Raw genomic sequence first — 57,350 nt, forward strand, 5'->3', positions numbered from 1 at the left:
GCCTCGCAGGCATTACCGGCCTGGCGGGCGATGACTGCCGCTCAGCGTGGGATGTTACTCAAAGCCTGGCATCGTCTGATCCTCGACAACACCTCTGCGCTGGCGCAGATCATGACCGCCGAGCAAGGTAAGCCGCTGGCGGAGGCAGAGGGGGAAATTGCCTACGCCGCGTCGTTTATCGAATGGTTTGCCGAGCAGGGAAAACGCACCAACGGCGACGTTATCCCCTCCCCGTCCACCGATAAACGGTTGATGGTGATCCGCCAGGGAATTGGCGTCTGTGCCGCCATCACGCCGTGGAACTTCCCTGCGGCGATGATCACCCGCAAAGCCGGGCCTGCGCTCGCGGCAGGTTGTACGATGGTGCTCAAACCGGCGAATGAAACGCCATTCACCGCGCTGGCGCTGGCGGAACTGGCGCGACAGGCGGGGATCCCGTCCGGTGTTATCAATGTCGTGACCGGTAAGTCCCGCGATATCGGGGCGGTATTCACCGGTGATGAGCGCGTGCGCAAACTCTCCTTCACGGGGTCAACCGAAGTGGGCCGTGTCCTGATGCGCCAGTGTGCCGACAGCATTAAAAAGGTGTCGCTGGAGCTGGGCGGTAACGCGCCGTTTATCGTCTTTGAAGATGCCGACCTCGACAAAGCCGTGGAAGGCGCGCTGGTCGCCAAATTCCGTAATGCCGGGCAAACCTGCGTGTGCGTAAACCGCTTTTATATTCATCACGCCATTTACGACGCGTTTTGCGAGAAATTCGTCGCCAGGGTCGCGGCGCTGCGGGTGGGCGACGGCAGTCAGCCCGGCGTACAAACAGGACCGCTGATCAACAGTGATGCCGTGCAAAAAGTGCAGTCCCTGCTCGACGATGCGCTGACCCGTGGCGCCACGCTGTTAACCGGCGGCCAGCGTCATGCGGCAGGCGGCAATTTCTTTACCCCCACGGTGATAGGCAACGTGCAGCCAGGCTCTCAACTGTTGCAGGAAGAGATCTTTGGCCCGGTTGCCGCACTGGTGAAATTCGACGATGAACAGGATGTTATCCGTCAGGCTAATGACACCATTTATGGCCTGGCATCGTATTTCTACACCAATGACGCCGCGCGGATCTGGCGCGTTTCAGAACAGCTTGAGTACGGGATGGTGGGGATCAATACCGGACTCATCTCCAATGAAGTCGCGCCGTTTGGCGGCGTCAAACAGTCGGGGCTGGGGCGCGAAGGGTCAGAGTACGGGATCGAAGATTATCTGGAGATGAAATACCTCTGCCAGGGGCTGTAACGATGACAGGTCCCGACGCGGCCAATGCGCAGCGTCGGGCTGATTTTTAAGGGAGTGCTGCGATGTCCGAATATCAAATGCATCAGGTGCGGGTGAGTCAGGTTGAAACCCTCACCGCGCATGTAAAGCGTTTTACCTTGGTCGCTGCGTCGGGCGGCGCGTTACCCGCCTTCAGCGGCGGTAGTCATATTATTGTCCAAATGCGTGAGGGCAATCAGCTCTATAGCAATGCCTATTCGCTGATGAGTTCCCCGCTGGATACCTCTCACTGGCAAATTGCCGTGAGGCTGGAGGAAAACTCCAAAGGGGGATCCCGCTATCTGCATCAGCAGGTGAAACCCGGCGACACGCTCACCGTGTCCACCCCGAAGAATCTCTTCGCGCTCGCACCGCAGGCGAAAAAACATCTGCTGATCGCCGGGGGAATTGGGATCACCCCATTCCTCTCTCAGATACCCGAACTGGAACAGCGCCAGGCGCAGTGGCAGCTCCATTATTGTGCCCACAGCCAGGAGAGTTGCGCGTTTCACAGTGAGTTATCTCAGCACATCAATGCCTCCCGTATTCATCTGCACCTTTCGTCAGAAGGCACACGGTTGGAACTGGCGCGTCTGCTGGCGGATGTTGAACCGGGCACCCATATCTATACCTGCGGTCCGGCAGCACTTAACGACGCCGTAAGACGCGAGGCTGCCGCTCTCGGCATCGACAAAGATGCTCTGCATTTTGAACAATTTGCCGTTGAAGATAAGGCGGGCGATGTCTTTACCCTCGTGCTGGCCCGTTCGGGACGCGAATTTGTGGTCCCCGAAGAGATGACGATTTTGCAGGTGATCGAAAATAACAAAGCGGCGAAGGTGGAGTGTTTGTGCCGTGAAGGGGTGTGCGGCACATGTGAAACGGCGATTCTCGAAGGGGAAGCCGATCACCGGGATCAGTATTTCAGTGACGATGAAAAAGCCAGCCAGCAAAGTCTGCTCATCTGCTGCTCACGCGCCAAAGGTAAGCGACTGGTGCTGGACTTATGATCTCACGGCCGAATAACGGGAGCGCCTGGCTCCCGTTTTCGTCTGGTTTAGCGGGGATACTCTTGCAGCAGACGGTTGAGCTGTTCGGCCATCAGCTCCGCGCGCCATCCGGAAATCAGCTCCGGCAACGTCGCCTGCGGTTTTAGCTTCCAGTGCCAGTTGAGCAACTGGTTTATCTGGCGGCGGGAGGCGAGCAGCTCGGCGCTGAGATTATGCGCCGCACTGACGTCGGCAACCAGCGCCTTGATGGCTTTGAATGCCTTGCGGTAGCCCGGCATATCCATCAGATTCAGCAAGGGTTGCGGGAGGCTCTCTTCCGGGAGCGCCTGCGCTTGTGCCACCAGCGAAATCAGCGTCTTGCCGTGAAAACGAATTTCACTGCCGGAAAGCCCAAGACCGTCGAGTTCCCCCAGACTGCCTGGCATATAGCGGGCAACAGCCCACAGATGTTCTTCGCGCACCACAAAATTGACCGCCAGATCGCGCTCACGCGCTTTACGCAGTCGCCAGTCGGCCAATAATTGCAGGCAGGCCAGTTGACGGGTACGCAGCTGCCAGGCGTTGGTAATTTCACGCCAGGCGTCTTCAGGCGCGAGGATCTCCTGACGGCGTTGCTGCATCAAACGACACTCATCCAGCGCAGCTGGCAACCAACCACTCTCTTGCGTTTCCGCCATCAGCTTTGCGGTGATCGGTAATAGATACCAGACATCGGCCGCCGCATACTCACACTGGCGCTCCGTTAACGGTCTGGCCAGCCAGTCGGTACGGGATTCACTCTTGTCCAGCGCTACGCCGGTGAACTCTTCCACCATCGATGCAAATCCCCATGACAAGGGACGTCCGCAAAATGCGGCGAGGATTTGCGTGTCGATCAGCGGCTGCGGCAGTTCACCAAAGGTATTCAGAAACACTTCCAGATCTTCACTGCCCGCATGCAGATATTTGGTAATGGCGGTATCGCGTAAAATGGCGCGCAGTGGGGACCAGTCGGTGATCCCGTGCGGATCAATCAGCGCAACGTGTTCGCCATCAAACAGCTGGATAAGACCCAACTGCGGATAATAGGTGCGCGTGCGGACAAATTCAGTGTCCAGGGCAATTGCCTTAAACGCACGGACCGCTTCGCACAGGGTTGCCAGTGCGTCGTCCGTCGTGATCATTTGGTAATTCAAATCGTGTTCTCTTAGGTTTGCGCCAAAAAAAACGCCGGCTTAACCGGCGTCTGACGACTCATTTAAAGCTTATGCCTTATTGTCTACTTTGCCACGCGCTTCGTCACGTAATTCTCGTCGCAAAATTTTTCCGACGTTAGATTTTGGCAACTCGTCACGGAATTCCACCAGCTTAGGCACTTTGTAGCCCGTCAGATGGCGACGACAGAAAGTGACCAACGCCTCATCGGTGAGAGAAGCGTCTTTTTTCACCACAAAAATCTTCACCGCCTCGCCGCTGCTGCCGGACGGTACGCCCACCGCAGCCACTTCCTGAACGCCAGGATGCTGCATGACCACATCTTCAATCTCGTTCGGATAGACGTTGAAGCCGGAGACCAGAATCATGTCCTTTTTACGGTCAACGATGCGCAGGAAACCTTCTTCATCCATCACCGCGATATCACCGGTATGCAACCAGCCCCCTTTGACGATCTCATCCGTCGCGTCGGGACGCTGCCAGTAACCCAGCATCACCTGTGGGCCTTTGATGCACAGCTCGCCCGGCTCTCCCGGCGGCACTTCGTTGTCATCATCGTCCACCAGTTTGACCTCGGTGGAGGGAACCGGTAAGCCAATACTGCCGCTGTGATAGTCGATATCATGCGGGTTAACGCTCACCAGCGGCGAGCATTCGGTCAGCCCGTAACCTTCCAGCAGGTATTGCCCGGTCAGCTTCACCCAGCGCTCCGCTACGGCTTGCTGGACAGGCATTCCGCCACCTGCTGACAGATGCAAGGTAGAAAAGTCGAGCTGCTGGAACTCTTTGTTATTTAACAGGGCATTAAACAGCGTGTTCACGCCCGTCATGGCGGTGAACGGGTATTTCGCCAGCTCTTTAACCAGACCAGGGATATCACGCGGGTTGGTGATCAGCAGGTTTTGACCGCCCAGTTCAATGAACAGTAAGCAGTTCATGGTCAGGGCGAAGATGTGATACAGCGGCAGCGCGGTGACCACCAGCTCTTTACCCGGATGCAACAGCGGCCCGTAGGTAGCATTCACCTGCTCGAGGTTTGCCAGCATATTGCGGTGCGTCAGCATCGCCCCTTTCGCCACCCCAGTCGTGCCACCGGTATACTGCAGAAAAGCCAGATCTTCAGGCACCACCTCAGGCTTCACATATTGCATGCGATAGCCGTTCTGTAACGCGCTACGAAATGAAATCGCATCCGGCAGATGGTACTTCGGCACCAGACGCTTAATGTATTTCACTACGAAGTTAACCAGTGTGCCTTTCGCCGTCGAGAGCTGATCGCCCATACGGGTCAGGATCACGTGTTTTACGGCCGTTTTCTCAACCACTTTTTCCAGCGTATGGGCAAAGTTGGAGACAATCACGATGGCCGTCGCGCCACTGTCGTTGAGCTGATGCTCCAGTTCACGCGGTGTATACAGGGGATTGACGTTGACCACGATCATCCCGGCACGCAGGATACCAAACAGTGCGACAGGGTACTGCAACAGGTTCGGCATCATCAGCGCGACACGATCGCCCTTTTTAAGCCCGAGCCCCTGCTGCAAATACGCCGAAAATGCCCGGCTACGCTCTTCGAGTTTGCGGAAGGTCATCACCTCCCCCATATTGACGAACGCAGGCTGATCGGCGTAGCGCGCCGAAGCCTGTTCGAACAGTTCCACCAGGGATTGATAACGGTCAGGATTGATCTCCGCCGGGACATCTGCGGGATAACGGTTAAGCCAAACCTTCTTCAAAACATCACCTCTAAAATGCGTGTTCGTCGTCATCACAACCCCAGTAAATAAACAAGCCGTTAACATAATATTAACTCAGCGTACCAGTTTATTAATTACTCAACTGAAAGGTTGCGAAGCGCGTCACTATTTATTTTTCTTCTATCCGTATTAATGCAGAAACAGCGGACGAGCCGCTGTTTCTTTTATCGACAAAACAATGAGTTACTCTGTTACTATCGTCTGAACCTGGACGGGGCCGGGGTTATACCATCCGCCATAACCATAGCCGTAACCATAGCCATAGTGTCTGGCGCGTGCACCGTAAAACCACGGATCAATCGGCTGAGGCGGCATCACAACCTGTTGCGTAACCCGCCAGCGCTTATAGCCCGTAACCTGCATCAGCATAAATTTATACGGGGTATTGCCGATTTTACCGTCGACAGTTCCGCTGATTGGGCCGACGACAGTAACCAGTTGACCACGAAAATCAACCGGGTCAAGGAACCCGTTCACGTCTGCCATAATGCGTCCGCGTGACACTTCGCCGAGCACCGGTCGCGCGCCGCTATCCAGAGACACCGTCGCGATCTCCAGACGGGTTTTCCCCTGCTGGTTTTGCACGTCCACCACTTTGCCGCCAAAACGCGCTTCCTGGCCGACATACAGTTGCGGCGCGTTCATCACCCGCGCCAGATCCTGTTGCGGCGTTGGACTCGACCCTTTGATAGCATCCGGAACGGTGACGCAGCCACTCAGCATAAGCGCAACGGCTGCCGCCAGCATTCCTTTAACAATCTGTCTGTGAACCGCCATAATGCGACTCCTTCTTCTCAGCGCATATCACTGCATCAGGCTAATACTACTGAGATTCATTCTTTACCGGGAAGTTTCTTCCACGCCACGTTGTTACGCAAATAAACCGGTTCGGCATGCTCAACGGCGACGGTTTTTCCTGCCGCCAGCATTTGGCTGGCTAACGGCAGCATATCTTCTGCCGCAGGCAGCAAGACGTCGCCATCACGCAGCGCCAGACCGCTCTCGTTTGCCAGTTCCGGCCATGCAGGCCAACCCGTGCCCACCGTGGCCCACTCGCCGGAAAGTTGCTTTAACCGTGCGAGTACAGCATCCGGTTTTAACACCGCTTCAGTATCTTCACCGTGCCATACGCCATTTTCGTCGCGCTGATATTCTGCCCAGTAGACTTCGCCCATTCGGGCGTCAATCGCCGCCAGAACGCGGGTGGCGCCGGTTTTACGCCAGGCGCCCTGCGCCATCGTTGCCAGCGTCGAGACACCGATCATCGGAAGAGAGGCCCCCAACGCCAGACCTTGCGCAATACCGATACCAATGCGCACGCCGGTAAAGCTCCCCGGCCCGCGGCCAAAGGCCAGCGCGTTGATTTCGGCAAGCGTTGTGCCGCTGGTTGCCAGGATATCCTGAACCATCGGCAAGATTCGTTGGGTGTGTTCTCGTGGGCAAAGCTCAAATTGAGCGTTGATATTACCGTCATTCCACAGGGCAACAGAACAGGCTTCTGTGGCGGTATCGATAGCCAGAATTCGCATGGGTCTTCGTGCTTAGATCAATAAAATGGCGCGTATCTTACCATACTCCGTAACAAATTACTTAACCGATGGGAGGGCAAGAAACCGGACGGCGCGAGCAATATCCCGGGTGCGCGGCGCAGGCGGGAGACTGGCCAGGAACGTCGCGCCATAGGGACGCATAACGAGTCGGTTATCACAAATCACCAGCACGCCACGGTCATCGGCATCACGGATCAGGCGCCCCACCCCCTGCTTCAGGGTGATAACCGCATCCGGTAACTGAACCTCATCGAAAGGATCGCCGCCGCGCAGTCGGCAGTCTTCCATTCGCGCTTTGAGCAACGGGTCATCCGGCGAGGTAAACGGCAGCTTGTCGATAATCACCAGCGACAAGGTATCGCCTCGCACATCAACGCCTTCCCAGAAACTGCTGGTCGCCACCAGCAGCGCGTTGCCCGCGCTAACAAACTGCTGCAGCAGTTGACCTTTGCTGGTTTCGCCTTGCAGCAGCACCGGTAACGTCATGGTGGCGCGGAACTGTTCGGCAAGGTCGCGCATCATGGCGTGCGAGGTACACAGCATAAAGCAACGCCCATTGTTCGCTTCAATGATGGGTCTTAACATCGCGGCCAACTGGCGCGCCGCGCCGGGCTGGTTGGTCTGCGGCAGGTTTCGCGGCACTAACAGCAGCGCCTGCTGCGTGTAATCGAACGGACTGGGAAGCAGCATGGATTCTGCCTCTTCAATCCCCAGTCGCGCGGTAAAGTGGCGGAGATCGTCATTCACCGACAGGGTCGCTGAGGTAAAAATCCAACTACCGGGTTTCTGCGCCATCACCTCTTTGAATTTATCCGCAACACTCAGCGGCGTCAGCGCCAGGGTAAAATGCCGTGACGTACATTCATACCAGTAGCTGTAGCCTGGCTGATTGATCTCTTTCAGGCGTTTGAGGCGGGTGCGGTATAACGTGGCCCGCTCAAAGGCGGCGTCTAACAGCGCCGAGCGCCCCAGAGAAAGTTTCGCGACGTCGTAACACAGTTCGAGCGTGTCATCGAGCAACAGAAAGGCCCGCTGGACGCGCGGATCGGCGAGAAGCTCGCGCAGGTTCCCACGGTAGCCTGGCTCCCCTAATTGCAAACGGAAATCTTGCGCACTCTGGGCAAGGCGGTCAGCGCATTTTTGCAGTTGTTGGGTGTCTTTGAGCTCGGTGCGATACGCAATCGTAAAATCTTTTGCCAGATCAAGCAGCTGTCGGCTGGAGAGTGACTGTCCAAAATACTGGCTTGCGATGTCGGGAAGTTGATGGGCTTCGTCGAAGATCATCACCTCGGCCTCGGGGATCAGTTCACCGAAACCGCTCTCTTTCACCACCATGTCAGCCAAAAAAAGATGGTGGTTGACCACCACGACATCGGCATCCATCGCTTTTTTACGCGCTTTGACCACAAAGCACTCTTTGTAGAGCGGGCAATCGCTGCCCAGACAGTTGTCGTTGGTGCTGGTGACCAGCGGCCAGGCCTGGGAGTCTTCCGCCACGCTAACGCAGGTACTGATGTCGCCATCAAGGGTTTGATTAGACCAGGAGCGCAGTAAGATGACGTCGCTCAAAATTTGCACCGGCAAGTCACCGCCGGCCAGCGCCTGCTGTTCAAGACGCTCCAGACACAAATAGTTTGAGCGCCCTTTCAGCAGCGCCAGTTTGCCGGTGAACTTCAGGGCGTTTGCCACGGTAGGGAGATCGCGACTGTAGAGCTGATCCTGCAACGCTTTCGAGCCCGTTGAAATAATCACTTTCTTTTTGGCGCGCAACGCAGGCGCGAGATAGGCGTAGGTTTTCCCTGTGCCTGTTCCGGCTTCGACGACCAGAGGGGCCGAAGTTTCAATCGCATGGGCCACGGCAACGGCCATTTGTCGCTGTGGTTCGCGCGGCTTAAAACCCGCTATCGCTTTCGCTAACTGACCGTCTACGGCAAAATCGTCCGACACACTACCCCCTGTTCATTTGAACAGGGATTATGTCAGGCCAGAGGATCTTTCGCCAGTTGAAGAGGTGACGACGGCATAACAATGTGGCAGTCTTGCCGCGTAAAAATGGAACCTTAACGCTAACGAGGAGTAATTGATGACTATTGTCCGTATTGATGCCGAAGACCGTTGGTCTGATGTCGTTATCCACAACAATACCCTGTACTACACCGGCGTACCTGAGAACCTGGACGCTGACGCCTTCGAGCAGACGGCCAATACCCTGGCGCAAATCGATGCCGTACTGGAAAAGCAAGGCAGCAATAAGGCGCGCATTCTGGATGCGACCATTTTTCTTACCGATAAAAGTGATTTCGCGGCGATGAACAAAGCCTGGGATGCCTGGGTTGTTGCCGGACATGCGCCTGTACGTTGCACGGTACAGGCTGGGTTAATGAACCCGAAATATAAGGTTGAGATTAAAATTATCGCTGCCGTCTAAGGTCGCGTTATTCGTCCTCATCCTCAAAACGCGCCACGATCCGCTCGCCGGTATGGGTGGCGCGTAACTCCGCAGCCACCAGCGCAATCGCCTCCCCGCTACTCATTCCTTGTGACATCAGTTCCTGAATGCGTTCTACCGCTTTTTGCTGCTGATCGTGCGTGAGTGAAGGTAAACCTGCAAACATGATGAACTCCTGCTAAATTGTTAACGCTAATTATTTCATGCTACCCGGCACATAGCCAGTAGAGTAGTCACGAGTCAGGACAGATGAAGACGTTATCTCCCGCTGTAATCCAGTTACCCTGGCGTCAGGACGCCGCTGAACACTATTTTACGCCGCTGAGTCATACCCCCTGGGCCATGCTTCTGCATTCTGGTCACGCGGATCACCCGCATAACCGCTTTGACATTCTGGTGGCCGATCCCATCACGACGCTGGTCACACGTGGAGAAAAAACACGGGTCTGCGATGCGCATAACTGCACCACAACGACGGATGATCCGCTGAACGTCGTGCAGACAGCGCTGGCATCGCTGGCGATGACCCCATCGCACAGCGACGATTTTCCGTTTCAGGGGGGAGCTCTGGGGCTTTTTGGCTACGATCTGGGGCGTCGTTTTGAATCGCTGCCCGATATTGCCCAACACGATATCACGTTGCCGGATATGGCGGTGGGAATTTACGACTGGGCGCTGATTGTCGATAACCAAAAGCAAACCGTGTCGCTGCTCAGCCATTCGAACGCACTCGCACGACTCGACTGGCTGGAAAGCCAACAGGCGCCAGTGCATGAGCCGTTCAGCTTAACCTCCGCCTGGCAGTCGAACATGACGCGCGAGCAGTATGGTGAAAAATTTCGCCAGGTACAGGCTTATCTGCACAGCGGCGACTGCTATCAGGTGAATCTTGCCCAGCGTTTTCAGGCTGACTATCAGGGTGACGAATGGCAAGCCTTTGTGCGTCTCAATCAGGCCAACCGCGCCCCCTTCAGCGCCTTTTTACGTCTGGAAGATGGCGCTATTTTGAGCCTTTCACCAGAACGATTTATTCAACTCGCGAACGGCCACATTCAGACCCGCCCCATCAAAGGGACACTTCCGCGTCTGGAGGATCCGCACGATGACCGTCAGCAGGCGCAAAAACTCGCCAGCTCACCGAAAGACAGGGCGGAAAACCTGATGATTGTCGATCTGATGCGCAATGATATTGGCCGCGTTGCCGTACCAGGGTCCGTCAAGGTGCCCGAACTGTTTGTCGTTGAGCCGTTTCCGGCGGTACACCATCTGGTCAGTACCATCACCGCACAATTGCCCGACCACCTGCATGCCACCGATCTGCTGCGTGCCGCCTTCCCTGGCGGTTCGATCACCGGCGCGCCGAAAGTACGCGCGATGGAAATTATTGATGAACTGGAGCCCCAGCGACGCAATGCCTGGTGCGGCAGCATCGGGTATCTCAGCGTTTGCGGCAATATGGATACCAGCATCACCATTCGCACCCTGAGCGCGACAGAGGGAAAACTTTCGTGTTCCGCAGGCGGCGGGATTGTGGCGGACAGCCAGGAAGCGGCGGAATATCAGGAAACGTTTGATAAAGTGAATCGTATTTTGCATCAACTGGAGAACTAAGACGTGGATAACAGCAGCCTGACGCTCGATGATTTTTTATCACGGTTTCAACTTTTACGCCCTGAGATGAGTCGTGAAACGCTGAACAACCGTCAGGCCGCCGTACTGATCCCTGTCGTTCGTCGCCCTCAGCCTGGACTGCTGCTCACCCAGCGTTCCGTCCATCTACGCAAACACGCCGGTCAGGTGGCCTTTCCCGGTGGCGCGGTAGACAGTAGTGATGCATCGCTTATCGCCGCTGCGCTGCGCGAAGCCCACGAAGAGGTCGCCATTCCCCCTGAGGCCGTTGAGGTGATCGGGGTACTCCCTCCGGTAGACAGCGTCACCGGGTTTCGGGTCACGCCCGTCGTTGGCATCATCCCACCCGATCTTCATTATCACGCCAGTGAAGATGAAGTGTCTGCCGTGTTTGAAATGCCGCTGGCGCAAGCGCTGCAACTGAGGCGATATCATCCACTGGATGTGTATCGTCGCGGGGACTCTCATCGCGTCTGGCTTTCCTGGTATGAGCATTATTTCGTCTGGGGCATGACGGCCGGAATTATTCGTGAGCTGGCGCTGCAGATTGGCATGAGACCCTGACTATACTTAACTTTACACGTACCGAACACGACTTGAAACTCCACGCCCAATATTAGTAAAAGCAAGGTTATCTATTAGTTTAATTCATGTGAATAGTTAAGCTGATAGCCCTATTCCCTCTTACACTATGCAAAGTTATTACATCGTTACTGGAACCCCAGTTACCCTGTCAGGAGTATTATCGTGATTAGTCTATTCGACATGTTTAAGGTGGGGATTGGTCCCTCATCCTCCCATACTGTAGGGCCTATGAAGGCGGGTAAACAGTTCGTCGATGACCTGGTCGAAAAAGGATTATTGGATAGCGTTACCCGTGTCGCCGTGGATGTATACGGCTCACTGTCATTAACGGGTAAAGGTCACCACACGGATATCGCCATTATTATGGGTCTGGCGGGGAACGAACCTGCCACCGTTGATATTGATAGCATCCCGGGTTTTATCCGCGACGTTGAAACGCGCGGACGCCTGTTGCTGGCTCAGGGTCGGCATGAAGTGGATTTCCCGCACAATAACGGGATGCGTTTTCATAATGACAATCTGTCATTGCACGAGAACGGAATGCAGATTCACGCGTGGAACGGCGAAACCGTCATCTACAGCAAAACGTATTATTCCATCGGCGGCGGTTTTATCGTTGATGAAGAACATTTTGGTCAGGACGCAACGGGTGATGTGAGCGTGCCTTATCCGTTCAAGTCAGCCACCGAGATGCTGGAATATTGCAACAGCACCGGCCTGTCGCTTTCTGGCATGGTGATGCAAAACGAACTGGCGCTGCACAGCAAGAAAGAGATTGAAGAGTATTTCGCCAATGTCTGGCAAACCATGCAAGCCTGTATCGATCGCGGCATGAACACCGAAGGCATTCTGCCTGGTCCGCTGCGCGTTCCGCGCCGTGCGTCTGCGCTGCGCCGGATGCTGGTTTCCAGCGACAAGCTCTCCAGCGATCCGATGAACGTTATCGACTGGGTGAACATGTTCGCCCTGGCCGTTAACGAAGAGAACGCGGCGGGCGGTCGGGTAGTGACAGCGCCAACCAACGGCGCCTGCGGTATCGTCCCTGCGGTGCTGGCCTATTATGATCATTTTATTGAGTCAGTCAGCCCGGATATCTATACCCGTTACTTTATGGCCGCTGGCGCTATCGGCGCGCTGTATAAAATGAACGCCTCCATTTCTGGTGCTGAAGTCGGCTGCCAGGGGGAAGTTGGCGTGGCTTGTTCAATGGCTGCTGCGGGTCTGGCGGAACTGCTGGGCGCCAGCCCAGAGCAAGTTTGTGTGGCAGCCGAAATCGGCATGGAACACAACCTGGGCTTAACCTGCGATCCGGTTGCGGGTCAGGTGCAAGTACCGTGTATTGAACGTAACGCGATTGCCTCGGTGAAAGCGATCAACGCCGCGCGTATGGCTATGCGCCGTACCAGCGCACCGCGCGTCTCGCTGGATAAAGTTATCGAAACCATGTACGAAACGGGCAAAGACATGAACGCCAAGTACCGTGAAACGTCGCGTGGCGGACTGGCCATTAAAGTGCAGTGTGACTAATACTTGAACCTCGCCCATCTGCAACGGATGGGCGAATTTTACGCATCACCCTCGTCTACTGTAATTTTCCCCACTACACTTGCTCTGTCGCGGTTGGCTTTTGTTGCCAACGGCTTATCGGGCAGCTCGTATGCAAACAGCTCAACGGATCATCAAAACCTACCGTCGTAACCGTTTCATTGTTTGCACGATTTGTGCGCTGACCACGCTCATCCTGACGTTATGTTTCCGCTTTATGTCAGAGCGAAATTTTAATCATCACCGAACCGTGTCGTTCGCCAATCATGCCGTTAACGCACTGGATGAGGTCCTGCGTCCCCTCCAGTCTGGGCGGGATGTGATGCTGCCGTTGATTGGCCTCCCCTGCTCAGTCACCCATTTAGCACTGCGTAAACAGGCCGCCAAACTGCAAACGGTCCGTTCCATTGGTCTGGTCGAAGGGGGCGTATTGTACTGCTCCAGCATCTTTGGCTATCGCAATGTGCCGGTCCACCAACTGCATGCAAATCTCCCGGCGCCAGAGCCTTTACTTCTTCTCTCCATCGATCGCTCGCTTATCAAGGGCAGCCCTATTCTTATCCAGTGGTATCCGTCATCATCCAATGGCAAAAACGGGGTGCTGGTGATCGTGAACATCGATTTGCTGGTGGATATGCTGCTTGAACCAGAACAGCCGCAAATCACCAGCGCGAGTTTGTCCGTCGGCAATCACCATCTCCTTTATGGCAGAGGGGTCGTCGACACGTTACCCCCTCTTAATGGCGAACAACGTTATCAGCTTTCCTCACAATATTTTCCGTTCACCATTAGCGCGACCGGTCCAGGGGCGGGAGAACTGGCGCTAAAGCATCTGCCTTCTCAGCTCCCGCTCGCCATGATGCTCAGTCTGTTGGTGGGGTATCTCACGTGGCTGGCGACCGCCAACAGAATGAGTTTCTCCTGGGAGATCAATCTGGCCCTTGCCGCGCGCGAGTTTGAGCTTTTTTGTCAGCCATTAGTGAACGCCCGTACACAACAATGTATTGGGGTAGAAATTCTGCTGCGCTGGAATAATCCCCGCCAGGGTTGGATCTCTCCGGATGTGTTTATTCCGATCGCCGAAGAGCACCATCTCATTGCCCCACTGACCCGCTACGTGATCGAGGAAACGGTTCGCCAGCGGCATTTTTTTCCGATGAGCAGCCAGTTTCACATCGGTATCAATGTGGCGGCCAGCCACTTTCGTCATGGCGTACTGTTAAAAGATCTCAATCACTACTGGTTTAAAGCGCAACCCATTCAGAAGCTCGTTCTTGAACTCACAGAACGGGATGCGTTGCTTGATGTGGACTATCGCATGGTCCGCGAACTTCACCGTAAAGGTGTCAAACTCGCGATTGATGATTTTGGGACGGGAAACAGCTCGCTGTCGTGGCTGGAAAAACTGCGGCCAGATGTTCTGAAGATCGATAAGTCGTTTACCGGCGCCATCGGCACCGACGCGGTGAATTCGACAGTGACCGATATCATCATTGCCCTCGGACAGCGGTTGAATATCGAACTGGTGGCGGAAGGGGTGGAGACACAAGCGCAGGCGCAACATCTTCGTCAACACGGCGTACATATACTGCAAGGATTTCTGTATGCGAAACCGATGCCATTACGTGATTTTCCACAGTGGCTGGCGGGCAGCTCACCGCCGCCCGCCCAGCATAACGGGCACATGATGCCCGCCATACCGTTCCGTTAACCCCGTTTATTCATCTTCGTCATGTGCGGGTTGCTCTTTAACAATACGAACCAGATCAACCCGATAGTCATTGGCTTCGACAATCGTAATGCTCAATGGCGCGACCTCAATCACATCGCCCACGCGTGGAATATGGCCATTTACCGCGATAACCAGTCCCGCGACCGTGGCAATTTCATCGTCGTCGTCCACCAGATTATCGACCGCAAGCGCCTGTTGAAGCGCATGGAGATCGGTCCCACCTTTCACCAGCCAACCGTCAGCATCGGTGATGATTTCCGGTGTTTCATCCGCATCCGGGAATTCACCGGCAATCGCTTCCAGTACATCCAGCGGAGTGACCAGTCCCTGCACGACGCCAAATTCGTTGGTAACGATAACAAAGCTACCGCGGGCACGACGCAATACCCCTAACAGGTTGATCGGATCCAGCGTTTCCGGAACCACAATGGCCGGCGATGCGGATGCAATGGCCGCAACGTCGACACCTTCTTCCAGGGCAACCAGCAGTTCTTTCGCACGGACGATACCGATAATTTCATCAAGCTCGCCACGACACACCGGGAACAAACTGTGCGGAGAGGAGAGTAATTGCTCGCGGATTTCATCCACGCTCAGACTCGCATCAACCCAGCTAATCTCACCGCGTGGCGTCATAATGCCGCGTAACGAACGCGACGCCAGCGTCAGTACGCCGTTAATCATATAACGCTCTTCATCGGCAAAGGCGCCTTCCAGGACGGGAACCACCGCCGGAATATCCAATTCACTCTGCACATTCGCCTGCCTTTTTCCGCCCATTAAGCGCAGAATCGCGTCAGCGGTACGCGCACGCAGCGGTAACGTCGACTGATGGCGAATAAAATTACGCCGGGCAATTTGGTTAAACAGCTCGATAATAATGGAGAAGCCAATCGCCGCGTACAGATACCCTTTCGGAATGTGGAAGCCGAAACCTTCAGCCACCAGACTCAAACCAATCATCAGCAGGAAGCTCAGACAGAGCACGACCACCGTCGGATGTTGGTTCACGAAACGTGTCAGCGGTTTAGAGGCCAGCAACATCACCGCCATCGCAATGACCACTGCCGCCATCATCACTGGCAGGTGGTTAACCATACCTACAGCGGTAATGACCGCATCCAGCGAGAAGACCGCATCCAGAATCACAATTTGCGTAACCACCACCCAAAAACTCGCATAGCCTTTACCGTGCCCGGAATCATGCTCGCGATTTTCCAGCCTTTCATGGAGTTCCGTGGTGGCTTTAAACAGCAAGAATATCCCCCCGAGCAGCATGATCAGGTCACGCCCCGAAAAGGTTAAATCCCAGACGGTAAAGAGCGGTTTGGTTAAGGTCACCATCCACGAAATGATGGACAGCAACGCAAGACGCATGAACAGCGCCAGTGACAAACCGATAAGACGTGCTTTATCGCGCTGCTTTGGCGGTAGTTTGTCAGCCAGAATCGCGATAAAAACCAGGTTATCAATGCCCAGAACAATTTCGAGAACAACAAGCGTGAGCAGCCCCACCCAAATTGAGGGGTCCATTAAGAATTCCATGACAAGCTCCTGCTTAAGGAATAGCCAGACGGCGCACTGAACATCTCAGGCGATAAAGCAATGTGCAAATTCAGATTGTGGCAAACGTTGCCAGAATGGCAGGCGCAAAGCGACCTGAAGGTGAAATGACGTCGGTGACGATCCATACATCGGGCTACTGCCCTATACTCCTTAGAAATTAAAACAGATCATAAACATAACAGAGACAATATCTTTTTGGCAAAGATTTACGGTCCTTTGCAAAGAGATGTGACAGAGATATTTTACACCACGAAATTTCTCGTAACCGAAACCTAAATTACGGATCTCCATCACATAAAATATTTTTTTCGATATCTAAAATAATTCACGAAAATCATAGGTTTTCTATTGTAACCCTTATCTGAATCGATTCGATTGCGGACGGCGATTCAAACTACATTTTTGCGTCGATGTGTTAACAATAATAAAGGAGGTAGCAAGTGACCATTGCTATTGTGATAGGCACACATGGTTGGGCTGCAGAGCAGTTACTTAAAACAGCCGAAATGCTGTTAGGCGAGCAGGAAAATGTCGGCTGGATCGATTTCGTTCCAGGCGAAAATGCCGAGACGCTTATTGAAAAGTACAACGCTCAGTTGGCAAAACTCGATACCAGTAAAGGCGTGCTATTTCTCGTCGATACATGGGGAGGCAGTCCGTTTAACGCTGCCAGCCGCATTGTCGTTGATAAAGAGCATTATGAAGTTGTCGCAGGCGTTAACATTCCCATGTTGGTGGAAACGTTTATGGCCCGTGATGACAACCCGAGCTTTGACGAATTGGTTGCTCTGGCAGTTGAAACCGGACGTGAAGGTGTGAAAGCGCTGAAAGCAAAACCGGTTGAAAAAGCGGTGGTCGCACCGGTTGTAGCGCCCAAAGCGGCCGCACCGGCAAAACCAATGGGTCCTGATGATTATATGACCATCGGTCTGGCCCGTATTGATGACCGTCTTATCCACGGTCAGGTGGCAACGCGCTGGACCAAAGAGACCAACGTGACCCGCATTATCGTGGTAAGCGATGAAGTGGCTGCGGATAACGTTCGTAAAACCCTATTAACACAAGTCGCACCTCCGGGCGTAACGGCGCACGTCGTAGATGTCGAGAAGATGATTCGCGTCTACAACAACCCGAAATACGCCGGCGATCGCGTCATGCTGTTGTTCACCAATCCTACTGATGTGGAGCGTATCGTCGAAGGTGGCGTGAAAATCACCTCCGTGAACATTGGCGGTATGGCCTTCCGCCAGGGCAAAACGCAGGTTAACAATGCGGTTTCTGTCGATGAGAAAGATATCGTCGCTTTCAAAAAACTCAACGAACGCGGTATCGAACTTGAAGTTCGTAAAGTTTCCACCGATCAGAAACTGAAAATGATGGACTTGATCGCCAAAGCGGCGAAGTAAGCCGTCATCATTAATTAGCTTTCACACTTAAGTCTGTATAGCAATAGGAGAAGTACAATGGAGATTACCACTCTTCAGATTGTGCTGGTGTTCATCGTCGCATGTATCGCGGGTATGGAGTCGGTACTTGATGAATTTCAGTTCCACCGTCCGCTGATAGCCTGTACGCTGATCGGCGCCGTTCTCGGGGATATGAAAACCGGTATTATCATCGGTGGTACCCTGGAAATGATCGCTCTGGGCTGGATGAACATCGGTGCCGCCGTTGCACCCGATGCCGCGCTGGCGTCCATTATCTCAACCGTTCTGGTTATCGCCGGTCACCAAAGTATTGGTGCTGGTATCGCGCTGGCTATCCCGCTGGCGGCGGCAGGCCAGGTTCTGACCATCATCGTGCGTACTATCACCGTGGCATTCCAGCACGCAGCGGATAAGGCGGCCGAAAACGGCAACCTCACGGCGCTGTCCTGGATCCATGTCTCTTCCCTGTTCCTGCAAGCAATGCGTATCGCCATTCCGGCCGTTATCGTGGCTATCTCTGTCGGTACCAGTGAAGTGCAGAGCATGCTCAACGCGATTCCGGAAGTCGTTACCGGTGGTCTGAATATTGCGGGCGGTATGATCGTCGTCGTCGGTTATGCAATGGTCATCAACATGATGCGTGCGGGCTACCTGATGCCGTTCTTCTACCTCGGCTTTGTGACCGCCGCATTTACTAACTTCAACCTGGTCGCTCTGGGTGTGATTGGCGCAGTCATGGCCATCCTCTACATTCAGTTGAGCCCGAAATATAACCGCGTAGCGGGTGCACCAGCTCAGGCTGCTGGTGATAACTCTCTCGATAATGAACTGGACTAGCAGGTGAGCGAAATGGTTGATATGACTAAAACAACTACCGAGAAAAAACTCACTCAGAGTGACATTCGTGGCGTGTTCATTCGTTCTAACCTGTTTCAGGGTTCATGGAACTTCGAACGTATGCAGGCGCTGGGTTTCTGCTTCTCGATGATACCGGCCATCCGCCGTTTGTATCCTGAGAACAACGACGAGCGTAAACAAGCGATTAAACGTCACCTCGAGTTCTTTAACACCCATCCTTACGTGGCGGCCCCGGTACTGGGCGTTACGCTGGCGATGGAAGAACAACGTGCTAACGGCGCGGAGATTGACGATGGCGCCATCAACGGTATCAAAGTCGGTCTGATGGGTCCGCTGGCGGGCGTCGGTGACCCGATCTTCTGGGGTACTGTTCGTCCGGTGTTTGCCGCACTGGGTGCCGGTATCGCGATGAGCGGCAGTCTGCTGGGTCCACTGCTGTTCTTCATCCTGTTCAACGCCGTACGTCTGGCAACCCGTTACTACGGCGTGGCCTACGGTTATCGTAAAGGTGTCGATATCGTTTCTGATATGGGCGGCGGTTTCCTGCAGAAACTGACTGAGGGGGCGTCAATTCTCGGCCTGTTTGTCATGGGGGCACTGGTTAACAAGTGGACGCACGTCAACATCCCGCTGGTGGTGTCGACCATCACCGGTCAGGATGGACAAACCCGCGTGACCACCGTGCAGACCATCCTTGACCAGCTGATGCCGGGCCTGGTGCCGCTGCTGCTGACCTTCGCCTGTATGTGGCTGCTGCGTAAGAAAGTGAACGCCCTGTGGATCATCGTTGGCTTCTTCGTCATCGGTATCGCAGGTTACTCTGTCGGTCTGTTGGGTCTGTAATAACGTTGTACTTTACCGGGGGCCTGCCCCCGGTTTTTATTTGGAGGATTCATGACAATCACGGACCTGGTGCTGGTTCTCTTTATTGCCGTGTTGCTGGCATTTGCCATTTACGATCAGTTCATCATGCCCCGCCGTCACGGCTCCACCCTGCTTTCTGTTCCCCTGTTGCGTCGCAGTCGTGTGGACAGTGTCATCTTTGTTGGCCTGGTGCTCATTCTTATCTATAACAACGCTACCAGCCACGGGCCGCAAACCACCACATGGTTATTATGTGGTCTGGTATTAATGGGGTTGTATCTGTTCTGGATCCGGGCGCCCAAAATCATCTTCAAGCCAAAAGGCTTCTTCTTCGCCAATGTGTGGATAGAATATAACCGGATTAAAGAAATGAATTTATCCGAGGATGGCGTGCTGGTGATGCAATTAGAACAACGCCGATTGCTGGTCCGCGTACGAAATATAGACGACCTGGAAGGAATATATAAACTTCTCGTTTCTTCTCAATGAGTTAATAATATAGCCTGAACTATATCCTGGTATATCAGCCAACGACAAACATAGCTCAGGCTATATTTTAATAGCTAAAATTATTATTCCTTTTAACCTTTCATTGATATTTAAATCTAAATGAAAATCGTTTTCAGTTAGAAGTCAAATATTATTTCCCCATTGTTGTTTTATATTCTCAAAATATGTTAAGGTTGCGCCGTCATTTGGGGAGTAGCCGATTTCCAGACTCCGGAAATGTACGCGTCAACATACTCGTTGAAAAACGTGGCGCGTACGGACTGAAACTCTCAGTCAGGCGAGACCATATGCACATCAACTGCTATGCCAACCAGAATGCGAATACTGTCATCACAGATGCGCGTTGGGGGCATGTTTGCTGGGGGCGGTGATGTGTTTTATGGAAACCCCGGTCAGGACGCTGTCATGCATGTTACCGCTACAATTCTTCTCGCTTTTGGCATGTCGATGGACGCCTTCGCTGCGTCGATTGGTAAAGGCGCTACCCTGCATAACCCCAAATTCTCCGAAGCGCTGCGCACCGGCCTTATTTTTGGCGCTGTCGAAACGCTGACCCCGCTGATTGGTTGGGGCATGGGGATGCTGGCGAGCAAATTCGTTCTCGAATGGAACCACTGGATAGCCTTCCTGCTGCTGATTTTCCTCGGCGGGCGTATGATCATTGAAGGCTTTCGTGATAACGATGACGAAGACGCAGAGCCCCTGCGCCGTCACAGCTTTTGGTTGTTAGTGACTACAGCCATTGCCACCAGTCTGGATGCAATGGCCGTTGGGGTCGGTTTAGCCTTCCTGCAGGTAAATATCATCGCGACTGCGCTGGCCATTGGTTGCGCTACGCTTTGCATGTCGACGCTGGGAATGATGATTGGCCGATTCATTGGCCCGATGCTGGGCAAACGCGCTGAAATTTTAGGCGGGATCGTGCTGATTGGCATTGGCGCCCAGATCCTCTGGGCCCATTTTTACGGCTAACTGTCGCGCTGCCAGAGGTGAAGGCTGAAATCGGTCTGGCAGTCAAACACCTCCCTGGCTGACAACGTTTCCCACACGTCTGGTTTCGCCCGCCATGCAAAAGGCGTCATCTGTAACAACGCCACAGCCTCACTGCCGCTAAGGCTCATCGGATAGTTCAACGCCACGCTCTGCTGTAACGTAAATCCGTCGATCTGTTCCGTGTGCGGCGCATGCAGTCGGATCTCATCATAAATCAGCCCTTTGAGCTCCATTAAATGGCGTGGCCCCGGCGTGGCGGTGATCACCCACCCACCCGGTTTGACGACTCTGGCTAACTCTTCTGCTTTGCACGGCGCGTATATCCTGACAATGGCATCCATTGACGCATCAGCAAATGGCAGACGGTGACTCGAGGCAACGCAGAACGTCACCTGCGGATAACGTTTTGCCGCAGACTTAATCGCCACTTTTGCCACATCCAGACCAAACACGGTGATTTCTGGCTGCGCATCGGCAAATGCATGGGTGTAATACCCTTCGCCGCAGCCAATATCGAGAACCGAAGTCGCATGGGGAGGTAAACGTTCATTGAGGATATTGACGATAGCGTCACGTAGCGGCTGATAATGCCCGGCGTCAAGAAACGCCCGGCGCGCCTGCATCATTTCCGCACTGTCACCGGGGTCACGCGAGCGTTTATGCTGCACCGGCAGTAAGTTGACATATCCTTCTTTCGCCACATCAAACTGATGTCGTTGCGGACAGATAAAACTGTTTTTTACTTGCGCAAGAGGGTGGTGGCAAAGAGGACAAGAAAACGACATGACAACTCCGGCTGATGACTTCGGGGCGCAAGTGTAACGCGAATTGCGCCCCGGGAAAATATACTCTCAATAATTCACATTGCAGAACAACGCACGCAAAGGCCCTGAATGCGGGCCCGCAGGCCAGGTAACTTGACGCTCTTAATGTGCAGGTGTCGGAACGCGGTTGCCGTGCATGACCAGTAAATGGTCTGAATCGGCGGGCATGCCATCCGGCTTAACGTTTTCGAGGCGTAATACGTCACCCATAATCTGGCTAAATACCGGAGCCGAAACCGCCCCGCCATAATAAGAACCATTTTGCGGATCGTTGATCACCACCACCAGCGCAAATTTCGGATCACTCGCCGGGGCGACGCCCGCCGTGTAGGCCACATATTTGTCGATGTACTTTCCATCATCGCCTATTTTTTTCGCCGTACCGGTTTTCACCGCGACACGATAATCTCTCACCGCCGCTTTGGTTCCGCCACCTCCGGGCAACGCGACGCTCTCCATCATATGTTCAACTTCGCGGACCAGACCTTCAGACATCACCCGGGTGCCAATCACCGGGGGATCGATACGGGTGATGGAGAGCGGTCGATAAATACCAAAGCTGCCGATCGTCGCGTAAACATGCGCCAGTTGCAGCGGCGTCACCATCAGACCATAACCGAAAGCGAATGTTGCCCGGTCGAGATCGCTCCAGTAACGTCGTTGGGGCAGCAAGCCGCGACTCTCCCCGGTTAATCCCAGTCCTGTCGGCGTACCAAATCCGAAGCGTTTATAGGTATCGAGCAATTGCTGAACCGGCATCGCCAGTGAGAGATGCGAAACTCCCGTGTCACTCGATTTTTGCAAAATGCCGGTTAACGAGAGTTCAGGGTAGAAGCCCACGTCTCGGATACGATGACCGTCAAGATTAAACGGATGCGTGTCGATCACGCTGTCTGGCTGCACAATACCCTGCTTAAGCGCCGTCATGATGACTAATGGTTTGACGGTGGAGCCCGGCTCGAAGGTGTCGCTAATGGCGCGATTTCGAAAATCGTCCAGCACGGCTCCGTCGCGATTGTTCGGGTTAAAATCCGGGAAGCTTGCCATCGCAAGAATTTCGCCGGTGGCGACACTGACCAGCACTGCTGCGCCCGACTCCGCTTTATTCCAGGTGACAGCATTGTCTAAGGCATCCTCCGTCACGGTCTGCAAACGCTCATCAATACTGAGTCGCAATTCATGTGCCGGAATAGACGTGACTTCCGTGATGTTCTCAATCACGTGTCCGAACTTGTCTTTACGCACAAGACGCGAGCCCGGTTTTCCCGTCAATTGCGAATTAAAACTTTTCTCAACCCCTTCAATCCCCTGCCCGTCTATATTGGTAAAACCAATCAGGTTAGCCGCAACATGTCCGGCAGGATAAAATCGACGTGATTCTTCGCGCAGATTGATCCCCGCAAGGTTAAGTTTGTCTATCCATTGTGCTTGTTGCGGCGATACCTGGCGCGCCAGATAGAGAAATCGCCCTGCAGGATTACTGTTAACTCGCTTTGCCAGCACACTTAACGACAGATGCAGCGTACTAGCCAATGCTTGCCAGCGTTCGTTATATCCCACACCGCCCTTGCTGATGATGGTTTGAGGATCGGCCCAGACCGCATTCACCGGCACGCTAACGGCCAGCGGACGCCCTTCCCGGTCAGTAATCATCCCGCGCACAGAAGCCGTCGTGACTTCACGTAGCGAGCGCATATCCTCTTGCCTGACCAGGTTCGTCGGCGTGACAATTTGTAACCACGCAAGGCGCCCGAGTAATAACCCCATACTTGCCACGATTGCCGCACAAAGCAGCGCAAAACGCACGGGGGTAAAATTAGCCACAGCGCCGTCGCTTTTCTTTTTCACCTGGACTCCAGCAAACTTACTTTTCAGGTGATTGATTTAACGAAAAACAGTGGGGGAAATCGGGAAAAACAATGCTACGAACTTCGCGGTTTTGCAACAAAGCGCAAACGGGAGGGGATTCAGAAATGTTTTGACGCAAGTTGAATTAAAAAGCCCCGCATTTGCGAGGCTTTATATCTGAGGTTGATGCGCCTGAACGCTTCAAATCAGTGGTATCGATCAGATAGCTGTTACGTTAACAGCAGCCGGACCTTTCTGGCCGTCCTGAATTTCGAACTCAACGTTCTGGCCTTCAGCCAGAGTTTTGAAGCCATTACCCTGGATAGCGGAGAAGTGTACAAACACGTCTTTGCTGCCATCAGCCGGAGTAATGAAACCAAAACCTTTAGACTCGTTGAACCACTTAACTTGACCTTTAATCTTTGCCATTTGCAAAATTCCTTAGATTGTTTTCTTCGCCCGCAGGCATAACATAGATAAAACTGAGACATTACTGCTTGAGGCACTAATATAAGGTTCGGCAGAGAAGCGGTATTCAACGACAACGTTTTTACTCAGGACTTCTTTACTGAAAATGCCACACATAAACAGAACTGTACCTCGTTTAACCCAAGCCGTGTTATCACATACAACGTTAAATATGGCAAGCCATTTTTAAACGTGTCTCGATCAGTCGCACAAATCCCGAAAATCGGCAAAGCGCGACTGCACAGTTATGCGCTAAATCCGCTGAAAATATATTTTCGCCTCTCTGCGTCCGCTCTGACAAACCGCAGTCAGAACAGGCGCTTTTCTACCATAGCTCAATAAGTTCGGTTGTTCCAGGCAAGTTGCTTAACTTATCACCACTAGTGACAGATATCACTTTTTATGCTTTGTAATGCATAAATTGTCACATAACAAAAACACACTAATTGAAAAAAAACAGATACGAAAGACTGATTTTTTAATGGATTAATGTACCAAAATTCTCCAACGGCGTTGTGCACCAAAATAATGAAAATACGATGACAATGCCCAAAAAAAGTGAGAGAAACGTTTCGTTATTAATAAAAACGATCGTTATCACAAAAAAAACATAATCATATATTAGTCGTAGAGAAGAACATTAATTAATCCAGGCAAGGATAAGATATTCATTGTTCGATGAAATATCACGTTGCCGGGGTCTATAGCAGACGAGAATCAAAATGCGCACTTGCACCAGAACAGTGCATCATCGCGAAGGATGACAGGATGGCGTGTCCGCAGGTTGTGCAGGCTCACTCGCATCCTGTCACTCCGGCTACCTTTCCGCTACCAGACGGATGATGTCATCGTCCTCTTCCCGTGCATTTGCTGCGGGGGGTGCTTCAACCGCTTTTTCTGGTTCATTTGCTTCACACAGACGGCGCAACAACGCATTTTGACGTTTTTGCTGGTCTAACAAGGATTCGAGCAATTCGATCTGCTCATTGGTGCGCGAGCTTGCGCGGTTGACGAAAAACCATAAGACAAGTCCAACAACCAGAACCACCACCGATACCATTAAAGACGCGAAAGTTAGCGCGCCAGAGTTCAGAACTTCGTTCATTTTACCACCTCAATGTAGACGGAGCATTTTAGCACTGCTACACGAGAAGGTAATCACCTGTTGTAAAAATGCGGTTACCAGGGAATAAATTTATTGATGGCACAAATACCGCTGAAAAATTGTACATCCTGATCGCACATGATGTTGAACACCTGCGCCCAAAGCAACAGGCAGACCAGCACGCCAATTATCAGGAATACCCACCGAAACTTTTTCACTCCGTTCTCCGAATCCACATCTTATGACTCTAAATTACCATGCGTTACCTAAACCGGGGCTAACTGTAGCGGCACTCTGTATTTTTAGGAATGATTCACTTGTATCAGCAGATGTAGAGGCTACTCTTATTATAACGAAAGAAGAAAAGAGGTTGTAATGCGTTTGATCATTCGCGCGATTGTCTTGCTTGCTCTGGTATGGATAGGTTTACTACTCAGCGGTTATGGAATTTTGATTGGGAGTCAGGAGAATGCGGCGGGTCTGGGCTTGCAATGCCACTATCTGACCGCCCGCGGCACCAGCACGGCACAGTATATTCACACTAATAGCGGTATTATCGGTCTGACAGATTGCCCTGTATTAAGAAAAAGTACGGTTGTGGTTGATAATAACTAAATCTGTTTGTCGAGTATTTCCCCAAGGCATAACTCTGTTATGCCTTATTTATTCTTCCGTTCATCATATTGAGTCCCGCTAATATTGACTTATCCAATATTGAAACGATCCCGGCAGTAAACGGTTACGTCATATTTAAAAAGCCAGCCAGCAGTATGTGCCGTCTGGCTTTTTAAAATCAGGAAGCGAACGCCACTCAGAACGGGTAGTCGTTATAGCCCATTTGTTCGGAGATCTTGCGTGCCGCCGTGTGCAGCATGGCGACATACTCGTGCAAACGCTCTTCTGAGAAGCGCAGCGTCGGGAAGGAGATGCTCAGACCCGCAATGACAACCCCGAAGCGATCGAATACCGGTACGCCAATACAGCGTAAACCTTCTTCCTGTTCTTCGTTATCTTCGCCATAACCCTGTTCGCGGACTGTATCCAGCAATGTCAGCAATTCATCAGTAGAAGTTATAGTACGGTCGGTGCTGCGCTTATACTCAACCCCTTCCATAATCTGTTTGACTTCATCACGATCGCGCCAGGCCAGCAGCACTTTACCAATCGCGGTACTGTACAGCGGGTTACGACGTCCAACCCGCGAGTACATACGCAGATTGTACATAGAATCAATTTTGTGAATGTAAACGATACTGTCTTCATCCAGCGCACCAAGGTGTACCGTCTCTTTCGTCAGACGCGAAAGCTCACGCATTTGGATATCAGCGCTACGGATCAGATCAACATTCTGTAAAGCACGTGCGCCTAATTCAAACAGTTTCAGGGTCAGAGAATATTTTTCTGATTCGCCTTCCTGAGCCACATACCCCAGCGTTTTCATGGTCTGCAAAAAGCGATAAACGGTGCTTTTTGACATCATGACACGTTGCGACAACTCGGTAATACCAATTTCGCGCTCTTCCCCCAGCGCCTGTAAAATGCCAAACACCTTCAGCACAGAAGAAACAGAATCAGGTTGTTTATCCAGATCTGCGATAGCCATTTATCACCTCATTACGAGTGTTTTATAAAAATCAGAACAATTTTTTATTATAATTTCACGTTACATTGCCCGCAATCCATCTTTGCTTACTTAGTGACAATTCTGCGACATAAGCCCTGAATATCAATGCTAAAATAATTACTCTGATCATAATCCCCAAAAGACTCTGAATTCATATGGAAAAATGCCAGACAGATGGATTGCCCGTTCCTCAACGGTACGGTGCCATTCTCACCATCGCTATTGGTATTTCGATGGCAGTCCTCGACGGTGCAATTGCTAACGTCGCGCTCCCAACGATAGCCGCCGATCTTCAGGCTTCACCCGCCAGTTCAATCTGGGTGGTTAACGCTTACCAAATTGCTATTGTGGTGTCCCTGCTCTCTCTATCATTTTTGGGGGATATGTTTGGTTATCGACGTATATACAAATGCGGGTTAGTGATTTTCCTGCTGTCGTCCCTGTTTTGTGCCTTGTCTGACTCATTGCAAATGCTGACGATGGCGCGCGTCGTCCAGGGATTTGGCGGGGCAGCGCTGATGAGTGTCAACACCGCGCTAATTCGCCTTATATTTCCCCAGCGCCATCTTGGACGGGGAATGGGCATTAACTCATTTATTGTCGCGGTATCATCAGCGGCAGGCCCCACACTGGCTGCCGCCATCCTCTCAGTCGCATCGTGGCAGTGGTTATTTCTGATTAACGTACCGTTAGGCATTCTGGCATTGCTACTGGCCATGCGCTTTTTGCCGCCCAACAGCTCACGCAGTAAGAAACCGCGCTTTGACCTGCCGAGCGCAGTGATGAACGCTTTAACGTTTGGACTGCTGATCACGGCGCTAAGTGGATTCGCCCAGGGGCAGTCACTTCTGCTGATCGGCGCCGAGGCCGCCATCATGCTTGTTGTCGGTTTTTTATTTATTCGCCGCCAGCTTTCGCTTCCGGTCCCTTTACTGCCGGTAGACTTGCTGCGAATCCCGCTGTTTTCCCTCTCTATTGGCACCTCGATTTGCTCTTTTTGCGCGCAAATGCTCGCCCTGGTGTCCCTGCCCTTTTACCTGCAAACCGTTTTAGGTCGAAGCGAAGTGGAAACTGGCCTGTTGTTAACGCCCTGGCCGCTGGCCACCATGGTGATGGCACCGCTTGCCGGTTACTTAATAGAAAAGGTACACGCGGGTCTGCTGGGCGCATTGGGGTTGGCGGTGATGGCGGCAGGCATGTTTTCCCTCGTGTTGTTGCCGGCCGCCCCCTCCGACATCAGTATTATCTGGCCGATGATCCTGTGCGGCGCCGGTTTCGGTTTATTTCAGTCGCCAAATAACCATACGATCATCACCTCAGCCCCCCGCGAACGTAGCGGCGGTGCGAGTGGCATGCTGGGAACAGCACGTTTACTGGGGCAAAGTTCGGGAGCCGCACTGGTGGCGCTTATGCTGAACCTGTTCGGCGATGGCGGAACCCACATTGCGCTGATGGTTGCGGGCATCATGGCTACGCTGGCGGCCATTGTGAGTGGTTTACGTATCACTCAACCCAGGGCAGGCGCATAAAAAAAGCGCGTCATCAGACGCGCTTTTTAACAGTCAGACTTTACGGAGAGCCGATTCAGCTCACCGGCATACTGATGTCGGTTACTTCAGATATTCTCCGCTGCGCAACGCTTCAATGCGCTTATCCAGCGGTGGGTGCGTCATGAACAGTTCGCTCAGCGATTTCGACTTGCCGTTGATACAGAATGCCATCATGCTGCTGGCTTCCTGCGGCTCATAGCTGGTTTTCAGACGCTGTAGCGCGGCAATCATTTTTTCGCGACCGACCAGTTTCGCCGAACCGGCATCAGCATGGAATTCACGGTGACGAGAGAACCACATGGTGATAATGCTCGCCAGAATACCAAAGACCAGCTCCAGCACTGTCGCGACAGCGAAGTAGATCAACGGATTACCATTACCGCCCTCACCTTCTTCTTCACGGTTACCGCCCAGAAAGCCTGCGGCGATCTGCGCGATAATACGTGAGATAAAGATAACAAACGTGTTCACAATCCCCTGAATCAGGGTCATCGTCACCATGTCGCCATTCGCAATATGGCTTATCTCATGCGCAATAACGGCTTCAGCTTCGTCCGGGCTCATGTTTTGCAGCAAGCCCGAGCTCACGGCAACCAAAGACGCATCGCGACGAGCACCGGTAGCAAACGCATTGATGTCTGGCGCATGGTAAATAGCCACCTGCGGCATAGCAATCCCCGCCTGGCGGGCCTGCGTCGCGACCGTATTCATCAGCCAGCGTTCTCTTTCATTACGTGGTTGCTCGATGACCTCTCCACCAACGGATTTCAACGCCATCCATTTGGACATCAGCAACGAAATGAAGGAACCACCAAAACCAAACAGCAGCGCCATGATCAGCAGACCTTGTACGCTGCTCGACTGTATCCCCGTCAGGCTCAGCACCAGCCCGAAAACGACCATCACGGCCAGGTTCGTCAGCAGGAAGAGCGCGATTCGCATCATAATCTTCTTTTAACCTCAACTTAACAAAACGCACTATGCGATTACCCACATCGTATGGGTCTTATTGCTATTTTCAAGCATCAATGGGCTGTAAGTCACCAGAAAGACACAACTTTACATTTGATAGCCCTGGTCTGACGGCCACCCACATATGTTAAAAAAAACAGGCACAATTTCTTGTGCCTGTTCAGGTTATTGCGTGACTGCGGGTTGCTCCGCAGGCTTCTCTTTCTCAAGATGGGCCAGGTCCAGCGCTATTTTCACCGTCTCATCAAGATACGGATCGGGCTCCTGGTAATCCTTCGGCAGATCGTCCAGGTTCTTCAGCGGTGGTTTACCTTCGCGTTTAAAGCGGTCGTTGATACGCGCCAGTCGCATTGCATCATCTTCGTTATTCTCTTTTTCACGTTGCGCAAAATTGAGAGACGCAATGTTGCGTTTATCTTTCATGGCGTTGTAACGGGCAATATCCTTCATGATGTACTGGAATTCAGGATCACTGGCGATACGTGCAGTGTGTTCCTTGAGCAATTCCGGACCGAATGGCGTTAAATCCTCTGACTTCACATAGGTTGCCGCATCAACACTGTCCCACGGTAACGCGTTATCTTCGAATTTCTCACCAGTTTCAGTCTCTTCATTACCTGTCGGCATGAGGATATCGGGTGTAACGCCCTTACGCTGAGTACTACCGCCATTAACACGATAGAACTTCTGGATTGTGTATTGCACGGAACCCAACGCCGGCCATTCAGGACGCAGCATCTGGTCGTAAATGCGATTCAGTGAACGGTACTGCTGCACGGTGCCTTTCCCGAAGGTCGGTTCACCCACAATCAGCGCACGCCCATAGTCCTGCATTGCCGCGGCAAAAATTTCAGATGCGGATGCGCTAAAGCGGTCGACTAACACCACCAGCGGACCTTTATAGTAGACAACGCCGTCGGTGTCGCTGTCTTCGCGAACCTTACCGTTGTTGTCACGCACCTGCACAACCGGGCCAGAAGGGATAAACAAGCCGGAGAGCGAAACCGCTTCTGTCAGCGCGCCGCCGCCGTTGGTGCGCAGATCGATAACGATGCTGCTCACGTTCTGTTTTTCCAGTTTCTGCAGTTGAACTTTGACATCATCCGTCAGGCCAACATAGAAACCAGGAATATCCAGCACGCCCACTTTTTCTTTGCCGACGGTTTTCACCGACATTTTGACAGCACGGTCTTCAAGGCGAATACGTTCACGCGTAAGCGTAACAATTCGGGTCTTCGTACCTTTGCCAGCAGGCAGGATTTCAAGGCGAACTTTACTGCCCTTCGGTCCTTTGATCAGCGCAACGACATCATCCAGACGCCAGCCAATCACATCCACCATGCCTTTACCGTTCTGGCCGACGCCCACAATACGATCGCCAACGCTGATCGCTTTGCTCTTCGCCGCCGGACCACCAGCCACCATGGAGTTGATGACCGTGTAATCATCATCCATCTGCAGCACAGCGCCAATACCTTCCAGAGACAGGCTCATTTCGGTATTGAACTGTTCCGTGTTACGCGGGGAAAGGTAATTGGTATGCGGATCGATTTCGCGCGCGAAAGCGGTCATTGCCAGCGAGAAAACGTCTTCGCTGTTGGTTTGCGCCAGACGGCGAATGGCAAATTTGTAACGACGCGTCAGCGTCTCACGAATTTCTTTGTCGGTCTTGCCCGTTAACTTCAGGCTCAGCTCGTCAAATTTTACTTTTCCATCCCACAGCGCATTCAGCTCGGCCTCATTCTTCGGCCAGGGCGCTTTGCTGCGATCAAGGTTAAACGTATCGGTACCGGTGAAATCCATCGGACGTTCCAGTACGCTTAACGCATACTGATAACGTTCAAATCGACGTTTTTGCGCCAGATTATAGAGATCGTAAAAGACATCCAGCTTGCCCGAACGTAGCTCATCGCCCAGCACGGTTTTCTTTTTAGCAAACTGCTCGACATCGCTCGCCAACAGCACGTTGTGGCTGAAGTCGAGTAAATTCAGATAACGATCGAAAATTTTCGCCGAAAACGACTGATCCAGATCGAACTGACGATAGTGGGAACGTGTGAAACGGGACGTCACACGTTCACTCACTGTCGCATGCTGTGTTTCTTCCTTCAGTACAGGAATTTGATCGGCACGCGTAATGTCGTCCACAGCAAATGACTGGCCTGCTATTGCAAGCAGGCCAGCTAACGCGGTAAGCCTAAAAAAAGTGTTCATGCCCGGCCTGGCCTCCGTTTCAGAACACCAGGTGTTCTGCGCGTACAATCAAAGACATACCCGAATTCAGCTGTACACGGACGCCATCTTTGGTGATTTCTAATACGGTGGCATCCATCGCATTATTACCTGCTTTCACCTTCAGAGACTGCCCTACCGTGAGGACTGAAATGTCAGAAACCGGGGTGTGCTGCTCTTCGCGAGGTGCACGAGGTGCTTTCGCTGCCGGTTTCTCAGCGCGAACTTTACGTTCAGCGCCTTCTTTGCGGCGTGGTGCAGGACGCGGCTTACGTTCGCGACGCGGAGCGTCTTCTTTTTCGCCTGCAGCAGCGGCAGCTTCGCGTTTTTTCGCTTGCTGTTCTGCGCGCTGCGCCTGAACGCGAGCTTTTGCCTCTTCAAGCTGCTTACGTGCATGCTCAACGTGCTGCTCATCCAGCTCACCGCAAGGGTTGCCGTCGAGATCGACACGCGTTGCACCCGGTTTAACACCGTAGAGGTAACGCCAGCTTGAAGTGTAAAGACGTAAAGCGGAGCGAAGTTGAGTCTTGCTAAGGTTCATTTCACCCTCAACGCGCTCTACCAGATCCTGAAAAATGCCAATTTTCAGCGGGCGCGCTTCGCCTTCCGCACTAAAACAGTGAGGAAAACGTTCGGCCAAAAATGCGATAACTTCTTTACTGCTATTCAACTTAGGTTGATTTTCCATGAAATTTCCTGATTACAACGGACGTAGCCAACTAGCCGCAGGCATGAACAGGCGTCATTATAATGACGCCATCAGTAATTGCTACGTTATCCGTTGATTATCCTGCGTCGGCCGCAAAGAATTTTTTGTAATCCGTCATTGCAAGCACCGCCTCAAGCTGTGCAACAAGCTGACGCAGACCCTGTTCATCTTCTTCAGTGAAGCGGCCAAATGCCGTGCTATCAATGTCCAGCACACCCAAAATCCGATTCCCGACCGTCAGCGGCAGTACGATTTCGGAATTGCTGGCGGCATCGCACGCGATATGCCCGTCAAAAGCATGAACATCTTCGATACGCTGAACGCGGTTCTGCGCCACTGCCGTGCCACAGACGCCGCGCCCAACCGGGATACGCACACAGGCGATTTTCCCCTGAAACGGACCTAATACAAGCGTGTCGTTTTCAAGCAGATAAAACCCCGCCCAATTCACTTCTGAAAGACGTTCATACAACAATGCGCTTGTGTTCGCGAGTGTTGCCAGAAAACTTGTTTCACCTGCCATTAATGCCTGAAAGTCGCGATTAAGATCCGTGTATAACTCTGTTTTGTTCATTTTATAATCACTTGGTTGTCTTACTTTACATTGCAGCCTATTAAAATAAGCATTAAATGCGTTAATGCTCAAGATCATTCCCGTCATGAGTTAAGATTACATAAATCTAACACTTTGATTCGCGATACATGGCTCTTAAAACCCCACATATCACGCCAACGAAAAAAATAGCGGTCAGATCCATCGGCGAGGCATTGCCCCGAGCACATTATCACCGTTGCCCTCAGTGCGACCTGCTGTTCAGCCTGCCAAAAATGCGCTCTTACCAGAGCGCGTACTGCCCGCGCTGTCAGGCCAAAATCCGCGACGGACGCGACTGGTCGCTGACACGTCTGGCGGCGATGGCCATCACAATGCTGTTGCTGATGCCTTTTGCCTGGGGTGAACCGCTGCTGCACATCTATTTACTCGGGGTACGCATTGATGCCAACGTCATGCAGGGTATCTGGCAGATGACAAAACAGGGCGACCCGATAACCGGTGCGATGGTGCTCTTTTGTGTCGCTGGCGCGCCGCTGGTACTGGTGACGTCTATCGCCTACCTGTGGTTTGGCAACATTCTGGGGATGAACCTGCGCCCGGTGCTGTTAATGCTGGAAAGGTTAAAAGAGTGGGTCATGCTGGATATCTACCTGGTCGGCATCGCGGTGGCATCGATTAAAGTACAGGATTATGCTTTTTTGCTGCCCGGTGTTGGGCTGACGGCCTTCATCGCACTGGTGATCCTCAGTATTCTGACCTTATCCCACCTCAATGTTGAGCAGTTATGGGAACGCTTTTACCCGCAGAAGCCAGCCCGACGTCCCGACGAAAAACTTCGCGTTTGTCTGGGGTGTCATTTTACGGGTTACCCCGATCCCCGTGGGCGTTGCCCTCGCTGTCATATCCCACTGCGATTGCGCAGAAAGCAGAGCATACAAAAATGTTGGGCCGCTTTATTAGCCTCTATCGTCTTTTTGCTACCGGCCAACCTGATGCCCATTTCAGTCATTTATGTCAATGGCGGGCGTCAGGAAGACACTATTTTTTCAGGTATTATGTCACTGGCGAGCAGCAATGTTGCGGTGGCCGCCGTGGTCTTTATCGCCAGTATCCTGGTGCCATTTACCAAAATAATTGTGATGTTTACACTGTTGATCAGTATCCATTTCAACTCTGTGCTGGGGCTGCAAATGCGTATCCGGCTTCTGCGCCTGGTCACCTGGATTGGTCGCTGGTCAATGCTGGATCTCTTTGTTATTTCATTAACGATGTCTCTGATTAATCGCGATCAGATACTGGCTTTTACTATGGGACCGGCTGCGCTGTATTTCGGCGCAGCGGTAATATTGACTATTCTTTCAGTCGAATGGCTGGATAGCCGCTTACTTTGGGATGCACATGAGTCAGGAAACGCCCGCTTCGCCGACGGAAGCGCAGATTAAAACAAAACGCCGTATTTCGCCCTTCTGGTTGCTGCCGCTCATTGCCCTGATGATCGCCGGATGGCTGGTATGGGGAAGTTATGAAGATCGCGGTAATACCGTCACCATCGATTTTATGTCGGCGGATGGCATCGTTCCTGGCCGAACCCCCGTGCGTTATCAAGGGGTTGAAGTCGGCACGGTGCAGGATATCAATCTGAGCAAAGACCTGCGCAAAATCAAAGTTCGCGTCAGTATCAAGGCCGACATGAAAGATGCACTGCGTGAAGATACACAGTTCTGGCTGGTCACGCCGAAAGCTTCGCTGGCGGGGGTTTCCGGCCTGGACGCGCTGGTCGGCGGCAACTATATCGGCATGATGCCCGGAAAAGGCGAACCCAGCGATCACTTTGTGGCGCTGGATACACAACCGAAATATCGCCTGAACAACGGCGAATTAATGATCCATCTTCAGGCACCGGATCTCGGTTCACTCAACAGTGGCGCACTGGTCTATTTCCGTAAAATTCCCGTGGGGCGTGTCTACGACTACGCCATCAACCCCAACAAACAGGGGGTCACGATTGATGTGCTGATTGAACGACGCTTTACTAATCTGGTGAAAAAAGGCAGCCGTTTCTGGAATGTCTCGGGGGTGAATGCCGACATCAGTCTCAGCGGCGCAAAAGTGAAACTGGAAAGTCTGGCAGCACTGGTGAACGGTGCTATCGCGTTTGACTCCCCGGACAACTCTCAACCCGCAGCTCAGGACGATGCTTTCGGGTTGTACCAGGATCTCGCGCACAGTCAACGTGGCGTGCTGGTGAATCTTGAGCTGCCCAGCGGCAACGGTCTGAAGGCCGGTTCGACGCCATTGATGTACCAGGGGCTGGAAGTGGGTCAGTTAACCAAACTGCATCTCAACCCCGGTGGTAAAGTGACCGGTGAAATGACGGTGGATCCTGCCGTTGTGACGCTGTTACGCGATTCGACACGCATTGAACTACGCAATCCAAAACTGTCGCTCAGCGATGCCAACCTCAGTGCATTGCTCACCGGAAAAACCTTCGAACTGGTGCCCGGTGAAGGCGAACCGCGTAGCGAGTTTGTGGTAGTGCCGGGCGAACAAGCCCTTCTTCATGAGCAAAATGTGCTGACCTTTACCCTCACCGCACCGGAAAGCTACGGCATTGATGCCGGACAGCCGCTTATTCTGCACGGGGTGCAGGTGGGCCAGGTCATTGAGCGTAAACTCACCAGTAAAGGCGTCACATTTATTGTCGCTATCGATCCACAACATCGCGATCTGGTTCAGGGTGACAGCAAATTCGTGGTCAATAGCCGCGTCGATGTCAAAGTCGGTCTGGACGGCATTGAGTTTCTCGGCGCCAGCGCCAGTGAATGGATAAGCGGCGGCATTCGTATTTTACCTGGCACCAAAGGTGAGATGAAGGCCAGTTATCCGCTGTATGCCAATCTGGAAAAAGCCGTAGAAAACAGCCTCAGCGACTTGCCGACAACCACCGTCAGCCTCAGCGCCGAAACGCTACCGGATGTACAGGCCGGTTCCGTCGTGCTGTACCGTAAATTTGAAGTGGGTGAAGTGATCACCGTGCGTCCACGCGCCAATGCCTTTGATATTGATCTGCATATCAAACCTGAATACCGCAATTTGCTGACCAGCAACAGCGTGTTCTGGGCCGAGGGCGGCGCGAAAGTACAGCTCAATGGCAGCGGCCTTACCGTGCAAGCCTCCCCGCTCTCCCGTGCGTTAAAAGGGGCTATCAGCTTCGATAATTTGAGCGGTGCCAGCGCCAGCCAGCGTAAAGGCGACAAACGGATCCTTTATGCGTCGGAAACCGCAGCCCGCGCGGTCGGCGGCCAAATCACCTTACACGCCTTCGACGCGGGGAAACTTGCCGCCGGTATGCCGATTCGTTACCTCGGCATCGATATTGGACAGATCCAGACGCTGGAGTTGATTACTGCGCGCAATGAAGTTCAAGCCAAAGCGGTACTCTACCCGGAATACGTGCAAACCTTCGCCCGGGGCGGCACCCGTTTCTCGGTGATCACCCCGCAAATCTCTGCTGCGGGCGTCGAGCATCTGGATACGATTTTGCAGCCTTACATCAACGTTGAACCGGGACGCGGCAACCCACGTCGCGAATTCGAGCTACAGGAAACCACCATTACCGACTCTCGCTATCTTGATGGCCTGAGCGTCGTGGTTGAAGCCCCTGAAGCCGGTTCGCTGAACATCGGTACGCCGGTTCTGTTCCGGGGAATTGAAGTGGGCACGGTGACGGGAATGACCTTAGGAACGCTGTCTGACCGTGTGATGATTGCTATGCGCATCAGCCAGCGTTATCAGCACCTCGTTCGCAACAACTCCGTGTTCTGGCTGGCATCTGGCTACAGCCTCGATTTTGGCCTGACCGGCGGGGTCGTGAAGACAGGCACCTTTAATCAGTTCGTTCGTGGCGGTATCGCGTTCGCCACCCCGCCAGGCACGCCGCTGGCGCCTAAAGCGCAGGCAGGCAAACACTTCCTGCTGCTGGAAGTCGAACCCAAAGAGTGGCGCGAATGGGGAACCGCGCTCCCTCGTTAACCGCAGAGCTCCGGCGTGCCCGCGCCGGAGCGTTTGTGCTACACTGCGCGCCTGTTTTACTGCCGGTGGTATATTCTTGTGGCTCAACACGCCGTTTATTTTCCTGATGATTTTCTGACGCAAATGCGTGAGATAATGCCTTCTACGCTCTGTTTTGATGATTTTCTTGCCGCCTGCCAGCGTCCGCTACGCCGCAGCATTCGCGTCAACACACTGAAAATCTCCGTCCCCGCGTTTCTCGAGTTGACGGCCCCTTACGGCTGGTCACTGACGCCCGTCCCCTGGTGTGAGGAAGGTTTTTGGATCGAGCGTGATGATGAAGAGTCACTGCCGCTGGGCAGTACGGCCGAGCATTTAAGCGGTCTGTTTTATATTCAGGAAGCCAGCTCAATGCTGCCGGTCGCTGCACTGTTTGCCGACGGAAATAGCCCGGAGCGGGTCATGGACGTCGCCGCCGCCCCAGGTTCCAAAACCACGCAAATCGCTGCCAGAATGCATAACCAGGGCGCGATTCTGGCCAATGAGTTTTCTGCCAGCCGCGTCAAAGTGCTGCATGCGAACATCAGTCGTTGCGGGATCAGTAACGTTGCGCTGACCCATTTTGACGGTCGCGTGTTCGGCGCCGCACTGCCAGAAATGTTTGATGCCATTCTGCTGGACGCCCCCTGTTCAGGCGAAGGCGTAGTGCGTAAAGATCCGGACGCACTCAAAAATTGGTCTGTTGAGAGCAACCTTGACATCGCCGCCACCCAACGCGAGTTAATTGAGAGTGCATTCCACGCGTTGCGCCCCGGCGGAACGCTGGTTTATTCCACCTGTACGCTCAATCGCGATGAAAACGAAGCCGTCTGTCAGTGGCTAAAAGAGACCTGGCCGGACGCCGTTGAATTCCTCCCGTTAGATGACCTATTTCCTGATGCAAAGCGGGCATTGACGCCGGAAGGTTTTCTGCATGTCTTCCCGCAGATTTATGACTGTGAAGGCTTCTTCGTTGCGCGCTTACGCAAAACTCAGGCTATCCCTGCGTTACCCGCGCCAAAATATAAAGTCGGCAATTTCCCGTTTACGCCCGTGAAAGGTCGCGAATCGGCACAGATTACCCAGGCGGCCAGCGCCAGCGGCCTGCAATGGGATGAAAACCTGCGCCTCTGGCAACGTGATAAAGAGATCTGGCTTTTCCCGGAGGCTGTCGAAGGGCTGATTGGCAAAGTGCGCTTCTCCCGACTCGGCCTGAAATTAGCGGAAACCCATAACAAAGGGTTCCGCTGGCAGCACGAAGCGGTCATTGCGCTGGCCAATCCTGAGCACAAAAATGCCTTTGAACTTTCGCCGCAAGATGCAGAAGAGTGGTATCGCGGTCGCGATGTTTATCCACAAACCTCCCCTGCCACAGATGATGTTCTGGTGACATTCCAGCATCAGCCGATAGGTCTGGCAAAACGCATTGGTTCGCGCCTAAAAAATAGCTATCCCCGCGAACTAGTGCGTGACGGTAAGCTGTTTAGCGGTAATGCCTAGAAGCGCGCAAAAATAACGCACTTTTTGACTGGCGCTTTTGCCGCCGTTGACTACGCTGAAAATTGGGCGATCGAACTGGTCGTACCACAATCAGCGAATTTCAACGGAGAGCAAATGATGAAAACCAGTGTACGTATTGGCGCTTTTGAAATTGACGACGGTGAGTTACACGGTGAATCGCCGGGGGATCGAACGTTAACCATTCCGTGTAAATCCGATCCTGATTTATGTATGCAACTGGATGCCTGGGACGACGAAACCAGCATCCCCGCCCTCCTCAATGGAGAACATTCCGTTCTATTTCGCACCCGCTACGATCGCCATTCCGATGCCTGGGTCATGCGTCTTGCCTGACTCAAAAAGAACCCGTCGCCAGACGGGTTATTTATTTCTCCCTTTCCCTCCACCGATAACCTCTCCTACACTAACGGTACGGCAATACAATTTGAGGATGGAATGTTCGCACTGGTACTTTTTGTTTGCTACCTGGATGGCGGTTGCGAGGATATCGTGGTGGATGTCTACAATACTGAGCAACAGTGCCTGTTCTCAATGGACGATCAGCGAATTCGCCATGGAGGCTGCTTCCCGATAGAAGACTTCATCGATGGATTCTGGCTGCCGGCCCAGAAATACAGCGATTTCTGATTACTGCAACTGGACCAACGTCAGTTCGCCACCGAAAACAGCACCGGTATCAATATAGTGCAGGTTATCTATATCCACGCGATGACGTAACGGGGTATGGCCAAACCAGAAGTGATCCGCCCCACTAATACCGCCACCGCGTCCCGCCAGTCGTTCACTCAGACGCGTGCGACTCCACAACACCTCATGCAAGTCGACAGGCTTTTGCCACTGATACTCATCGTCCGGATAATCAGCATGCGCCACAACATGCATGCCATTGTGGCAATGCAGCTCCAGAATCCACGGAAGTTCACGGCAATCTTCCAGCGCGCGCCTTGCCTGCGCCTGCTGTATTGCCGGTAACGCCATAAACCAGCCCCCGCCATTCATCGACCATAACGAAGGCTCTTCTGATTTCAGCGCATCCATCGCCATTTGCTCATGGTTCCCTCTGATCGCCACCATCCAGTTTTTACGCAGTAACCGGAGGCAGCCCAGACTGTCCGGCCCACGATCGATAACATCACCTACCGAGACCAGCAAATCCTGCCAGGGATCAAAATGGCATTCGCGTAATTTGGTCATCAGCAAGGCGAAGCACCCGTGGAGGTCGCCTACAATCCAGACGTGCCGCCACTGGTTTCCGTCAACGCGCAGATAGACATTATCAGGCTGTTTCATCTCTCCTCCTCTCCCATACGACACACCCCAAAAAATTGAATAGCAGAGGCAAAAAACCAGGGCGATTGAGGGGCGAAGTATGGAATTGTTTAAAAAGAGTACAGCGTGTGGCGCAGGTTTGTGCCAGGAAATAACAGCGTATTTTTCACTTAAAAAGAGACGGATTACGGTTCCCGCATTGTCCTGAATTTTATTTTTTCTTTATAATTCGTATAAATAAAAGATTCTTAAAAACAACCGATCTACGTTGTGTTTTTAAAGCCTGCGGTTACAGCTGAAACATCAACGGATTGCGAGGCCTTTTCAGCCAGGCTTTAAGCTGAAAAATACGATGTCCAGATACCCATTCAGGTTTTGTCTCCTGAATGGGCAAAGTGTCTTATTGCGGCTACCAGGTCAGCGGCGTTGAGGTGTAGTCCACGAAATGGTGCCCACCCTTTCCTTGATAACTTTCCAGAACGTTAGCCAGTCCCTTAACGCTTTCTTCAACCGTAAGCGGTGCCTGCGCGCCACCCATATCAGTCTGCACCCAGCCCGGATGCAGTGACAGAAGCGTCAGACCACGAGAATCTGTCTCCGGTAACAAGGCGCGTGTCAGCATGTTCAGGGCGGATTTACTTGCCGAGTAGAGAGGCATATCAGCCTGCGTGTTTTCGTTCAGGCTGGCAAGTATTGAACTGGTGAAGGCCAGGATCCCTGTTCCCGGCTTAACGGCATCAAGTACTAAATTTGCTAACCTGATAGGCGAGAACGTATTGGTCATAAACAAGGACAAGAGCTCTTCTGGCGTCGCGGAACTGGCTGACTGATGCTGCGGCCCTTGCACGCCAGCATTAATCAGAATGACATCGTATTGCCCTGGCTGCAGCAACTGACCGAAAGCAGTGCTTTGCTGCACATCATTAATATCGAGAGTCAGCCACGTAATTTCTGGATATGTCTCAGCGCCAACAGACTGCCTGCGCGTTGCAGAGACTGCCCATCCCCGGTGATGCAGCTCCTGACTCAGACCAAGCCCGATCCCCCGAGATGCACCAATGATGAGTGCCTGATGTTGCTTACTCATATTTCCTCCGTTTGAGTATGGTCGGATTACGTCCTGTACCAGAACTCAGTAGCAGTAACCGGATCTTCCGACATCCTGATATCAGTATTTCAATGAGCCCCAGACTGAATGCGAAACGTTAAGATATTACTGATGTATTAAACATAAGGAATGTTCAATTTGTGCTGCAATGATTTTTTTGAAGGGCTAATTATTTATCGCTGTGGCGGCAAGCACAGCGGCTAAACTTTCCGCTCCGGATAAAAATAGACGTGCAGTAGCGTTGACAAGTATTATTGTTGCCTTTGCGAAAAGTGAAACAATACACACGCCATCATTTCATTTTTAACCAAAATGATTCCTGGCAAACATTATGAAATTGTTTCTTCATGGGTCTGATATTCTGTCCAGCCGCATCTGTGACCTCCCAACAGATCCAACATTCAGGACAAACATAAGCGGAACTTTGCATTGCTTCAAGTTCATTGGTGTAGCTGATTATCACACCACTCTCATGAAGCCATACCTTAGAGATAGTCTCAACTTCTGCTAAATCATCTTTTTCCCTGCTCTCTTGAATGCAATTTACTTTCTTTCTGTTTTTAATAGCATTCACATAATACCTTAAGTCGATCATCGCCGGGTTCGTCGCAAAAAATAACTGTGGTAAGAATATATTATCCTATTGCTTCTCCCACAGCATCACAGATGTAACAAAATACGGTCTACCACACACCGTCAACCTTACCGCGTTCTTCCTGACTCCTTGCTGCTATTTTCCAGTCTGACATTCCCCCTAAAATTGGTGGGATTATGAGCCAACAAATCCTTCTTCTGATTTACATGCCATAATGCCCCCAGTCATTGGTGTATATCGGTACTTTTTGGAAAAATAATAAACGGACTTAGACATGACCAAATTCTTGATGCTGGTAGTAATGCTAGCAACCATTGCTGGCTGCACTCCACTTACCCCAAAAGATTGCCAGAAGAAAAGCGCTCTTGATTCGTGCTCTTACAAGCGTTCAGGTAAAGTCACCGATAAAGACATTTATGGCGAACAAGCATCAGGTATAAAAAAAGCACTCGATGCAGCACTTACCAAACCACACGCCTGGAATGGTAAAAGATGTAATGTGCATCTGGATTTCAATATGGACGGCACCTTGCAGAATTTCATCATAAAGAGTGGAGATAAGGATTACTGCCGTGCTTTAGCTGAAGCCTCCAGGCGAGCAAAATTCCCAGCATTTACTGACCTGAATGTTTACAACGACATGGGTTCTGCTCAGTGGGATATGCACGGACAACCATGAAAAAATATACGCTGACTGTCGGCTTCGTGCCAGCAGCGGACTTTTCTAACGCCGCTGATGTATTAATCAATGGAGAGCAGGCCATATTTATAATATAAATTGACGGGTACGCTGAATTTTACAGGAACATCTCCGATGAATATTGCTGCCTCCATTGCCCTTTTGAGCGCTTGCCCAGTTGTGAGTCTGGCGGCAGTACCGGTGACCCTTTCCGAAACTGTCCTGGATGCCGCAGGGCCAAAAGGCCCTTTGAAAGGCACGTTACTCACCCCGAATTCAAAACCAACAGCCGTTGTTCTTATCGTTCCAGGCTCCGGGCCGACCGATCGGGATGGAAACAACCCGCTTGGTGTGAATGCATCGCCTTACCGACTTCTTGCTGAAGGTCTGGCTGCCAAAGGCTTTGCGACGCTTCGTATCGACAAACGTGGAATGTTCGCTAGCGCAATGGCCGTAGAGGATGCCAATGCGGTGACGATTGCTGACTATGTTGACGACGTTCGATCCTGGGTAGACGTGCTTAGACGTCACATGCACACTCCCTGTATTTGGGTTTTAGGACACAGCGAAGGGGGCGTTGTCGCACTTGCCTCGGCTCAAGAAGAGGATGTGTGCGGCGTGGTTCTTATCGCAACGCCCGGGAGGCCGATGGGAGAGGTGTTGAGGGGGCAACTTAACGCTAATCCGGAAAACGAAATGCTATTAAAGCAGGCACTGCCGATAATTGATGCCCTGGAGCATCGGCGGCGAGTCGATATTACGAATATGCACCCAGCACTGCAAAGTATCTTTAATCCTGCGGTTCAGGGGTTTTTGATCAATGCGTTTTCATATAATCCGGGTCATCTCATTTCGAGTATTTCCAAACCCGTGATAGTGCTACAAGGGCAACGCGATCTCCAGGTGGAAGAAACGGATGCAAGACTGCTTAAGGCCGCGAATCCTCAAGCGTCCCTGGTTATACTGCCCAATATGAACCATGTTATGAAAGAGGTGGCTTCGGACGATCGCAAGGCGAATATCGCGTCATACGCCGAACCCGCGCTCCCCTTAGCTCCCGGTTTAATCGACTCGATTGAGCATTTCCTGATCCACAACTCACCTTTTCCCGAAAAGTAATAGTTGCTCTGCTCGCGGTGTCCTGCCAAAAAACGATTTACTTTTAAAGAGTTCAGCATTCTTTAAAGCATTCGTCTGCTCCTCGCTCTAAACAGACATAGCTAATCTCGAGATTGACTATGAATTTGTATCATCAGTTACTGGAAAGCGATGAGCTAATTAAATAGCTGATCTTCAAATCGCTGAGCTTTTGTCTACCTGTGTTTTCCGCCAGCCAATGGATTTAACATATTCATTAAGTGGCGTACCTTGTTCAGAACCCATGTCAGCAAACCTTCGTTTATGTGTTGTATCCCATAGCCGAACACACCTCTGATTTCTTCATGCAGAGCGGCCTCAGACAGATGAGTGCTCCGGTGCTGATTCTGTTTACGACCACAGTCCACAAACTCCTCATTAAATACCCCTCAAACCATCAGGGTTTGTGAAATCCGCCATAATTAGTAGGGATACTCAAAGGTAGGAGACAATCATGAAGGAGTTACTAAAGCTAAATATCGACGAGTTCAAAACTCACTTCCAGGGGGAGGTGATTCTTCCTGACGATGCAGGCTACGACGAGGTGCGCCAGATCTGGAACGCCATGATCGACCGCAAACCCGCGCTGATCGCCCGCTGCACGTCGCCTGAGGATGTCGTCCAGGCTATCGAATTTGGACGAACGCAGAATCTCCTCATTTCGATCCGAGGAGGTGGACACAATATCGCGGGCAATGCCGTGTGCGACGACGGCCTAATGATCGACCTCTCGCTGATGAAGAAAGTGCAAGTGGACCAGGCAACCAACAGGGCTAGCGTTGAACCTGGCTGCACCCTTGGCGACTTTGATAAGGTGGTGCAGGCACATGGCCTTGCCACGCCACTGGGCATCAACTCGACCACCGGTGTGGCCGGCCTGACGCTCGGCGGCGGGTTCGGCTGGCTGAGTCGCAAGTACGGTATGACAATAGACAATCTGCTCTCTGCGGAGGTCATTACGGCAGATGGCAGCCAACTGCACGCCAGCGAATCAGAAAACCCGGATCTCTTTTGGGGGTTGCGGGGCGGAGGTGGCAACTTCGGTGTTGTTACTTGCTTCGAATTCCAACTCCATCCCGTCGGGCCGAATGTATTGAGTGGACTCATCGTGTTTCCGTTTGATCAGGCAAAGTCCGTTATCTCACAGTTCGCCCAATTCACCGAGACGATGCCGGAAGAGCTCAATGTTTGGATGGTAACGCGCAAGGCGCCTCCGCTACCTTTCCTGCCCAAGGACGTTCACGGGAAAGAGATGGTCGCGCTCGCGCTGTGCTATGTGGGCGATCCTAAAGAGGGTGAGAAGCTTATTGAGCCATTACGCGGGTTTGGTACGGTGCTCGGCGAGCACATCGGAGTGCAGCCTTATATCGCCTGGCAGCAGGCATTCGACCCGCTATTGTCGAAAGGGGCGCGTAACTACTGGAAATCGCACAACTTCTCGCAACTCAGTGAGGGTGTTATTGATGCCATCATCGAATACGCCGCCAGGTTGCCGTCACCCCAGTGTGAGATATTCATCGGGACAATTGGAGGTCAGACAGCCAGCGTCTCGCCCGAAGCAATGGCCTACTCAAGTCGGGATGCCAACTACGTGATGAATGTGCACGGTCGCTGGGAGTCAGCCACGGAGGATGAGCTCTGCATTACCTGGGCGCGCGAATTCTTCGCTAAATCACAACCGTTTGCCAGCAGCGGTGCATACATCAACTTCCTCACCCAGGAGGAGACTGACCGCATCGCCTTCGCTTACGGTGCGACCTGGAATCGACTAGTGGAGCTCAAGAAAAAGTACGACCCGACGAACCTCTTCCGGATGAATCAGAACATCAAACCGGTATGAGACCAGGTATTGCGCCTGACAGCAGTATGTCGCCAGCACGCTACGCATACTGCGGATGCTAAACGTTAGGCGCAGTAACATGGATATCGACTTGATCCTCATTTCGAGCAGCAATTTTGTCTGCACTGTTCGCTCTTCGCTGATAACCGACGTCATGCCCAGAGCGTGCCAGATATAGTCATTCATTTACACCAAAGATGTGTAATTCGATTATAAGCATACACTTCTGTTGAGGTGACCAGATTTACTGTGCAGCTACAACCAGTTATACCGAGTGCAATGATCGCGCAAGAGATCGAGAAAACGACGAGCCGTGTTGGTGAGGGGCGATTTTTGTGACCAGAGTACGCAATATTGTGCCTGCGGCAGGTTGTTGATCGGCAATATTGCCAGCTGTTGTTGAAACCAGATGGAACGCACCATCGCTCTGGCCACCACCACCAGATACCACGTCTCCAGTACCATATTCATACCGCTAATAAATGAGTCAGTATGTACTGCTGGCGTGATCAGATGCTGATAAAGTTCACTCCATTCCAACTGTACCTGTTGGTAATACCCCATATCCGTTTTTGGCAATATCCATTTCGCCTCTGTCAACTCACCGAATGTAGAAGACCGGGACAGCGGATTATCTTTGTGAGAGATAATGCAAAATTCGGCGCTAAACAGTGGCTCACAGATCAAATCATCGAGCGGTAATTCCGGGCTGACGGTACCGACGGCAAAGTCCAGTCGCCCCTCCCGCAACGCGGGCAACAGCGTAGAAAGTTGTGCTTCATGAATGAATACATTGGATTGTGAAAAGGATTGGCGAAACGCATCCACCAGCGCCGGTAACACAGTGAGGGAAAGTAAAGAGGAGCAACCAATCGCCACACTGCCTTGCTTAAGCTGGTCGAGTTGTTGAATTTCATGAGCGGCGCGCTGGAGTTCTTCAAGAATCAGCTGCATACGGCGCGAAAAGGCCAGTCCCGTTTCGGTGAGTGTCATTCCATGAGTGCTGCGAATGATCAACTGGGTTTGCAGTACCTGTTCCAGTTCCCGAATAGTACGACTCACTGCCGGTTGCGATTGCCCAAGCGCCCGCGCAGCCCCTCGAATGCTGCCGCTACGAATCACCTGCTGAAAGACTTTCAACTGCTGAATCTTTGGTAAGTAGCGCATTCTGAGCCCTATCAGAAAAAAACATCACCGATTAAAAATTAGTATCTTATGCCCCTTCAATAAAGTCGATAATTTCGATGGCGCAAGCACGTGTTATCAACATCATAAAGTGACGTAAGTCACGCAAAAACAGACGCCACCCTATTCGTTGGTTTTCCGGGTGATAATTAAAAGGAATACATCCGATGAAAAATCGTTCGTTGATGGTTTTTTTGCTGTTTATGGGTTATGCCGTGGTTTATCTCGATAAAACTATTATCGGCTTTGCGCTGCTACCCATAGAAAAAGAGTTTCATTTACTGCCTGAGCAACTCGGTTATATCACCGGGATGTTTTTCCTCGCCTATTCGTTGTTTCAGGTTCCCGCAGGTTGGCTAAACGATCGTATCGGTTTTAAGAAAGTCCTCTGCTGTTCTTTGTTATTGTTGGGCGGATTTGCTCTGTGCTTTGGCTTGCTGGGCTTCAGTTTGGGTCTGCTGGTCACTTTTCGTTTCCTTTCCGGTATGGGGCACTCAGGTTATCCAACGGCGTGTGCCAAAGCTGTCGTCGCTAATTTTCCTCTTGAACAGCGCACGTTTACCCAATCGATTCTGCTCTCTTCTGCCGGGCTGGCGATGACCGTCGGGCCGCTGATCGCCGTCTATGTACTGGCGCATCTTGGCTGGCGTGGCTCATTTTCCGGGCTCGGTTTGGTCGCCTTCGCCATCATGATAGCCGTCTTGTTGCTGGTGCCAAATCCGCCTAAAACAGCAGATGAAAAATCCGCGGCAGCGGCGGTGAGTTACAAAGGCTTATTGAAAAACCCCATCGTTATCCTGCTGTTTATCTCGATTTTTTGTATCAACATCCCTGCTTATGGCCTGTTGGCCTGGTTACCGAAATTCCTCGTTCAGCAACGGGGGATGCCAATAGGTACCTCCAGCCTGGTCGTTGCAGCAGGTGGCCTTGGGATCTGGATTTCCTCACTCGGTAGTGGCTGGCTGGTCGGGCGCTACCTGCAAGGACGTGAACCCCTGTTTGTCTGTTGCAGTTCGCTACTCAGCGCATTGTGCATCTGGTTAGTATTTATCAGTCAAACGGCTCTGGTTTCCAGTGTGTTCCTGTTTATTGGTTATATCTTCCTGATGGGTTCATTTGTCACCGTCTTCACGCTGCCAATGAAACGCCTGCAGACCGAAGTCATAGGCGCTGGTATGGGCATGATTAACACTGGGGGAACACTCGGGGGCTTTATCGCACCGATTGCTATCGGCTATTTAGTCACCATCAGCGGTAATTACACGACGACCTTTATTTTTTTAGCCATGGCTATGGTGGTTTCCGGGTTAATTGTTTTACCGCTGGCGGGCAAATCACGTCACCAACTCTCACCTGAAGGAATCTGAAAATGAATGCTGAACAACTCATCGCTGACGTGGAACAGGACGTCCTGACATGGCGTCGTCATCTCCACGCCAACCCGGAGCTGTCGTTTCAGGAGCATAAAACGGCCGACTATATCGTGGAGCAGCTGACACGCTTTGGCGGGCTTAAAATCAGCCGTCCGACAGCAACGAGCGTGGTCGCGTATCTGCAAGGTGTTGCTGCAGGCCCATGCTATGCATTGCGTGCAGATATCGATGCCCTGCCATTGCAGGAAAAAAATGACGAGCCATTCTGCTCGACGAATCCTGGGGTGATGCACGCCTGTGGTCATGATGCCCACACCGCGATGCTGTTGGGTGCCGCGCGTGTGTTGTGTCAGATGCAGGAGCAATTAAAGGGGTCTGTCTGTTTTATCTTCCAGCATGCGGAAGAGTTGCCGCCAGGCGGCGCACAAGAGCTGGTTGATCTCGGGTATCTTGACGATGTGAGTATGATCTTCGGACTGCATGTTTTCCCGACGGTCCCAACCGGGATCGTCAACATGAAGCAGGGGATTTTCAGCGCCGCCTGTGACAACTTCGACATCGTGATTCAGGGCAAAGGCGGCCACGGCTCGACACCGCAGCACTGCATCGATCCTATTGTGATTGGCGCTGAAGTTGCCACGTCATTACAGAATATTGTCGCGCGTAAAATCGATCCGCTCATGGTTCCAGTATTGAGCATCACCACTTTCCAGGCCGGAGCCAGTTATAATGTGATCCCTGATAGTGCGCGTCTGGCGGGGACACTGCGTACGCATAACCGTGAAGTTCGTGAGAAAGTACCACAACTGGTGGAACAGACCGTCGCAGGTATCTGCCAGGCGCATGGAGCAAGCCACAAAATTAGCTGGACACGGGGTTTTTCCAGCGGCGATAACCATCCGGATGCGTGTGCTATCGCCCGCCAGGTGGTGGCTGACGCGTTGGGGCCAGATGCTCTGGAGGAGGTTGATACTCCACTGTTTGGCGGGGAGGATTTCTCGTCATATCAGGCGAAACGGCCTGGTTGTTTTCTGTTTATCGGCTGCGGCAATGAAGCTATCGGTGCCACCCATGGCCTGCACAACCCCTACTTTAAACTGGATGAGGCCGCCTTGCAGGTGGGTGTAAAACTGCATGTGGGCTTTATTCGTCAGTTATTGATGCGTTAATCCATAAGATCTGGCCCATCAGGCATTTTTGTTGCGGCCAGTTTCAACACGTCTCATACCATGACTGACCGAGCGCATGTACGAAAAAGAATTCGGGAAGGATTTTACACAAAAACCGCTGGAGCATAAGCCGGGAAAATGACAGAGAAGAACCCTAATACCAGAAAAAAAGAGTATGTGATGCTCGTTTTTTTTCGGCGTAAATGAATTGTTAATGTTAATGTCGGGTGGTATAACGGAAAAAGACCGGATATTGAAATTCGGGATAATTTCGGGTTTTTTCGGACATGATGTCTTAAGCGCCTGAAATTAAAGCCAGATAAAAAGAGACCGAATACGATTCCTGTATTCGGTCCAGGGAAATGGCTCTTGGGAGAGAGCCGTGCGCTAAAAGTTGGCATTAATGCAGGCTAAGTCGCCCTGCCCTTTAAGAATAGATGACGACGCCAGGTTTTCCAGTCCGTGGCTAAAGTGGCTGGAAAAAAAGGATGCTTGTCACCCGCTACAACGTAAAAACCGCAAGTTCTTCTGCGAGAAACTTGCGGTTTTTTATTGGAAATCAGAAAGATATTTCTGACAATTAACAGAGTTTTTCTGCTCTTTCAATAAACGGCGCCAGGCTCATTTTTTCCCCTGGCTTCGCAGGATCGTCAATCTGAATAATGGTAAGAGGCTGAGCATTGGTTTTCCCGCTGCTTACCTGCTGCTGCGCGATATCATTGAGCGGGTATTGCACCAGCGTACTGGGGTTGATCACATACAAGGCATTCCCCGCCCGACACGTCAGCATCACTTCTTCACGGTTAAAGGCCCACTTGTCTTTACCGACTTCAAAGCGGCTTACGGTGATCACCTGGGGTGCTGCCATTGCTGCTGTGGAACTTGCCAGTAGTAGAAGAGAAAGAATCATTTTTTTCATACGTTTTGCCTGTCCATCAGAACGGTTCCAGGGTCGCAAACAGGCTGACAATGGCCAACACGACGCCCCCAATTCCCCATTCAATTTGAGTCATCCAGATAAACCAGAGATTCGCGCGGTGATTTTCTTCGCGCATCCGTGGTACGAGAACATACCGATTCGTCAGCGCAATTGCCACCATTAGCAGTACCAACGCAATTTTTAGCACCAGTAACTGCCCGTACGCGGTATGCCATGGCGCAGTAAATCCGTTAATAAACAGGATATTAAAGATACCTGTCAGTAGCACGCCAGCCACAAACGCGTGACCATAACGGGAAAAACGCATCATGGTGTCAATGGCCTGTTCGCGCCAACGGCCTCTTGCGATGCGCATACAGTAGATTACGGGCAGCAGCCCGCCAAACCAGGCCGCCGCGCAGATCAGATGCAGGGCATAGTTTGTTTTCACCAGCCCGCCCAGCACGCCGTGATGTACGGCGGCATGCCCCACGCCCGCGAGAAATAGCAGTTGGCCCAACGTGAGGATAAGCAGCAAACGTGGCAAATTACGCGGTACAATCAGCACAACACCCAGCGTGACGAAGGCCAGGATAATCTGCCATAGCCAGACGCCGCCAAATTGCGTTTGCAGGACGGCGCCCCACACGGGGACGGAAAAGACATCCGGCCAGCCGGAACCCATTAATCCGCCCTGAACCATAAACATCAGCGCAGCGCTGATAAAACTCCACGTCGCGGCATGTTGTTGAAGACGCAGGAAACGGCGCGCCATCAAACGACGAATCGAGAACGGCGCCAGCCATGCGCTATACAACGCACAGCCAAACACCAGCATCAGAGCGGTAAAATGGATAAATCTGAGCGCTATCCAGGAGAACGTCAGCATAGTTACTTCACGCTAAAGGTGTATTGCCCTTTGGTTTTATGACCGTCCACCGAGACGACATGCCACTCCACCGTGTAAGTTCCCGGGGTCATGGGCTGGTCAAGTGGGACAATCAGTTGTTTTTCATCCTGTTCGTTGCGCTTCGCTTTTTGCGTTTTAATGATTTCCTGTTTTGCTCCCGTGATCGTTGCCCCGCTGAACCCCGGTTCAATACCCTCAGAGAAATTCAGCGTGATGGCCTGTAAAGCGGCTTCAACCGCTGCATTCGCGGCAGGATATTGGTGTGTTAAATGCGCATGAGCCCAGGCGGCAGGAGCGACCAGCGTTGAGACAAGAAAGATGAATGCATAACGCAGCGATGGGGCAGCAAAAACCATATCAAATATTCCTTTTTGTTATGTCATAACCCTATGAGAATAACCTTCTATAATGATTGAGTCGAGAATCATCATTTGTGGCTTGCCATTGCGCCTGGGAGTTAGTAACTTTTGCGCGCACTTGATGAGGAGAAGCGCATGAAAACAAATCTGGCTCTACTTGAACAGGCAGAAATGGATAAGGTCAACGTCGATCTGGCCGCTGCAGGCGTGGCATTTAAAGAGCGCTACAACATGCCGGTCGTGGCTGAAGTTGTCGAACGCGAGCAACCAGAGCATTTACGCGGATGGTTTCGCGAGCGACTGATCGCACACCGTCTGGCCTCCGTTTCGCTTTCACGTTTACCTTACGAGCCTAAAGTTAAATAAAGCTTATATAACGTTACACTTCCTTACATGACAATTGCTACAGTATAAGAGCATTCTTAATCCCTGATTTAAGGATGATTGTAGACACTATGAAAAGGAAGTCATTATGTCACACTGGAAAATTGCTGCAGCACAGTACGAACCCCTACAAACCAGTCTGGCGGAACACGTTGCGCACCATCTGAAATTTATTGAGAAAGCCGCCAGCCATCGATGTGAATTGTTGGTATTTCCTTCCCTGTCGCTGCTGGGATGCACCGATCAGGATGATTCACTGCCCGCCCCGCCCGACAGCGCGTTATTACAACCTTTGGCTTACGCCGCCGCTACGTACCGCATGACGATCATCGCAGGTTTGCCGGTGGAGCATCACTCCCGTTTCGTTAAAGGTATTGCGGTGTTTAGTCCGTGGATCTCTTCGCCGTTAACCTTTCATCAAAGTCATGGCGCCTGTATTGCCCGGCATCTAAAGACCATCAGCGTTGTCGACGAACAACCTGAAGGCATGGATATGGATCCGGCGTTTTCGCTGTTCACCACCGGTCAAAGCGTGAGTGAGCCAAACCTGCAGGCCTCCACCTCCCGATTGCAGCGCTTCTCGCATCAATTCGCCATTGCCGTTTTGATGGCAAATGCGCGTGGAAGCAGCGCATTATGGGACGAAAGCGGTCAGCTTATCGTCCGTGCTGACCGCGGTTCGTTATTGTTGACAGGTCAGCGTACCGCACAGGGCTGGCAAGGTGATATCATTCCACTTCGCTAAGCGTTTTGGTCCGGAGCCTCCCATGTTGCGCATTATAGATACAGAAACCTGTGGCCTGCAGGGTGGAATTGTTGAGATCGCGTCAGTTGACGTCGTTGACGGCAAAATTGTGAATCCCATGAGCCACCTGGTGCGTCCTGATCGCCCCATTAGCCCGCAGGCCATGGCGATCCACCGCATTACCGAGGCCATGGTGGCTGACAAACCGTGGATTGAAGACATTATTCCGCTCTATCACGGAAGTGACTGGTATGTCGCGCACAACGCCAGTTTTGACCGTCGCGTTTTGCCGGAGATGCCCGGCGAGTGGATCTGCACCATGAAACTCTCCCGCCGGTTATGGCCGGGAATTAAATACAGCAACATGGCGCTGTATAAATCACGCAAACTGAGTGTGCAGACACCGCCAGGGCTTCATCATCACCGCGCGCTGTATGACTGTTACATCACGGCGGCTCTGCTCATCGATATCATCAACACCTCTGGCTGGTCGGCAGAACAGATGGCCGATATCACCGGTCGCCCTGCGCTTCTCACCACCTTTACGTTTGGCAAGTATCGCGGGAAGGCCGTTTCTGAAGTGGCGGAACGCGATCCGGGCTATCTGCGTTGGTTGTTCAACAATCTTGACAGCATGAGCCCGGAACTGCGTTTAACGCTAAAACACTATCTGGATAACGCTTAAACGTCTGCCTGTCCGGGCAACGTCCCCTGCGCGAGCGCAATCAGGAAAGCGAATTCCAGCGCCACGCCTTCATACGATTTAAAGCGCCCTGATTTGCCGCCATGCCCGGAATCCATGTCCGTACACAGCAGCAGCAGGCGCTCATCGGTTTTGAGTTCCCGCAGTTTTGCCACCCATTTGGCAGGCTCCCAGTACTGCACCTGGGAATCATGCAGGCCGGTGGTGACCAGAAGATGCGGGTAGCCCTGCGCACGGACATTATCGTAAGGACTGTAGCGCTTCATGTAGGTGTAATATTCAGGATCCTGCGGGTTGCCCCACTCTTCAAACTCTCCCGTGGTCAATGGGATCGACTCGTCGAGCATGGTGGTTACCACATCAACAAACGGAACCTGCGCAATCACGCCGTGAAAAAGTTCAGGCCGCTCATTAATCGCAGCGCCCATCAGCATTCCCCCTGCGCTTCCCCCCATTCCATAGCACAATGAAGGCGAACCGTACCCCAGATTGACTAAGGCGTCACAGACATCCAGATAGTCGTTGAAGGTATTTTCCTTTTTCAGAAACTTGCCATCTTCGTACCACTGTTGCCCCAGTTCACCGCCGCCGCGCACATGCGCGATGGCGTAGACAAAGCCCCTATCCAGCAGACTGAGTCGACTGCTGCTGAAGTCGGCATCCATGCTGGCACCGTAGGAACCATAGCCATACACCAGCAGCGGATTATGATGTCTGCGAAAATGCTTTTGATGGTAAACCAGTGAAACTGGCACCTCAGTGCCGTCACGGGCGGTTACCCACACGTGTTCACTGCGATAATTCGCCGCGTCAAATCCTGGGACATTGGTCTGTTTAAGGACCCGTCGCTCACCAGTGTCCATATCCAGTTCAAATAACGTATCCGGTGTCGTCATTGACGAGTAGCCATAGCGCAGGCGTGAGGTTTCCGGTTCCGGGTTGTAGGCAATCCAGCTCACATAAGCCGGATCATCAAAAGCGATCCCCACCACTTCACCTGTTTTGCGGTTTATTTGCCGCAGACTGGTCAACCCGCGCTGGCGTTCTTCCACCACCAGCCAGTCGGTGAAAAGCGTGAACCCTTCCAGCATGATGGCCTCTCGCGGCGGGATCAGCGCTTCCCAGGCGTTTTCATCACGGACACGCGTGCGGTACAGACCGAAATTTTTACCCTGCCGGTTTGAACGCAGATAAAACGCATGCTGGTAGTGATCGAGGCTATATTCATGATCCTTACGGCGCGGTAAAAACACGAACGGTTCAGCATCGGCAAGCTCTGCGTCGAGCAGGCGTACTTCACTGGTCGTCGCGCTGGCGAGTTGGATCACCACATAATGCTGCGACGTCGTTTTATGCAGACTGACATAAAACATATCGTCTTTTTCTTCGTAGACCAGTTCATCGCTGGATGTCGGCGTTCCAACCGTATGACGCCACACCTGGTACGGCAACAGCGTGACGGCGTGTTTACGCACGTAATAGAAGGTCTGTGAATCATTCGCCCACACCAGTTCCGGCTCAACATTATCCAACAGCTCCGGATACCAGTTGCTGGTTTCCAGGTTGCGAAAGCGGATCCCATACTGGCGGCGGGAGAGATAATCCTCTGCCAGCGCCATAAGGCTGTTGTCGGGGGAAATCGCGAGCCCGCCCAGCGTATAAAACTCGCTGTGTGCCGCGCGCTGGTTGCCGTCCAGCAACGTCTCCCATTCATCCCACTCTTCAGTGAACGCCGATTGTCGCTGGTAAATGGCGTATTCACCCCCTGGCTCATAGAGATGCCGGTAGCGGTAGCCATTCTTTATGTAAGGCGCAGAGACATCCTGAGGGGGGATCCTGTCGATAATTTCTTTCAGCACACGCTCCTGGAGCGCTTGCTGAGAAGCCATGACCTTGTGCCCGTAGGCATTTTCCTGATGCAGATAATCCAGCACATCAGGCTGCGCACGGGAGTCGTCGCGCAGCCAGTAGTAGTTGTCGATACGGGTGTCGCCATGCACGGTCATGGCGTGAGGAATTTTGTGCGCTTTTGGTAGCATGTCATTGTTCTTTTGCAATATACACTCTATAAGGTGTGGCAAAAGTTACGCGCAATGCAAGCGAAACATGCGACTTCGCAAAGTGGATTAACCCGGCAACGCCTGTTTTTGTTGTTGCAGATCCCGCTCAATATCTTCCCGGACGTCCTGCGGGATCTTCAGGGCATCGCCCAGCGCGTTGAGGTAGCTGCGCTCCATAAAGTGGTCAATATCGATTGCCGCACAGCTCAGGAAGTAAATTTCCAGCGCCTCTTCTTCATTACGGATCCCCTGCGCCAATCGCTGCGGGTCGAGCGGTTGTTCAATGGCGTGTTCAATGAGCCTCCGCCCCTGCTCTTCCACACCGGCTTCACGCAGTTGTTGTTCAATGGCCGCGCGCTCTTTCGCATCAATATGCCCATCGCTTTTCGCGGCAAAGACCAGCGCCAGAATCAGTCGCTCGGTACGCACATCAAGCGGTGTGCTATGTGTGCCAAACTGCGGTTCATCCTGATGCGCCGTACGGACTTTATCTTTGTATTTGTTCCATAGCACCGTACCGGCGACGGCGCCGCCGCCCACCAGCAACGCGCTGGTGCCGTATTTGGTCAGTAATTTACGAGACGATTTATTGGCGACCAGTAAACCCGCCAGGCCGCCTAACGCGCCAGGCACCAGCAGTTTACTGAGACCCTGATCACCAGAAGACGATGAAGAAGACCCTTTTTGCCCGAGAAGAGATTGTAATTGGTTCAGCCAGTTAGCCATGTAGCCCCCTCAAGTACAGACGATTTGTCGTCAAAGCGTACCCGAGGGGATGTCAGGAAGTGTCTATTTCCGCAAAAGATGCGCAAATTCGGTGATTAGCGCAATTGGTACTCCGCCTTTCCAGCGCCGCAATCGACGCTCACCTGATAGTGGAGATCGGCGCTTTTACCGCGTGCGGTCAGCGGCACTGACCATTTACCCTCTTTGCCCACAATGTCCTGCGCATTTACCCATACCACCGGATCGATTTGCCCCAGCGTTTTTTGATCATCAGTCCAGCGCACAATGCGGTTTTGCTGATAATCACGCTTTACGCTCGCGGCAATACCTTCAGCATCCAGACCTTCACACTTTGGAAACGTCACCGATTTGCTGTCGGGATTATTAGCGGCGAAGGCCGATACGCTGGCGGATAACAACAGCAGGCTCAACAGCGCTCCTCTCTTATTCATACTTTTCTCCTTAGCACATGATTCAGGAAAAGCATGGTACAAAACGTCAGGAGCGCAAGTCAGATTCAGGCGGCCTGGGTATCGTCCTCTGCGGACGCCGCGTTATCAACGGCCTGCGGAGAAGGCAATTTGCCGGTTTTCAGGATTGTACTCAGCACATCCTTCTGTTCAGCCAGCCAGAGAGACAGCGCTTCGCGTTGTTCATCTTCCAGGGCGACCGGAGACTGTTCAAGCCACGTGTCGAGCAAATCTGCTGTATCGAGCATTTTGTCGTATGCATCGGCTTCCTTTTTGCTGGTAAAAGACATCTTCTCCTCACCTTCCCGAATGACTACGTATTTAACTTCAACCGCCATTTTGCAGCCTCTCAATATACCTGTATTTTTGTACAGTATATTACTTTTCGGCATTGAAATCAACCTGGCAATAAAGACAGACGCAAACGTTTTCGTATATACTGCGCCCGGATAAATCAGGGGATATTTTTATGACGTTATTAGGCACAGCGCTGCGTCCGGCAGCGACGCGGGTGATGTTATTGGGTTCAGGCGAACTGGGTAAGGAAGTGGCGATTGAGTGCCAGCGTTTGGGCGTCGAAGTGATCGCCGTCGATCGTTACCCCGACGCGCCAGCGATGCACGTTGCTCACCGTTCGCATGTCATCAATATGCTGGATGGCGACGCGTTACGTCGCGTGGTTGAACTGGAAAAACCGCATTATATCGTGCCGGAAATTGAAGCGATCGCCACCGATATGCTGGTGAAACTGGAGCAGGAAGGGCTGAATGTCGTCCCCTGTGCCCGCGCGACCCAACTGACAATGAACCGTGAGGGGATCCGTCGGCTGGCTGCGGAAGAACTGGCGTTGCCAACCTCCTCTTTCCGCTTTGCAGACAGTGAAGCGAGCTTCCGTGAAGCCGTAGCAGAGATTGGTATTCCCTGTATCGTTAAGCCAGTGATGAGCTCTTCGGGAAAAGGGCAAAGTTTTATTCGCTCTGCCGGGCAACTGGCGCAGGCGTGGGACTACGCGCAACAAGGCGGTCGCGCCGGTGCGGGCCGGGTGATCGTCGAAGGGGTGGTGAATTTCGATTTTGAAATTACGCTGCTGACCGTCAGCGCCGTTGATGGCGTCCATTTTTGCGCCCCCGTCGGCCACCGTCAGGAAGATGGCGATTACCGCGAATCCTGGCAGCCGCAGCAAATGACGCCGCTGGCCCTTGAGCGAGCGCAGGAAATTGCCCGTAAAGTGGTGCTGGCGTTAGGTGGCCACGGCTTATTTGGTGTCGAACTGTTTGTTTGCGGCGACGAGG

The 57,350-nt window shown here is 52.4% G+C and carries 58 protein-coding genes and 1 riboswitch (2 of these 59 running past the window's edge); of the genes, 28 read left to right on the forward strand and 30 right to left on the reverse strand.

Annotated features, from left to right (window positions below; translation table 11 throughout):
• Both AC07NP_RS06350 and AC07NP_RS06355 read left to right on the forward strand, forming a co-directional pair.
• Nucleotides 1–1,281 carry the 3' portion of an NAD-dependent succinate-semialdehyde dehydrogenase gene (locus AC07NP_RS06350; protein ID WP_494659910.1) on the forward strand. Its footprint begins 168 nt before the window's first position, so only the last 1,281 of its 1,449 coding nucleotides appear in the window; the start codon falls outside the window, past its left edge; it ends in the stop codon at nt 1,279–1,281.
• Between the two features lie 62 nt (nt 1,282–1,343).
• Complete coding sequence (locus tag AC07NP_RS06355) at nt 1,344–2,309, forward strand: PDR/VanB family oxidoreductase (protein WP_494659911.1); 966 nt, start codon at nt 1,344–1,346, stop codon at nt 2,307–2,309.
• A gap of 47 nt (nt 2,310–2,356) precedes the next feature.
• On the opposite strand, the gene rnd is transcribed toward AC07NP_RS06355, so the two are convergent.
• From rnd to yoaA, 5 genes are all read right to left on the reverse strand, one after another.
• Nucleotides 2,357–3,472 (reverse strand): ribonuclease D, encoded by a 1,116-nt coding sequence (gene rnd, locus AC07NP_RS06360; protein WP_494659986.1) that lies wholly within the window; start codon nt 3,470–3,472, stop codon nt 2,357–2,359.
• An 81-nt stretch (nt 3,473–3,553) separates the two neighbouring features.
• Nucleotides 3,554–5,239, reverse strand: coding sequence for a long-chain-fatty-acid--CoA ligase FadD (gene fadD / locus AC07NP_RS06365; protein WP_494659912.1), 1,686 nt, complete (start codon nt 5,237–5,239; stop codon nt 3,554–3,556).
• Between the two features lie 204 nt (nt 5,240–5,443).
• A complete protein-coding gene (locus AC07NP_RS06370; protein ID WP_494659913.1) occupies nt 5,444–6,037 on the reverse strand; it encodes a Slp family lipoprotein in 594 nt (197 codons plus the stop codon).
• Between the two features lie 56 nt (nt 6,038–6,093).
• A complete protein-coding gene (gene tsaB, locus AC07NP_RS06375; protein ID WP_203358099.1) occupies nt 6,094–6,789 on the reverse strand; it encodes a tRNA (adenosine(37)-N6)-threonylcarbamoyltransferase complex dimerization subunit type 1 TsaB in 696 nt (231 codons plus the stop codon).
• A gap of 57 nt (nt 6,790–6,846) precedes the next feature.
• Nucleotides 6,847–8,757, reverse strand: coding sequence for a DNA repair helicase YoaA (yoaA, locus tag AC07NP_RS06380; RefSeq protein WP_276292038.1), 1,911 nt, complete (start codon nt 8,755–8,757; stop codon nt 6,847–6,849).
• A gap of 136 nt (nt 8,758–8,893) precedes the next feature.
• On the opposite strand from yoaA, the gene AC07NP_RS06385 reads away from it, so the two are divergent.
• On the forward strand, nt 8,894–9,238 hold the full coding sequence (locus tag AC07NP_RS06385) for a RidA family protein (protein ID WP_203358101.1): 345 nt from the start codon (nt 8,894–8,896) through the stop codon (nt 9,236–9,238).
• 7 nt (nt 9,239–9,245) lie between these two features.
• Here the strand turns inward: AC07NP_RS06385 and AC07NP_RS06390 are convergent, their stop codons facing one another.
• A complete protein-coding gene (locus AC07NP_RS06390; RefSeq protein ID WP_203358102.1) occupies nt 9,246–9,425 on the reverse strand; it encodes a YoaH family protein in 180 nt (59 codons plus the stop codon).
• A gap of 83 nt (nt 9,426–9,508) precedes the next feature.
• Here AC07NP_RS06390 and pabB point away from each other — a divergent pair, with 83 nt between their 5' ends.
• The 4 genes from pabB to AC07NP_RS06410 all read left to right on the forward strand — a co-directional run bounded on the left by pabB (nt 9,509) and on the right by AC07NP_RS06410 (nt 14,729).
• Complete coding sequence (gene pabB / locus AC07NP_RS06395) at nt 9,509–10,870, forward strand: aminodeoxychorismate synthase component 1 (RefSeq protein WP_494659914.1); 1,362 nt, start codon at nt 9,509–9,511, stop codon at nt 10,868–10,870.
• 3 nt (nt 10,871–10,873) lie between these two features.
• On the forward strand, nt 10,874–11,452 hold the full coding sequence (locus AC07NP_RS06400) for a CoA pyrophosphatase (protein WP_494659915.1): 579 nt from the start codon (nt 10,874–10,876) through the stop codon (nt 11,450–11,452).
• A 183-nt stretch (nt 11,453–11,635) separates the two neighbouring features.
• On the forward strand, nt 11,636–13,000 hold the full coding sequence (gene sdaA, locus AC07NP_RS06405; RefSeq protein ID WP_203358105.1) for an L-serine ammonia-lyase: 1,365 nt from the start codon (nt 11,636–11,638) through the stop codon (nt 12,998–13,000).
• A gap of 130 nt (nt 13,001–13,130) precedes the next feature.
• Nucleotides 13,131–14,729, forward strand: coding sequence for an EAL domain-containing protein (locus AC07NP_RS06410; RefSeq protein WP_494659916.1), 1,599 nt, complete (start codon nt 13,131–13,133; stop codon nt 14,727–14,729).
• A gap of 6 nt (nt 14,730–14,735) precedes the next feature.
• Here the strand turns inward: AC07NP_RS06410 and yoaE are convergent, their stop codons facing one another.
• The gene (gene yoaE / locus AC07NP_RS06415; RefSeq protein ID WP_494659917.1) at nt 14,736–16,295 is read right to left on the reverse strand and encodes a CNNM family cation transport protein YoaE; all 1,560 of its coding nucleotides are present in this window, start codon (nt 16,293–16,295) and stop codon (nt 14,736–14,738) included.
• A complete protein-coding gene (locus tag AC07NP_RS06420) occupies nt 16,283–16,441 on the reverse strand; it encodes a protein YoaL (RefSeq protein ID WP_494659918.1) in 159 nt (52 codons plus the stop codon). The genes yoaE and AC07NP_RS06420 overlap by 13 nt, the downstream gene beginning before the upstream one ends.
• Nucleotides 16,442–16,756: 315 nt before the next feature.
• On the opposite strand from AC07NP_RS06420, the gene manX reads away from it, so the two are divergent.
• From manX to mntP, 5 genes are all read left to right on the forward strand, one after another.
• Nucleotides 16,757–17,722: a PTS mannose transporter subunit IIAB gene (gene manX / locus AC07NP_RS06425; protein WP_494659919.1), complete on the forward strand. Its 966-nt coding sequence runs from the start codon at nt 16,757–16,759 to the stop codon at nt 17,720–17,722.
• Between the two features lie 57 nt (nt 17,723–17,779).
• On the forward strand, nt 17,780–18,580 hold the full coding sequence (manY, locus tag AC07NP_RS06430; protein ID WP_162379735.1) for a PTS mannose transporter subunit IIC: 801 nt from the start codon (nt 17,780–17,782) through the stop codon (nt 18,578–18,580).
• A gap of 12 nt (nt 18,581–18,592) precedes the next feature.
• Nucleotides 18,593–19,444, forward strand: coding sequence for a PTS mannose transporter subunit IID (locus AC07NP_RS06435; RefSeq protein WP_203358109.1), 852 nt, complete (start codon nt 18,593–18,595; stop codon nt 19,442–19,444).
• 51 nt (nt 19,445–19,495) lie between these two features.
• Entirely contained in the window at nt 19,496–19,954 is a 459-nt protein-coding gene (locus AC07NP_RS06440) for a DUF986 family protein (RefSeq protein WP_203358110.1), read from the forward strand.
• Nucleotides 19,955–20,149: 195 nt separating this feature from the next.
• Nucleotides 20,150–20,250: riboswitch (yybP-ykoY riboswitch) on the forward strand.
• Between the two features lie 130 nt (nt 20,251–20,380).
• On the forward strand, nt 20,381–20,947 hold the full coding sequence (gene mntP / locus AC07NP_RS06445; protein ID WP_494659920.1) for a manganese efflux pump MntP: 567 nt from the start codon (nt 20,381–20,383) through the stop codon (nt 20,945–20,947).
• Here the strand turns inward: mntP and rlmA are convergent.
• From rlmA to mgrB, 6 genes are all read right to left on the reverse strand, one after another.
• The gene (rlmA, locus tag AC07NP_RS06450; protein WP_494659921.1) at nt 20,944–21,753 is read right to left on the reverse strand and encodes a 23S rRNA (guanine(745)-N(1))-methyltransferase; all 810 of its coding nucleotides are present in this window, start codon (nt 21,751–21,753) and stop codon (nt 20,944–20,946) included. The genes mntP and rlmA overlap by 4 nt on opposite strands.
• Before the next feature lie 141 nt (nt 21,754–21,894).
• Entirely contained in the window at nt 21,895–23,640 is a 1,746-nt protein-coding gene (gene ftsI, locus AC07NP_RS06455) for a peptidoglycan glycosyltransferase FtsI (RefSeq protein WP_494659922.1), read from the reverse strand.
• Nucleotides 23,641–23,859: 219 nt separating this feature from the next.
• Nucleotides 23,860–24,069 (reverse strand): transcription antiterminator/RNA stability regulator CspE, encoded by a 210-nt coding sequence (gene cspE, locus AC07NP_RS06460; protein ID WP_001062678.1) that lies wholly within the window; start codon nt 24,067–24,069, stop codon nt 23,860–23,862.
• Between the two features lie 12 nt (nt 24,070–24,081).
• Nucleotides 24,082–24,225 carry a DUF2627 domain-containing protein gene (locus AC07NP_RS06465; protein ID WP_192611929.1) on the reverse strand — a complete coding sequence of 48 codons (144 nt, stop codon included), beginning with the start codon at nt 24,223–24,225 and terminating at the stop codon, nt 24,082–24,084.
• A gap of 700 nt (nt 24,226–24,925) precedes the next feature.
• A complete protein-coding gene (locus AC07NP_RS06470) occupies nt 24,926–25,213 on the reverse strand; it encodes a YebO family protein (RefSeq protein WP_494659923.1) in 288 nt (95 codons plus the stop codon).
• A gap of 74 nt (nt 25,214–25,287) precedes the next feature.
• A complete protein-coding gene (gene mgrB, locus AC07NP_RS06475) occupies nt 25,288–25,431 on the reverse strand; it encodes a PhoP/PhoQ regulatory lipoprotein MgrB (protein WP_162379727.1) in 144 nt (47 codons plus the stop codon).
• Between the two features lie 157 nt (nt 25,432–25,588).
• On the opposite strand from mgrB, the gene AC07NP_RS06480 reads away from it, so the two are divergent.
• Nucleotides 25,589–25,828: a YobH family protein gene (locus tag AC07NP_RS06480; RefSeq protein ID WP_203358115.1), complete on the forward strand. Its 240-nt coding sequence runs from the start codon at nt 25,589–25,591 to the stop codon at nt 25,826–25,828.
• A gap of 196 nt (nt 25,829–26,024) precedes the next feature.
• On the opposite strand, the gene kdgR is transcribed toward AC07NP_RS06480, so the two are convergent.
• A complete protein-coding gene (gene kdgR / locus AC07NP_RS06485) occupies nt 26,025–26,816 on the reverse strand; it encodes a DNA-binding transcriptional regulator KdgR (protein ID WP_192611926.1) in 792 nt (263 codons plus the stop codon).
• Between the two features lie 176 nt (nt 26,817–26,992).
• On the opposite strand from kdgR, the gene AC07NP_RS06490 reads away from it, so the two are divergent.
• Nucleotides 26,993–28,366 carry an MFS transporter gene (locus AC07NP_RS06490; RefSeq protein ID WP_494659924.1) on the forward strand — a complete coding sequence of 458 codons (1,374 nt, stop codon included), beginning with the start codon at nt 26,993–26,995 and terminating at the stop codon, nt 28,364–28,366.
• 81 nt (nt 28,367–28,447) lie between these two features.
• On the opposite strand, the gene htpX is transcribed toward AC07NP_RS06490, so the two are convergent.
• From htpX to AC07NP_RS06510, 4 genes are all read right to left on the reverse strand, one after another.
• Entirely contained in the window at nt 28,448–29,332 is an 885-nt protein-coding gene (gene htpX / locus AC07NP_RS06495; protein ID WP_192611924.1) for a protease HtpX, read from the reverse strand.
• Between the two features lie 192 nt (nt 29,333–29,524).
• Nucleotides 29,525–31,573 carry a carboxy terminal-processing peptidase gene (prc, locus tag AC07NP_RS06500; protein ID WP_494659925.1) on the reverse strand — a complete coding sequence of 683 codons (2,049 nt, stop codon included), beginning with the start codon at nt 31,571–31,573 and terminating at the stop codon, nt 29,525–29,527.
• A 19-nt stretch (nt 31,574–31,592) separates the two neighbouring features.
• Nucleotides 31,593–32,279: an RNA chaperone ProQ gene (proQ, locus tag AC07NP_RS06505; RefSeq protein WP_203358122.1), complete on the reverse strand. Its 687-nt coding sequence runs from the start codon at nt 32,277–32,279 to the stop codon at nt 31,593–31,595.
• A gap of 97 nt (nt 32,280–32,376) precedes the next feature.
• Complete coding sequence (locus AC07NP_RS06510) at nt 32,377–32,874, reverse strand: GAF domain-containing protein (RefSeq protein WP_494659987.1); 498 nt, start codon at nt 32,872–32,874, stop codon at nt 32,377–32,379.
• A 128-nt stretch (nt 32,875–33,002) separates the two neighbouring features.
• On the opposite strand from AC07NP_RS06510, the gene yebS reads away from it, so the two are divergent.
• From yebS to AC07NP_RS06535, 5 genes are all read left to right on the forward strand, one after another.
• Complete coding sequence (yebS, locus tag AC07NP_RS06515) at nt 33,003–34,298, forward strand: membrane integrity lipid transport subunit YebS (protein WP_494659926.1); 1,296 nt, start codon at nt 33,003–33,005, stop codon at nt 34,296–34,298.
• On the forward strand, nt 34,255–36,888 hold the full coding sequence (locus AC07NP_RS06520) for a PqiB family protein (RefSeq protein ID WP_494659927.1): 2,634 nt from the start codon (nt 34,255–34,257) through the stop codon (nt 36,886–36,888). Before yebS ends, AC07NP_RS06520 begins: the two co-directional genes overlap by 44 nt.
• A 78-nt stretch (nt 36,889–36,966) precedes the next feature.
• A complete protein-coding gene (gene rsmF / locus AC07NP_RS06525; protein ID WP_494659928.1) occupies nt 36,967–38,406 on the forward strand; it encodes a 16S rRNA (cytosine(1407)-C(5))-methyltransferase RsmF in 1,440 nt (479 codons plus the stop codon).
• Between the two features lie 117 nt (nt 38,407–38,523).
• A complete protein-coding gene (locus AC07NP_RS06530; RefSeq protein WP_192614329.1) occupies nt 38,524–38,760 on the forward strand; it encodes a YebV family protein in 237 nt (78 codons plus the stop codon).
• Between the two features lie 102 nt (nt 38,761–38,862).
• Nucleotides 38,863–39,054 carry a YdfD/YebW family protein gene (locus tag AC07NP_RS06535; protein ID WP_203358126.1) on the forward strand — a complete coding sequence of 64 codons (192 nt, stop codon included), beginning with the start codon at nt 38,863–38,865 and terminating at the stop codon, nt 39,052–39,054.
• Here AC07NP_RS06535 and pphA read toward each other — a convergent pair whose 3' ends face one another.
• The 3 genes from pphA to AC07NP_RS06550 all read right to left on the reverse strand — a co-directional run bounded on the left by pphA (nt 39,055) and on the right by AC07NP_RS06550 (nt 41,378).
• Nucleotides 39,055–39,717, reverse strand: a complete 663-nt coding sequence (gene pphA, locus AC07NP_RS06540) for a protein-serine/threonine phosphatase (RefSeq protein ID WP_494659929.1) — start codon at nt 39,715–39,717, stop codon at nt 39,055–39,057.
• Between the two features lie 388 nt (nt 39,718–40,105).
• Complete coding sequence (locus AC07NP_RS06545; protein WP_494659930.1) at nt 40,106–40,783, reverse strand: SDR family oxidoreductase; 678 nt, start codon at nt 40,781–40,783, stop codon at nt 40,106–40,108.
• Nucleotides 40,784–41,096: 313 nt separating this feature from the next.
• Nucleotides 41,097–41,378, reverse strand: a complete 282-nt coding sequence (locus AC07NP_RS06550; protein WP_494659931.1) for a hypothetical protein — start codon at nt 41,376–41,378, stop codon at nt 41,097–41,099.
• Between the two features lie 295 nt (nt 41,379–41,673).
• Between AC07NP_RS06550 and AC07NP_RS06555 the strand changes: the two genes are divergently transcribed.
• The 3 genes from AC07NP_RS06555 (at nt 41,674) to AC07NP_RS06565 (ending at nt 45,055) form a co-directional block, all read left to right on the forward strand.
• On the forward strand, nt 41,674–42,078 hold the full coding sequence (locus AC07NP_RS06555; protein ID WP_494659932.1) for a cell envelope integrity TolA C-terminal domain-containing protein: 405 nt from the start codon (nt 41,674–41,676) through the stop codon (nt 42,076–42,078).
• Nucleotides 42,079–42,213: 135 nt separating this feature from the next.
• The gene (locus tag AC07NP_RS06560) at nt 42,214–43,197 is read left to right on the forward strand and encodes an alpha/beta hydrolase (RefSeq protein WP_494659933.1); all 984 of its coding nucleotides are present in this window, start codon (nt 42,214–42,216) and stop codon (nt 43,195–43,197) included.
• 472 nt (nt 43,198–43,669) lie between these two features.
• Nucleotides 43,670–45,055 carry an FAD-binding oxidoreductase gene (locus tag AC07NP_RS06565; protein WP_494659934.1) on the forward strand — a complete coding sequence of 462 codons (1,386 nt, stop codon included), beginning with the start codon at nt 43,670–43,672 and terminating at the stop codon, nt 45,053–45,055.
• A 255-nt stretch (nt 45,056–45,310) separates the two neighbouring features.
• Here the strand turns inward: AC07NP_RS06565 and AC07NP_RS06570 are convergent, their stop codons facing one another.
• Nucleotides 45,311–46,222 carry a LysR substrate-binding domain-containing protein gene (locus AC07NP_RS06570; protein ID WP_494659935.1) on the reverse strand — a complete coding sequence of 304 codons (912 nt, stop codon included), beginning with the start codon at nt 46,220–46,222 and terminating at the stop codon, nt 45,311–45,313.
• Between the two features lie 185 nt (nt 46,223–46,407).
• On the opposite strand from AC07NP_RS06570, the gene AC07NP_RS06575 reads away from it, so the two are divergent.
• Both AC07NP_RS06575 and AC07NP_RS06580 read left to right on the forward strand, forming a co-directional pair.
• The gene (locus AC07NP_RS06575; RefSeq protein ID WP_494659936.1) at nt 46,408–47,607 is read left to right on the forward strand and encodes an MFS transporter; all 1,200 of its coding nucleotides are present in this window, start codon (nt 46,408–46,410) and stop codon (nt 47,605–47,607) included.
• A 2-nt stretch (nt 47,608–47,609) separates the two neighbouring features.
• Complete coding sequence (locus tag AC07NP_RS06580) at nt 47,610–48,782, forward strand: amidohydrolase (RefSeq protein ID WP_494659937.1); 1,173 nt, start codon at nt 47,610–47,612, stop codon at nt 48,780–48,782.
• Nucleotides 48,783–49,362: 580 nt separating this feature from the next.
• Here AC07NP_RS06580 and AC07NP_RS06585 read toward each other — a convergent pair.
• Genes AC07NP_RS06585 through yobA form a run of 3 tightly spaced genes read right to left on the reverse strand, consistent with a single transcriptional unit; the run spans nt 49,363 to nt 50,967 of the window.
• Nucleotides 49,363–49,701, reverse strand: a complete 339-nt coding sequence (locus AC07NP_RS06585; RefSeq protein ID WP_494659938.1) for a YebY family protein — start codon at nt 49,699–49,701, stop codon at nt 49,363–49,365.
• Between the two features lie 16 nt (nt 49,702–49,717).
• Nucleotides 49,718–50,590, reverse strand: a complete 873-nt coding sequence (copD, locus tag AC07NP_RS06590; protein WP_494659939.1) for a copper homeostasis membrane protein CopD — start codon at nt 50,588–50,590, stop codon at nt 49,718–49,720.
• A 2-nt stretch (nt 50,591–50,592) separates the two neighbouring features.
• Entirely contained in the window at nt 50,593–50,967 is a 375-nt protein-coding gene (gene yobA, locus AC07NP_RS06595; RefSeq protein ID WP_494659940.1) for a CopC domain-containing protein YobA, read from the reverse strand.
• 138 nt (nt 50,968–51,105) lie between these two features.
• Here yobA and AC07NP_RS06600 point away from each other — a divergent pair, with 138 nt between their 5' ends.
• From AC07NP_RS06600 to exoX, 3 genes are all read left to right on the forward strand, one after another.
• Nucleotides 51,106–51,336 (forward strand): DNA polymerase III subunit theta, encoded by a 231-nt coding sequence (locus tag AC07NP_RS06600; RefSeq protein WP_162383786.1) that lies wholly within the window; start codon nt 51,106–51,108, stop codon nt 51,334–51,336.
• 106 nt (nt 51,337–51,442) lie between these two features.
• Nucleotides 51,443–52,099 (forward strand): nitrilase-related carbon-nitrogen hydrolase, encoded by a 657-nt coding sequence (locus AC07NP_RS06605; protein WP_494659941.1) that lies wholly within the window; start codon nt 51,443–51,445, stop codon nt 52,097–52,099.
• Nucleotides 52,100–52,121: 22 nt separating this feature from the next.
• Nucleotides 52,122–52,784 (forward strand): exodeoxyribonuclease X, encoded by a 663-nt coding sequence (exoX, locus tag AC07NP_RS06610; RefSeq protein WP_192611904.1) that lies wholly within the window; start codon nt 52,122–52,124, stop codon nt 52,782–52,784.
• Here exoX and ptrB read toward each other — a convergent pair.
• From ptrB to yebG, 4 genes are all read right to left on the reverse strand, one after another.
• Nucleotides 52,781–54,841 (reverse strand): oligopeptidase B, encoded by a 2,061-nt coding sequence (gene ptrB / locus AC07NP_RS06615; RefSeq protein WP_494659942.1) that lies wholly within the window; start codon nt 54,839–54,841, stop codon nt 52,781–52,783. The genes exoX and ptrB overlap by 4 nt on opposite strands.
• Before the next feature lie 87 nt (nt 54,842–54,928).
• Nucleotides 54,929–55,588, reverse strand: a complete 660-nt coding sequence (locus AC07NP_RS06620; protein ID WP_276292080.1) for a tellurite resistance TerB family protein — start codon at nt 55,586–55,588, stop codon at nt 54,929–54,931.
• A gap of 95 nt (nt 55,589–55,683) precedes the next feature.
• The gene (yebF, locus tag AC07NP_RS06625; RefSeq protein WP_494659943.1) at nt 55,684–56,040 is read right to left on the reverse strand and encodes a protein YebF; all 357 of its coding nucleotides are present in this window, start codon (nt 56,038–56,040) and stop codon (nt 55,684–55,686) included.
• Nucleotides 56,041–56,105: 65 nt separating this feature from the next.
• Nucleotides 56,106–56,396 carry a DNA damage-inducible protein YebG gene (yebG, locus tag AC07NP_RS06630; RefSeq protein ID WP_494659944.1) on the reverse strand — a complete coding sequence of 97 codons (291 nt, stop codon included), beginning with the start codon at nt 56,394–56,396 and terminating at the stop codon, nt 56,106–56,108.
• A gap of 131 nt (nt 56,397–56,527) precedes the next feature.
• On the opposite strand from yebG, the gene purT reads away from it, so the two are divergent.
• A protein-coding gene (purT, locus tag AC07NP_RS06635) for a formate-dependent phosphoribosylglycinamide formyltransferase (RefSeq protein ID WP_494659945.1) crosses the window boundary here: on the forward strand, nt 56,528–57,350 show its 5' portion. It continues 356 nt past the right edge of the window; the window shows 823 of its 1,179 coding nt (coding positions 1–823); it begins with the start codon at nt 56,528–56,530; its stop codon lies off the right edge, out of view.

The sequence above is a fragment of the Citrobacter sp. GW821-FHT07H02 genome, from assembly GCF_059418505.1.

Bases quoted from the DNA above. Each gene is read 5' to 3' on its own strand.
- AC07NP_RS06355 (WP_494659911.1), top strand. From the start codon at position 1,344: ATGTCCGAATATCAAATGCATCAGGTGCGGGTGAGTCAGGTTGAAACC.
- rnd (WP_494659986.1), bottom strand. From the start codon at position 3,472: ATGATCACGACGGACGACGCACTGGCAACCCTGTGCGAAGCGGTCCGT.
- AC07NP_RS06370 (WP_494659913.1), bottom strand. From the start codon at position 6,037: ATGGCGGTTCACAGACAGATTGTTAAAGGAATGCTGGCGGCAGCCGTT.
- tsaB (WP_203358099.1), bottom strand. From the start codon at position 6,789: ATGCGAATTCTGGCTATCGATACCGCCACAGAAGCCTGTTCTGTTGCC.
- AC07NP_RS06385 (WP_203358101.1), top strand. From the start codon at position 8,894: ATGACTATTGTCCGTATTGATGCCGAAGACCGTTGGTCTGATGTCGTT.
- AC07NP_RS06390 (WP_203358102.1), bottom strand. From the start codon at position 9,425: ATGTTTGCAGGTTTACCTTCACTCACGCACGATCAGCAGCAAAAAGCG.
- pabB (WP_494659914.1), top strand. From the start codon at position 9,509: ATGAAGACGTTATCTCCCGCTGTAATCCAGTTACCCTGGCGTCAGGAC.
- AC07NP_RS06410 (WP_494659916.1), top strand. From the start codon at position 13,131: ATGCAAACAGCTCAACGGATCATCAAAACCTACCGTCGTAACCGTTTC.
- yoaE (WP_494659917.1), bottom strand. From the start codon at position 16,295: ATGGAATTCTTAATGGACCCCTCAATTTGGGTGGGGCTGCTCACGCTT.
- AC07NP_RS06420 (WP_494659918.1), bottom strand. From the start codon at position 16,441: ATGGATCGTCACCGACGTCATTTCACCTTCAGGTCGCTTTGCGCCTGC.
- manY (WP_162379735.1), top strand. From the start codon at position 17,780: ATGGAGATTACCACTCTTCAGATTGTGCTGGTGTTCATCGTCGCATGT.
- AC07NP_RS06435 (WP_203358109.1), top strand. From the start codon at position 18,593: ATGGTTGATATGACTAAAACAACTACCGAGAAAAAACTCACTCAGAGT.
- AC07NP_RS06440 (WP_203358110.1), top strand. From the start codon at position 19,496: ATGACAATCACGGACCTGGTGCTGGTTCTCTTTATTGCCGTGTTGCTG.
- mntP (WP_494659920.1), top strand. From the start codon at position 20,381: ATGCATGTTACCGCTACAATTCTTCTCGCTTTTGGCATGTCGATGGAC.
- rlmA (WP_494659921.1), bottom strand. From the start codon at position 21,753: ATGTCGTTTTCTTGTCCTCTTTGCCACCACCCTCTTGCGCAAGTAAAA.
- cspE (WP_001062678.1), bottom strand. From the start codon at position 24,069: ATGGCAAAGATTAAAGGTCAAGTTAAGTGGTTCAACGAGTCTAAAGGT.
- AC07NP_RS06465 (WP_192611929.1), bottom strand. From the start codon at position 24,225: ATGTGTGGCATTTTCAGTAAAGAAGTCCTGAGTAAAAACGTTGTCGTT.
- AC07NP_RS06470 (WP_494659923.1), bottom strand. From the start codon at position 25,213: ATGAACGAAGTTCTGAACTCTGGCGCGCTAACTTTCGCGTCTTTAATG.
- AC07NP_RS06480 (WP_203358115.1), top strand. From the start codon at position 25,589: ATGCGTTTGATCATTCGCGCGATTGTCTTGCTTGCTCTGGTATGGATA.
- kdgR (WP_192611926.1), bottom strand. From the start codon at position 26,816: ATGGCTATCGCAGATCTGGATAAACAACCTGATTCTGTTTCTTCTGTG.
- AC07NP_RS06490 (WP_494659924.1), top strand. From the start codon at position 26,993: ATGGAAAAATGCCAGACAGATGGATTGCCCGTTCCTCAACGGTACGGT.
- htpX (WP_192611924.1), bottom strand. From the start codon at position 29,332: ATGATGCGAATCGCGCTCTTCCTGCTGACGAACCTGGCCGTGATGGTC.
- prc (WP_494659925.1), bottom strand. From the start codon at position 31,573: ATGAACACTTTTTTTAGGCTTACCGCGTTAGCTGGCCTGCTTGCAATA.
- proQ (WP_203358122.1), bottom strand. From the start codon at position 32,279: ATGGAAAATCAACCTAAGTTGAATAGCAGTAAAGAAGTTATCGCATTT.
- AC07NP_RS06510 (WP_494659987.1), bottom strand. From the start codon at position 32,874: ATGAACAAAACAGAGTTATACACGGATCTTAATCGCGACTTTCAGGCA.
- yebS (WP_494659926.1), top strand. From the start codon at position 33,003: ATGGCTCTTAAAACCCCACATATCACGCCAACGAAAAAAATAGCGGTC.
- AC07NP_RS06520 (WP_494659927.1), top strand. From the start codon at position 34,255: ATGAGTCAGGAAACGCCCGCTTCGCCGACGGAAGCGCAGATTAAAACA.
- AC07NP_RS06530 (WP_192614329.1), top strand. From the start codon at position 38,524: ATGAAAACCAGTGTACGTATTGGCGCTTTTGAAATTGACGACGGTGAG.
- AC07NP_RS06535 (WP_203358126.1), top strand. From the start codon at position 38,863: ATGTTCGCACTGGTACTTTTTGTTTGCTACCTGGATGGCGGTTGCGAG.
- pphA (WP_494659929.1), bottom strand. From the start codon at position 39,717: ATGAAACAGCCTGATAATGTCTATCTGCGCGTTGACGGAAACCAGTGG.
- AC07NP_RS06545 (WP_494659930.1), bottom strand. From the start codon at position 40,783: ATGAGTAAGCAACATCAGGCACTCATCATTGGTGCATCTCGGGGGATC.
- AC07NP_RS06555 (WP_494659932.1), top strand. From the start codon at position 41,674: ATGACCAAATTCTTGATGCTGGTAGTAATGCTAGCAACCATTGCTGGC.
- AC07NP_RS06560 (WP_494659933.1), top strand. From the start codon at position 42,214: ATGAATATTGCTGCCTCCATTGCCCTTTTGAGCGCTTGCCCAGTTGTG.
- AC07NP_RS06565 (WP_494659934.1), top strand. From the start codon at position 43,670: ATGAAGGAGTTACTAAAGCTAAATATCGACGAGTTCAAAACTCACTTC.
- AC07NP_RS06570 (WP_494659935.1), bottom strand. From the start codon at position 46,222: ATGCGCTACTTACCAAAGATTCAGCAGTTGAAAGTCTTTCAGCAGGTG.
- AC07NP_RS06575 (WP_494659936.1), top strand. From the start codon at position 46,408: ATGAAAAATCGTTCGTTGATGGTTTTTTTGCTGTTTATGGGTTATGCC.
- AC07NP_RS06580 (WP_494659937.1), top strand. From the start codon at position 47,610: ATGAATGCTGAACAACTCATCGCTGACGTGGAACAGGACGTCCTGACA.
- AC07NP_RS06585 (WP_494659938.1), bottom strand. From the start codon at position 49,701: ATGAAAAAAATGATTCTTTCTCTTCTACTACTGGCAAGTTCCACAGCA.
- copD (WP_494659939.1), bottom strand. From the start codon at position 50,590: ATGCTGACGTTCTCCTGGATAGCGCTCAGATTTATCCATTTTACCGCT.
- yobA (WP_494659940.1), bottom strand. From the start codon at position 50,967: ATGGTTTTTGCTGCCCCATCGCTGCGTTATGCATTCATCTTTCTTGTC.
- AC07NP_RS06600 (WP_162383786.1), top strand. From the start codon at position 51,106: ATGAAAACAAATCTGGCTCTACTTGAACAGGCAGAAATGGATAAGGTC.
- AC07NP_RS06605 (WP_494659941.1), top strand. From the start codon at position 51,443: ATGTCACACTGGAAAATTGCTGCAGCACAGTACGAACCCCTACAAACC.
- exoX (WP_192611904.1), top strand. From the start codon at position 52,122: ATGTTGCGCATTATAGATACAGAAACCTGTGGCCTGCAGGGTGGAATT.
- ptrB (WP_494659942.1), bottom strand. From the start codon at position 54,841: ATGCTACCAAAAGCGCACAAAATTCCTCACGCCATGACCGTGCATGGC.
- AC07NP_RS06620 (WP_276292080.1), bottom strand. From the start codon at position 55,588: ATGGCTAACTGGCTGAACCAATTACAATCTCTTCTCGGGCAAAAAGGG.
- yebF (WP_494659943.1), bottom strand. From the start codon at position 56,040: ATGAATAAGAGAGGAGCGCTGTTGAGCCTGCTGTTGTTATCCGCCAGC.
- yebG (WP_494659944.1), bottom strand. From the start codon at position 56,396: ATGGCGGTTGAAGTTAAATACGTAGTCATTCGGGAAGGTGAGGAGAAG.